Genomic DNA, 57,671 nt, shown 5'->3' with positions numbered 1-57,671 from the left:
CAATTAGGATTGAAACAATTAAACGCTCACCCATGGGACGCTTTAGATGCTAACTTAACTGTTGGTGATAAAGTTAAAGGTAAAGTAGTTGTAATCGCTGATTACGGTGCTTTCATCGAAGTTGCTGAAGGTGTTGAAGGTTTAATCCACGTTTCTGAAATGTCATGGTCAACTCATTTACGTTCTGCTCAAGATTTCGTAAAAGTTGGAGATGTTGTTGAAGCTGTTATCTTAACTTTAGATAGAGATGATCGTAAAATGTCATTAGGTATCAAACAATTAACTCAAGATCCATGGACTGATATCACTTCTAAATACCCAGTAGGTTCTAAACATACAGGTATCGTTAGAAACTTTACAAACTTTGGTATTTTCGTAGAATTAGAAGAAGGAATTGATGGATTAATCTACATTTCTGACCTTTCTTGGACTAAGAAAATCAAACACCCATCTGAATTTGTAAATGTTGGTGAAAAACTTGATGTAGTTGTATTAGAATTAGATGTTGAAGGACGTAAATTATCTTTAGGTCACAAACAAACTACTGCTAATCCTTGGGATCAATACGAAGATTCTTTCGCTGTAGGAACTATCCACAATGGTGAAATTTCTGAAATCGTTGACAAAGGAGCTACTGTAGAATTCGGAGATGATATCGTTGCTTTCATTCCTACTCGTCACCTTGAAAAAGAAGACGGAAAGAAATTGAAAAAAGGTGATACTGCTGATTTCAAAGTAATCGAATTTAACAAAGAATTCAAAAGAGTAGTTGCTTCTCACACTGCTATCTTCCGTGAAGAAGAAGAGAAAAATGTGAAAGCTGCAACTGAAAATACTTCATCTAACTCTACTACTAATGCACCAGCTGCAACTTTAGGAGATAACAATGATGTATTAGCTGCTTTAAAAGCTAAAATGGAAAAAACTGAGAAAAAATAATTCTTAGATTTTTTTTATAAATAGAAAGTCCCACATTTGTGGGACTTTTTTTATTATTATAGTTTTTTATTTGTGTAAATTTATAGTCTTATTCTCGTTGTTTTCTTCTCAAAAAATAAAATTTTATTTAAATATAATATTTTTTTTGTAAGTTTATAGTGCTGTAAAACAGTTTTTTATAATTTTGTATTTGCAAATAACTGTTTATTGACCTTTCATATATTTTATATGATTTAATTATTTAAAAAGCTTTTTTTTAAATAAGTTGCTTTCACTCTTGATATTTAAGGAGACAGTCATAAATACCTTTAGTAGTCACTTATTTAAATGTAATTTTCAATCAATTAGATTTTAAATAGCGATTAGTTTAATTTATAAATTTCAAAATGATGAAAAAAAATTACTCTTAATTATATTCTTAGAATTCTAGCTTAATATATTTTCTATAATCTATTTATGTTTTTTCTGTCTTAATACTGTGGTAATTATTATTTAAATTTCACAGAAATAAGATCAACTTAATCCTGTCGTCAATAAAATAATTACAATTTTTGGAAAATTTATTTTTTTACGCCTTCATTATACTTTGAAAACCACAATTACTCTTATTTTTAAATTTCTGCTTTTTCTACATCTTTCTTTTTCGAACATGTAATTAATATTTTGATTGATGATACTATAAAATTCCTACTATTTTATTTTATTAATTTAAATCAAAGTTTATGAAAATTAAAATTTTACTTCTACTTTTTGTTCTGGGAGGTTTGTGTAATGCTCAAGTTGGAATCGGAACTCCTTTACCGAATAATTCTTCTCAATTAGATGTTGTTGCAGCCAATAGAGGTGTCTTGATTCCAAGAGTTCAATTGCAAAGTACAACGAGTATGAATCCTATACTTAATACAGGATCATTACCTTCAAGTCTTTTAGTTTTTAATGAAGCAACGGCTGGTACAGCGCCGCTAAATGTTACTCCAGGTTATTATTATTGGTACAATAATAAGTGGAACAGAATCGTAGTCTCTTCTGAAACAACAGTTCCAGAAGGAACAGTAGTATTTAATCCTGTTTCGAATACATTTTATTATGTTGATCAAAGTGGAAATCAGCAGATAATCAATTTTCAAGATATTGTGAAAAATAATGAAACAATTACTACTCTAGTTAATGCTCCAGATGGTAAACATACTTATACCAGTGAAAATAATACAGTAACTGTAATTGACGTTGTTGGCGATGTTACAAATAATGCTTCAACAATTTTAAATAGTCCTGCTGTTATAACGGAATTAACCAACATTATCAAAAATAATGAAACATTAACAAGTCTGGTTTATGATGCAGGCGCAAATACATTAACATACAATGCAGAAAATGGAACACCAACGGTAGTTAATTTATTAAATCTAGTCAAAGGTGCCGAAACACAGACAAGTTTAGTATACGATGCAACGGCCCAGACGCTGACTTATAATCCGGAAAATGGAGTTCCAGCGGTAATAAATCTGTCAGATCTTGTAAAAGGTTCAGAAACAATTACTACTCTGGTTAATGCTCCAGATGGCAAACATACTTATACCAGTGAAGATAATACAGCAACTGTAATTGACGTTGTTGGCGATGTTACAAATAATGCTTCAACAATTTTAAATAATCCTGCTGTTGTAACGGAATTGGCAACGATTATAAAAAATAATGAAACATTAACAAGTCTGGTTTATGATGCTGGTGCAAATACATTAACATACAACGCAGAAAATGGAACACCAACGGTAGTTAATTTATTAAATCTAGTCCAAGGTGCCGAAACACAGACAAGTTTAGTATACGATGCAACGGCCCAGACGCTGACTTATAATCCGGAAAATGGAGTTCCAGCGGTAATAAATCTGTCAGATCTTGTAAAAGGTTCAGAAACAATTACTACTCTGGTTAATGCTCCAGATGGCAAACATACCTATACCAGTGAAGATAATACAGCAACTGTAATTGACGTTGTTGGCGATGTTACAAATAATGCTTCAACAATTTTAAATAATCCTGCTGTTGTAACGGAATTGGCAACGATCATAAAAAATAATGAAACATTAACAAGTCTGGTTTATGATGCTGGTGCAAATACATTAACATACAATGCAGAAAATGGAACACCAACGGTAGTTAATTTATTAAATCTAGTCCAAGGCGCCGAAACACAGACAAGTTTAGTATACGATGCAACGGCCCAGACGCTGACTTATAATCCGGAAAATGGAGTTCCAGCGGTAATAAATCTGTCAGATCTTGTAAAAGGTTCAGAAACAATTACTACTCTGGTTAATGCTCCAGATGGCAAACATACCTATACAAGTGAAGATAATACAGTAACTGTGATTGACGTAGTTGGCGATGTTACAAATAATGCTTCAACAATTTTAAATAATCCTGCCGTTGTAACAGAACTGGCAACCATAATCAAAAATAATGAAACATTAACAAGTCTGGTTTATGATGCTGCTGCAAACACATTAACATACAACGCAGAAAATGGAACACCAACGGTAGTTAATTTATTAAATCTCGTCCAAGGCGCCGAAACACAGACAAGTTTAGTATACGATGCAACGGCTCAGACGCTGACTTATAATCCGGAAAATGGAGTTCCATCGGTAATAGATCTGGCTGCTTTAGTTACAAATTCAGAAACCGTTACAACTATTACTCCTGTTGTCGCAACTGGTAATATTATTGCACAATATGCTAATGAAACTGGAGGAACACCAGTAGACATAAGAGAAACAACCACTAAAATAACACCAGTAGTACTAACTGGAAATATAATCGCTAATTATTTAAATGAAGAAGGTTTACAGGAAAATATCCAGGAAACCTTAACTTCATTGTCTTATGATCCAGCGACTAGTACATTAAGTTACAGTAGTGAAGACGGAACAGTAAGTCCTTTTGATTTAACAGGCCTAAAATCTGTGGTAACCGCTGGAACTAATGTTACAGTCACTGGTAATGGAGAAATAGCAACTCCGTATATTATTAATTCTCCTGTTGAAACTGCTTTATTAACACCTAGTACGGCTATTCCGGCATCGTCAACAACAATTGCTGTTCCTTCTACAAATGTGCAGGGAGCAATTGAAAATTTAGCAACAGAATTAAAACAAAAATGGGATATTAGAGGAAATGCGCAAACAGTTGCCGGCACAAATTTTTTAGGTACAACAGATAATGTTGATTTAGTTTTTAAACGAAATAACATCCAAAGTGGTCTTTTAAGTACAAATAATACTTCTTTTGGAGTTGGGGCAAATCCGCTTTCTACAGGAACTTCGAATGTAGCAATAGGAAGTTTAAGTTTAAATTTAAATAATGGCGGAAATTTTAATACAGCATTAGGTTCCAACGCATTAGCAAATAATATTTTTGGAAGTTATAATATTGCTATCGGATATAACTCTCTTGCAAATAGTACCGTTAACAATAATATTGCAATAGGTTATAACACACTAACTGCAAACACCACGGGAACCAGAAATCAAGCTATTGGTGTTGCAGCCCTTGAATTAAACACAACAGGAATCAATAATACTGCAATTGGAGATTATTCTCTTAATAATAATAATACCGGAAATAATAACATAGCTTTAGGACTTAATGCACTTTACTTAAATACATCCGGAAGTGATAACGTAGTCACGGGTATGGAAGCTATGTTTGGGAATACTACAGGGCAGTCAAATGTTGCTAATGGCCATCAAGCTTTGCGAAATAATGCAATAGGAAACAATAATACAGCGGTAGGAAATAATGCTGGTAATAATAATAGTACGGGAAACTCTAATACTGCAATGGGAGATTTTGCATTAAGCCAAAATTTTGGAGGGAACAATAATACAGCTATTGGAGCTACCGCTTTATACAACAATGTTTCTGGTTCTGGAAATGTTGCAATAGGATTTGAAAGTGGAAGATATTTCGGTGCTTCAGGAACAGATATTTTAAATGGGGCTAATAATTGTGTTTATGTTGGTACACAGATAAGAGCACTTAACAATTCTGCTGATAATGAGGTCGTAATTGGTTATGCAGCTTTAGGTAGAGGAAATAATACAGTGCAGATAGGAAATGATGCTATGACCAGTATTGGAGGACAGGTAGCATGGTCAAATCCTTCTGATTTACGTTTGAAAAAAGAGATACAAACAAGTTCTTTTGGTTTAAATTTCATAAATAAACTTCGCCCCGTTATTTATCATCTTAAAACAGGAACAACCGATTTACAATCTGGTTTTATTGCTCAAGAAGTAGAATCAGCAGCTAATTCTGTTGGGTATCAATTTAGTGGAATTGTTAAACCAGCCAGCGAAAAAGATTTTTACAGCCTTCGTTACTCAGAATTTGTTGTTCCGCTTGTAAAAGCTGTACAAGAGCAACAAGTAATAATAGAGCAACAAGATAAAAAAATAGCAGATCTTGAAACACGCTTACAACGTTTAGAAGTAATAGTAAATAAATTAAAGTAAGAAGTTATGAGTAAAATAATGATATATTTATTTGTACTATCAATATGCTATGTTAGTAAAATAAGCTCGCAAACTTCAAATATTGGTGGTTTAACAGTGAGCTCAAATACCATTTTGTCTACTATAGAATCTTTTGATAATAAAACAACAGGAGATTTTGTTAATGACGGAACTTTCTATGTCTATGCTAATTTTAATAATGACGGGCTTGTAACTTTTTCTCCAAATTTGACTACAGGATTAACATATTTTAAAGGTAGTGCTGCGGCTCAAACCATTTCTGGAGTATCAGTAAGCGAATTGTATAATGCCAGATTTGAAAACAATTTTACCCAGCCTGCCTTTTTATTATCTGGAGATATTACTGTATTTGGCAGTTCTGATTTCTATTATGGAATTGTAGATAATGTGACTCAGCCCGGAAATTTTTTATTTGAAGAAAATGCAACGCATCAAAATACAAGTAATAACAGTTATGTTGCTGGTTTAGTTGAAAGAAATAAAAACAATCAATTTGAATTTCCTATAGGCGACGGCGGTTTTTTTAGACCTTCGGCGATCAGTCAGAGTAACGCAACGACCAATTTTTTTAGCAGCAGATATTATCTAAAAGATTCAAATGCTTTACACCCACATAATCAGAAAGATCCTTTGATTCAAATTATTGATTTACCTGAATATTGGAGTTTTGAAAGCAACCAGAATCCTGTAGATATTGCAATTACTTTGTCCTGGAATGAAGCCACAACGCCCAACGAAATTATTAATGGTAATCCTGGAACAACATTAGCCATTGTAAGATGGGATGAAACTGAAAATAAATGGGTCTATTATACATCGGCTGTCGATGAAAGTGGTAAAACAGTAACAGCATCTATTGATAATGATGGGATTTTTACACTTGGACGAATTCTGTCTAATTCCTCTGATGAAATTGTCATTCACAATGCTATTTCTGCAAATGAAGATGGAAAAAATGATTTTCTTCAAATTGACGGAATCACTAATTTTCCAAACAATAGACTTCAAATTTATAATCGCTGGGGAATAAAAGTATTTGAAACAACCGGATACGGAATAGATAATAATTTTTTCTACGGATATTCTGAAGGCAGGGCTACAGTAAAAAAATCCAGTATATTACCAGATGGAACTTACTTTTATACACTAAGCTATGAGGTTACGAATGGTATTTGGAAAGAAAAAGCAGGATATATATATCTTACTTCGTCTAACTAATTTTGGCAGACTTTTTCATGCTGGAAATTTAATTTTTAATTATTAATTTGATGCTAATAATTTGGTTTCTTCTGGCGTAAATTCAGGAACAATTGCATAAGTATCAATCTTAACGATAGCCATTTCGTCGAGAATATCAACTAAATTTTTAAAATTAGACTTTTTGCTTGGTTTGATAATTACAATTGGACCATTTTTTGGTTTACCCATTGATGTGGAGTATTCGAGAATTGCTCTTTTTTTACCGAATAATTCTTTTCGAATTCCATCTCGACCATAAATAATTTCTTTTGGATTGACTGAAGAATCTTGTAGTAAACCTGAATAAGTTACAATTCTATCTTTATCATCTAAAAGTATTGTATAAATTCTATTAGTGTCCACACAAGCAATTGGTCTGCAGACAATATCTCCATTATCAGGTAGACTCAAATCAATAATTTTAGGCTTTGATAATTCCCCTACTACCATAAAAAATATAATCAGCAAAAAAGAAACGCTGACCATTGCAGTTAAATCGACTCTAGAACTTAGTTTTTTACTTCTTACTTTTTAAGGTAGATTTTTCATAATAAAGAGGTTTTGAATCTAAATTTAATAATAAAAAGGATTCGAAATTCTGTTAATTATAAAAAAAAATAAAATATTTCTTTACGATCAATTACTTGTTGTACAGTGTATTTTGAGAATATATCAATGTTATTTTAAATTATTTTCATTTTTCATAAAACCAAAAGAAATATATCCCCGTAAATGACATTATAACTTAAAAAAAATAATTATGAAAACTAGAAAATTTTTTGCCACAGCAATTTTAGCATTAGCATTCGGATTTACTTCTTTCGCTCAAAAATCAGTAATGGTTGGTGGAGCGGCAATGTATCCTAATAAAAATATTATTGAGAACGCGGTTAACTCAAAAGATCACACTACGCTTGTAGCTGCTGTAAAAGCTGCTGATTTAGTAGAAACTTTAAAAGGAGCTGGTCCGTTTACTGTTTTTGCGCCGACAAATGAAGCTTTTAATAAATTACCAAAAGGAACTGTTGAAACTTTATTGAAACCAGAAAACAAAAAGAAACTACAAACTATCTTGACCTATCATGTTGCTTCTGGGAAATGGAATTCGGCAGATATTGCAAAAGCAATTAAAGATGGAAAAGGAAAAGCAACTATTAAAACTGTTAGCGGTGGAACTCTTACTGCTTGGATGAAAGGTAAAAATTTATATATTACAGATGAAAACGGAAATAAAGCTAAAGTAACAATTGCAGATGTGAATCAATCAAATGGTGTAATTCATGTTGTAGATGCTGTATTACTTCCAAAAAATTAATACATAAATTAAATTTGAAAATCCTAAATTCCAAATTCCAAGTTTTAAATTGGGATTTGGAATTTTAATTTTTGAGATTTTTTAAATTACTTTTTAGCAGTCAAGGTGCTTCCTGCAGATGCGATTACAACACAAACAACTGCTAAAATTTCATAAAAACTTAAACTTTCCTGAAGAAAAATAAAAGCGCAAATAGAAGCTGCTGCAGGTTCTAAACTCATTAAAATACTAAATGTACGCGGCGGAAGCTGACCTAAGGCTTTCATTTCTAAAGTAAAAGGAATAGCACTAGATAAAAGTGCAAGCGCAACTCCCATTCCGAAGAGTTTTGGAGTTAGATTTGCCAATCCGTTTTCTATAAAACCGAATGGTAAAATTAAAATTGCAGCAAATAGCATCCCTGTAGAAACGGCTTGTCCGCCGTTCATTATTTTTGAAATTTTTCCTCCTAATACAATATAAGCAGTCCAAAATGCTCCAGCCAAAAGCGCGCATAAAATACCTAAAGGATCTAGACGATCATTTGTCCAAGGCGCAATTAATAAGATACCTATTGCAGCAAGCAAAACCCAGCAATAATCTACCCAACGTTTTGAGCCTGCTATAGCAAGCAGGAGCGGTCCAACAAATTCTAAAGTAACAGCTAATCCGATTGGAATTCTTTCAATAGCAAAATAAAAAATAAGGTTCATCGCGCCTAAAGATAAACCATAAGGAATCACAATTTTCCATTGATCTGGCGTAATTGCTTTTAAATTTGGACGGTAGGCTAATAATAAAATTAATGCTGAAACACCAATACGTATCGATGCAGTTCCCGCAGCTCCAATTGCAGGAAAAAGTGTTTTTGCAATTGCAGCACCACACTGTACACTAATAATTGCTAGTAATACTGCCGGAACAGGAGGGAGGTTTATTTCTTTATTTTTCATATATGATGATACAGAAAAAGATTCTTTTCTGTGTGATAAACAAAACGATCTAATAGCTAATTATCTAGTGCACGCTTTGTTACGTATGCACGATAACCAATAATAGCCATTTGCCATTTTTTTGCTTTTGAAATGTCTAAACCTTGTTTGGTAAAACTTGGCAGTAAGATTTTATTGAGTTTGGCTAAGAATTTATACATAGTAGATTGTTTCTTCAAAGATATAAAAAAAAGACTTTGGGTTTAAACCAAAGTCTTTAAGGTGCAAATTATGTAATTTTTAAATTTTAAGAATTAAGTTTTTATCGCCATCTGCTTCTCTGTTTATTACATTTTGAGGAGCTTCAATCCAGCCAGATTTATTAATTACAAATTTAAAAAAATGTGTCTTGTCTTTCTCAAAATTAGATTTTGGAATCGATAACTCAAAGGTGTTTTTGCTTTTTTGAATCAATTGATAGTTTTTATCATTGGGGTTCCAATTATTGAATGAACCTGCAATCGATATACTTTTAATAAGATTTGAGTTTAAATTTTTATCATGTTCATAACTAAAAACAACATTGTTATTAATTATTTTATATCCATAAATACCAGTTTGTTTTTTGTATGCACTAAGTAAATCATTTGACAATCGTATGATGGCTTCTCCTAATGCATTTGCTGTATTTTCATCGCTTATATTTACAATGATCGATAATCCAAGTTTCCTTTCTGGATAAACAATCAACATGTTTTGAGTACCAAATGCACCACCGTGTTTCCAGCAGTTTTGACCATTTTCATCTACCTGAATATAATCCCAAAAATAGCCGTTCCAAGTTGTGATACTGTTTAAGAGATTTCGCTGCGATTCCTGAACAATTTTATTTTTTGTATTTAGTTCGTAAGCAATAAATTTAGTTAAGTCACCTAAAGTAGTTTTTAACCTTCCAGCAGCGCCCCAAAGATTATCTGAAATTCTCGGCATTAATACTCCTTTTAGATTGTAACCATTTGCAATAACTATGTCTGAATCTAAATTAATTCCAGTTGATTTCATGTCCAATTTTGAAAATATATTCTCTTTGAGAAGTGTTTCATAATCTTTGTGATAGACGTTTTCTAAAATATGAGCTGTCAAATTTAGACTTCCGTTACTGTATTTAAATTTAGTTCCTGGCAAGGTGTCTAATTTAATGGTTTTAAGATCTTCAAAGAACTTTTCACGACTGTAAGATTCGTCCAGCTTTTTAAAAGCCAAGTAACTGCTGTCGCTTCGATTTTTTCTTAATTCATCAGTATCTGGAAGATCTTTGTTAAAACCAGTTCTAAAAGAAACTAAATCTTTAATCGTAATTGGAGTACCGTTATATTCTAAATTTGGATAAATCCCAGTTAGATATTTTCTAATGTCGTCGTTGAGATTTAGTTTTCCCTCTAATACAGCTTGAGCTGTAAGTAAACCGGTAAATAATTTAGTGATCGATGCAATTTCAAAAACAGTGTTATTATCAGCTTTGTTTTCTTTGTTTTTATCAATTTCTCCATAATGTCTGGTAAAAGTTTTTCCATTATTGACAACACCAATTGAGATTGAATTAGTTTTTGATTTTTCTAATAATATTGATGCTGTCTTATCCATAGCTTTAAAAATGGCTTTATCGGCTAAATTTTGCTGAGCAATAATAGAAAGACTAAAAAGCAAAAAAAGAGTTAGAAGATTTTTTTTCATTTTGCAATATTTAATATTAGAAATAGAAAAACCAGTGTTTTAACACTGGTTTTTTTAAATGAACAAAGTATATTAAGCTTTTTTATTTTCTTTTTCCATAGCTTTCATATCTTTTTCGTGCTGTTTCATGTTTTTTTCATGTTGCTTCATATCTTTCGCATGTTGTTTCATGTCTTTTTCATGCTGTTTCATATCAAGCTCCAACTGTTTCATGTCTTGCTCATATTGTTTTGTGTTGCCATATTCTGCATCATTTTCAAATTTAAACTTAAAATCGTAATTAAATTTTTCCATGTTTGCGTGGAACTTTTCCATTGCTATCTCATACTTAGCCATTTCTTTTTCGTAAATCGCTTCTCTTTGAGACATTAATGCTTCAACTTGTTTTTCATATGCTTCCAATTGAGGCTCAATAACTTCCATTTGTTTTTCAAAAGCTTCCATTTGTTTTTCAAACTTACTTACAGCAACTTTATCGTTCATGTTTTTTGGAGCAACTGGAGGTTTTGGCATTTTAGACATATCTAATGCAGGTGCAGCTGGCATGGGTCCTGAAGGAAAAACTGGCGGTGTTGGTGGTGTAGGAGGTGTAATGTCTGAATCTCCGTAGTGACGAACGATAACTTTTTCATTTCTCATCATAACAGGAACAGAGAAGTTTTCGTCTGTATTAATAACTATAGATTTTGTGCCATCTTCGTCAGTTCCAATTGCAAATTCACAGTCTTTTATAGCTTCATCACCGTCGATTACAATAGTTTGTTTCTTGCCCGATTCTGATTTTACTTTAATTTGAATAGCAGTTAATTCCTTTTTGGTATTTCTTTTAACGTCTGAAATTTCAATATCAATATTATGATTTGCTTTTAATTTCCCTGGCAAATCTTTTAATTCCTGATCAGTTGTGTTTTTTGTGATTTTAAAAGTTTCATCGCTTGATTTAATAGTATCTTTTGAAATAGTCGGCAATCCGTTTTGTTTCTTTTCCTGTGCGATTGTTTCTATTTGAAATAAAAGGACAAAAGCTCCAAGAGCGGGAATTACAGCATAATATTTCCAGTAATTCTTTTTGCTTGATTGATTTTTGTTTAACATGACAATTCGTTTTTTGATTAATGATTGATAAAAATGATTGGTGATTGCAACGCAGGTTTCATGCGTTGTGATTTTTAAAAGCGTGTATTGATACGCTTTTTTGTCGTTGATTTTTTTAGAGGCCTCTCTGTCAGCAATGAATTCAAGATTTTGTAAAATAGCTTTTTTATAAAGCCACACAATTGGATTAAACCAAAATAAGATACAGAAGATTCTAGATATCAAAACATCAATGGTATGATTCTGGTCGCTGTGCACTTTTTCGTGTTCCAAAATACTTTCTAATTCTATTGGAGTGTATAGTGATGAGTTATACACAATATAATCGAAATAGGAGAAAGGAGCTATGTTTTCATTTATGTCAATAAATTTAAAATCTTCCTGCTGCTGTATTTTTTTCCCTTTTAAAACTGCGTTCAAACTATAAATATCAAACCCAAATTTGAACAAGAAAGCAGCTAATCCTAAACTATAGATTGCTATTAAGACTAAATCCCAATTAATTTCAATTGGCTCTTCTTCAACCAACGCTGCAGGGCTGTATTGGGGTTCGTAAGAAGCAGTACTAGCGCTATAAGTATTAGCAGTAGAAAAATTCTCAACCACTCTTTTGTTGATAATTTGCACAGCTGGTTTTTCGATCCAGATAACTTTGGTATAAACTACAAAAGGCAGAATTACAGAAGTAATTAATCCCGCTATTAAAAACCAGCGGCTGCTATTGAAAAAAGTTTCTTTGCGAAGTAAAAAGATGTAAGCAAAGTAAAACATTGCCAACAATCCGCTCGATTTCAGGATAAAAATGAAAAGTGCTTCCATAGTATTTTGATTATTTACCTTCTTTTGGATTTTCGATCATATCTAATATTTCTCGTAATTCGGCTGCAGAAATTTTTTCTTCCTTAGCAAAAAATGAAACCATGCTTTTGTACGAACTATTAAAATAATTGTCAATAGCAGTACTCATAAAACCTTTTCGGTAATCTTCGATACTTACAATTGGAAAATATTGATGCGTGTTTCCAAAAGCATTGTGCGCAACGTAACCTTTCTCTTCCAGATTACGAACAATGGTAGACAAAGTATTGTAATGCGGCTGATCTTCTAAAATCTCTGCTTGAATTTCTTTTACAAAAGCCTTTTTCAGCTTCCATAAAATATGCATGATTTCTTCTTCTTTATTGGTTAGTTTTTGCATTTTCTTTTTTATAAAAGTTTTTTATTTTTTAGTTTCAATTTCAATAACCCCATTTGCAGCGCGATTACCGTATTTAGCTACAGCTTGTGATCCTTTATAAATACTTACAGATTCGATATCTTTAGCTTTTATAGAATCAATATCAAAATCACTTGGCATTTCTTCTCCATCAACAATCACGAGTTGGCCATCTAGTTTAGTAGCACTTTTAGCAGAATTTGAAATAGCAATTGTTGAGCCCCCGTTAGTAATTACTTTAGTGACAACATTTTTGTCATTATTTATAGTTACAACACCGTTAATATTTGTGTTAGTATCAGTATTAGTTTTTGTACTAGTAAAAGAATAAGTGTTAACATTGTTATCTGATTTAGTATTTTGGTTTTTATTAATTGTAATTACTGAATTTGTTTTAGAATCATCTGAGTTATCAGAAGTTATGGTGCTTATGCTTTTGCTAACTCCAACTTTAGGTTCTTTAGCGGTTTTGGAATCTTTTGGATCATCAAAGGTTTGAATACCAATTGTTTTGTTTCCATCTTTGTCTGTTATAACAAGTACTCCAAAATCTTTTATAATTTGATCTCCTATTTGAATTGATTGAGCTTGCTGTTCGCCTCTTGTAACATTTACTTTTATTGAAGTTAGATTGTTTTTAGAATCTCTTTTTATTTCTGAAACTTCAAAATCAATATTATGAATTGATTTTAATTTCGCCTTAATTTCTTTTAATTCCGCATCTGTAGAGTTTCTTTTAATTTTATACACGTCTACAGACTTGGTTGTTTCCGAAATTTCTTTTTTTGCCTGAGGTTTTTCTTTTGCAATTACTTCAATTTGAAATAATAAAACAAATGCCGCAAGAGCTGGAATTACTGTGTAATACTTCCAGGAATTCTTCTTTTTTGATTGATTTTTGTTTAACATGACAATTCGTTTTTTGATTAATGATTGATAAAAATGATTGGTGATTGCAACACAATTTTCGTGTGTTGTTATTTTTAAAAGCGTGTATTGGTAAGATTTTTTGTCTTGTAATTTTTTAGCAGCCTCGCTGTCAGCAATAAATTCAAGGTTTTGCGTGATCGCTTTCTTATAAAGCCAGACAATTGGATTAAACCAAAAAATAATACTGAATAATCTAGAAATTAATACATCTACAGTATGATTTTGGTCGCTGTGTACTTTTTCATGCTCGATGATATTTTCCAATTCAGAAGAGGTGTACAGTGATGAGTTGTATACAATATATTCAAAATAGGAGAAAGGCGCTATATTTTCATTAACATCAATGAATTTAAAATCAGCTTGCTGTTGTATTTTTTTTCCTTTGAGAATAGAATTGAGACTATAAAAATCAATTGCAAATTTTATTATAAAAACTAAAAAGCCAATTCCATATAAAGACATGATAATATAACTCCAATTAAAATTAGAAGCTTCTCTTTCGGGAATTTCAATTAATGATGATTGAATGGTAGTACCTAAAGATGGAGCAGCCTCAATCCATATCACTTTTGTATAACTTAATAATGGCAAAATTGCTCCAATTATTAAACCAGACAATAAAAACCATCTGTTGCTGTTAAAGAATGTTTCTTTGCGCAGCAAAAAATAATAAACGCAATAGAAAAAAAGTATTAAACTGCTTGATTTGGCGATATAAATAAGAAGTGCTTCCATAAGCAAGATTATTTTTCTTCGTTTTTATTTTCAATCATTGATAAAATTTCTCGCAATTCATCTGCTGAAATTTTTTCTTCTTTAGCAAAAAAGGAAACCATGCTTTTATAAGAACTATTAAAGTAATTATCAATTGCCGTTTTCATAAATCCTTTTCTGTAATCTTCAATTGCAACAATAGGAAAGTATTGATGCGTATTTCCAAAGGCATTGTGCCCAACATATCCTTTGTCTTCCAAATTGCGTACAATAGTAGATAACGTATTGTAGTGCGGCTGGTCTTCAGTAATTTCTGCTTGGATTTCTTTTACAAAAGCTTTTTTCAGCTTCCATAAAATCATCATAATTTCTTCTTCTTTGTTTGTTAACTTCTGCATCATCTCTAATTTTAATTCAAACCTACAACTATTTTTTTAGTTACACAACTATAAAAATAGTTATTTAACTAAAAATTAAGTTGAATTCGGTTTTGAGCACAGAAATATGATTCAAATTTAATGGTAATTAATTGAATTTAAATGGATTAATAAGTTAAAAATTTATTGTGTCACTTTTTCTGTAACAAGAGCATTTTTAATCCAGATACAACATCCAGTTGCGATTACGCCAATACAAGCCATAAATAGCCAGTTGATTTGGTATCCTAATCTTGTGATAATCTCAAACCCGACTTTTGAACTAATAATATGAGCAAGACTAAAACTCATAGTATATAGAGCCATGTAGCGACCTTCTTGTCCGCGTGGTGCTCTGCTCAAAGCAAAGGCATTCGAAAAAGGAAAAGTTAAAACTTCTCCAATAGAAATACAGACCATACTGACTACTAATATGCCTGCCCAGAAATTGATAAGAAGTATAAAGAAACTCAGAGCCATTATAAAAGAACCAACAATGATAATTCTGATTTTAGGAAAAGCTTTTCGCTCTAAAAATCCAACCGTAGGCATTTCTAAAGAGAAAATCAAAAGTCCGTTGAGTGTCATTAATAATCCAGTTTGAAATTCGCTTAAGCCAAATTTTTCATTATGATATAAAGGTAAAGTAGTAAAAAGCTGAAAGAATATCATTGCAGTGATAAAACTCACAAATAAGAAAACCCAGAAAATTTTATCATGAAAAACAGATTTAGTTTCAACAGCGCTTTCGGTCTTATCATCGTGAACTACTTTTTTCTTTTCTTTTACTAATAAAGCAAAAATTGAAATCGAAATAATACAAGAAGCCCCGTCAACCCAGAAAAGACCAGAATAGCCCATTCCCATAATAATTAGACCTCCAAGTGCAGGTCCTGCAGCAAAACCTAAATTTACAGCAAGACGCACAAGCGTTAGGGCACGTGTTCTATTTTCTGGTTTGGCATAAGCTCCCAAAGAAACAAACATCGCCGGCCTGAACATGTCAGCAATTGTCATTAATAAAAACATGGCAACGCAAAGAGCCCAAAAAGTAGTGATATATTGAACAAAGAATAAAGAAACACCGCTTGTAAATAAACTGAATATCATGATTTTATAGAAGCCTATTTTATCTGAAAGTTTACCTCCAAGCCATGAACCCAGCATAGAACCAAAGCCAAACGCAACCATAATCCATCCGACTTGATTATAACTGAAATGAAGATCTTCTTTTAAATATTTGGATAAAAAAGGAAGTACCATTGTTCCGGCACGATTGATAAATGTGATTATAGCCAGAATCCAAATTTCTCTTGTAAATCCTCTAAAATTGTTGATGTAATGGGTAAAAGCGGTTTTAAGCATTTTGTTTGATAGATTATCGTCACAAAGTTAGGAAACTTTGTCGCGTTAAGTGGTTGTTGTTTTGTTACTTTTGAACTATTTTTGCAGAAAATTTCTAAGATGAAAACATTAAACGCCCTAGTTTTATTGTTGGTTTTTACTTTTGGCTATGGCCAAAAAAAGTTTAGTAAAAGTGAAGTAGAAAAATTTCAAAAGAAATTGAACTCAGAATTTGCTGATCCTAAGACTAGTCCGTTAATGGCTAAAGATTTAAAAACTTTTAAAAGCTTAGAATTTTATCCCGTAAACGAAACTTTTTTTGTGAATGCTACTCTGGTAAAAGCTAAAGGAGGAAAAGTTTTTGAAATGAAAGAGTCGGGAAAATATACTTCAAAATATATTAAATACGGTACTTTATATTTTAAAATAAAAGGTAAAGATTTCAAATTGAACGTTTACCAAAATTTAGAACTTATAGTACAGGAGAAATACAAAAATCATTTGTTTTTACCTTTTTCAGATTTAACTTCTGGAAAACAGAGTTATATCGGCGGCCGTTACATAGATCTTGAAATTCCGAAAGGAAATACAATTGCAGTCGATTTCAATAAAGCTTATAATCCGTATTGTGCTTATAACTACGAGTATTCTTGTCCACTGGTTCCGCAGGAAAATGATTTGAAAATTGAAATTAAAGCGGGTGTTAAAACCTTTCATTAATGGAATATTTTAATTTTCATACCCATCAATTTACCAATCAGGCAGATGTTTTAGAATTGGTTAACCAATATCCGAAAGAGTTTGATGCTTCAATTGCATTTTATTCGATGGGAATTCATCCGTGGTATATTGAAGAAAATCGCATTGATGCCGATTTGAAAATTATAGAAGAAAAATTGCAAACCGAAAATTGTCTGGCAATAGGAGAGTGCGGTTTAGATAAAAGAATTGATATTCCGCTGGATTTACAAATTTCAGTTTTTGAACAACAATTAGCATTAGCAGAAAAATTCAAAAAACCAGTTGTAATACATTGTGTCGCAGCTTTTCAAGAAGTAATTGAAATTAGGAAAAGATTGAAAATTACAGTTCCGATGATTATTCACGGATTTTCGAAAAACAAACAGGTTGCCGAACAATTAATTACGGCAGGATTTTATCTTTCTTTTGGAAAATATTTATTGAAAAATCCAGATTTAAAAGCTGTTTTTCAAAGCGTTCCAAACGACAGATTCTTTTTAGAAACCGATACGATGGAGGAAACAATTCAGCAAGTTTATCAATTAGCATCAGAATATAAAAAACTAGAATTAAAAGAATTAAAAAGTATTATTTCAAGTAATTATAAAAGTGTCTTTGGATAGGGAATAGTGAGATGTGAGAAGTTAAATGTGAAAAGTTGAATGTGATTTTTCGTCCTGAGTAAAGTTTAAGTTTATAACAATAAGAAATCGGGCTTTGACTTCGCTCAGCCTGACAGATTTGAAACCTGAAACTTGAAACAAAATAAATAAACAAACAAAAAAAAACAATAATAGAGTATATGGCAGAGTGGACAGAAAGAGCTGAGCTTTTATTTACAAAAGAAGGATTAAGTAATTTACAGAATTCAAATGTATTAGTAGTTGGATTAGGAGGAGTTGGATCTTTTGCAGCTGAGTTTTTAGCAAGAGCGGGAGTAGGAAATATGACAATTGTAGATGGAGATGTTGTGGATATTACCAATATAAATCGTCAGTTACCAGCGTTACATTCTACAGTTGGTCAGCCAAAAATTAAAATTGTAGGCGATCGATTGATGGATATAAACCCAGAATTAAATTTGACACGTGTACAGGAATTTCTTTCTCCAGAACGTGCTTTTGAAATTGTTTCTCCAGAATTTGATTATGTTTTAGATTGTATTGACAGTATTACTCCAAAATTGAATTTGATTATTGCTGCGAAAAGAAAAAGAGTAAAAATAATTAGCAGTATGGGTGCTGGCGGTAAAATGCTGGCTTCTAAAGTAAAAGTAACCGATATTTCTAAAACAATAAACTGCTACTTTTCTAAAACAATTCGTAAGCGTTTGAAAGAAGCAAAAATAAATAAATTAAAAGTGGTTTTTTCTTCTGAAATTCAAGATGAAAAAAGTTTAAAATTAACCGACGGAAAAAACTTTAAAAAGTCCTTTTACGGAACAAACAGTTATATGCCAGGATTATTTGGTCTGCACGCTGCTGAAACGGTAATTAGACATCTTCTGAAAAAGTAATCAGTCATAGTCGCAGTTTTCAGTAAAAAAAAGCCTTAGAACCTTAGTCCCTCAGAACCTCAGAATCTTAAAAAAATGATTAAAACAGTAATTTTCGACATGGATGGCGTAATTGTAGATACAGAGCCTGTTCACCGTTATGCTTATTATCTACAATTTTCGGAATTAAATATAGAAGTACCTGAAGAGATGTACACTTCTTTTACAGGATTCTCTACTAGAAATACATTTCAAACTTTGAAGAGTTATTTCCCATCTGTAGAGCAGGAAGTGGAAGATTTGATTCAGAGAAAACGTAATATTTTTAATGACGCATTTGATACTAAAGAAGATCTCTATCTTTTGGATGGTGTTGAAGATTTAATTAAAGATTTGTACAATAACGGAATACAATTAATTTTAGCTTCTTCTGCATCAAAAGTAACCATCGATCGTGTTTTTACGAGGTTCAATCTGCATCAGTATTTTACACATATTGTGAGTGGTGAAGATTTTCCGAAGTCAAAGCCAAATCCGGCGATATTTCTTCATGCTGCTTCTCTTTCTCTTGCACCAAAAGAAGATTGTATTATAATTGAAGACAGCACAAACGGAGTAAAAGCGGCGAAAGCAGCTGGAATATTTTGTGTGGGATATAAAAGTGAGCATTCTAACCTGCAGGATTTAAAAGAAGCAGATTTAGTTATAGATCATTTTAACGAATTAAATGCTGAAAAAATATCACAGTTAAAGTCTTGAATTATATAAAATTTAACATTTGTTCCCTTATTGAATTTGTAAATTTGAACAAAACAAAAAAATCATAAGAATGAAAAAACTACTTATTGCATTAGCCCTGATCTTAGCACCATTAGCATCAGAAGCACAAGTAAAAACTCCACAAGCAAGTCCAAAAGGATATATCAAACAAACTGTTGGTTTAACTGATGTTGAAGTTACTTATTCAAGACCAGGAGCAAGAGGAAGAGCGGTTTTCGGGAATTTAGTTCCGTTTGGGAAACTATGGAGAACTGGAGCTAATGAAAATACGATCATCAACTTCAGTGACGATGTGGTAATTGATGGAAAAACTTTAAAGAAAGGGAAATATGCAATTTATACAGTTCCAAGAATTGAAAGCTGGGACGTTATTTTTTATCTTTCTACAGATAACTGGGGATTACCAGAAAACTGGAGTGATGCTTATGTTGCTTTAAAAACTACTGTAAAAGAAGATGCATTACCAACACCAGTTGAGACATTTACAATTGGAATTAATGGTTTAGATCCAAATTTTGGTTATTTAGAAATGTCTTGGGAAAACTCTCATGTTGCTTTAAAATTTGAAGTTCCAACCGCTAAAACTGCTGTGGCAAGTATTGAAAAAACTTTAGCAGGTCCAACTTGGAATGATTATTATGCAGCATCTCAATATTTATTTCAATCAAATGGAAACATTGAAACTGCAAGAACTTACGTAGACAAAGCTCTTGATATGAGTACAGACAAACCATACTATGTAACGAGACTAAAATCACAGATTCAAGCAAAACAAGGAGATAAAAAAGGAGCAATTGAAACTGCAAAAGCGTCATTGGCATCTGCAGAAGCAGCAAATAATGCCGATTACGTAAAATTGAATAAAGACAGTATCGCTGAGTGGAGCAGATAATAATTTTTGCAAATTATAAATCTCAAATATAAAATTCCAAATTCCAAAGCTTTCGGGTTTTGGAATTTTTTTTATTTGTTTTTTAACCACAAAGCACGCAAAGATTTACACAAAGTTTATTCACAGCTTTACGAACATTTCTTTTCTAGCGAACTTTGTGTGCCAAAAAACCTTGCGAACTTTGCGGTTAACTATAATGATTGCGTTATAAGACCTCATTCTTTTGGAATTTAGTGCCGAAGTTTCGGGATAAAAATTGGTGTTTAAAATTTAATTCAAACTCGGTGGTTCAGGAATTTTAATGGTTTTCTTTATTTTCTTGATCAAAAGATAAAAGGTAATTCCGCCCAGAATAATTAGAAGCGCAATTTGAAGCTGGCCAAGACTATTGTTTTTACTGTACATCGCATTAGCAGCAGCCAGTTTAGCTTTTCCTTCTTCAATTTGAATCTGCGATAATGATTCTAATGTTTTTAGTGCTTTTGCACTAGAATTGGCAATTTCGTTCCAATTTTTATTTTCTACTTGTTTGTTTATTTCTTTGCAAGACTGCAAAAACATATCAAAATGCTTTTTTTCTTTATTGGTCAAAACCGTTTTAGCATACAAATCATCTATGTTATGAATAATGTCTAAAGTGTGATTGATTTCTCTCTTCTTTATAGTGTCGTTTAAATTTAGTTTTTCAGCTTCAGCTTTTATAAAATGAAGTTCTTTAGAATATTGAAAAATATAATGTGCAACAACCAATCGATCTTTATAAATCGCATTGATATTATCATTTACGTTTTTAGAATTTCGAAGCGTATTAAAGTTTCCTAATAAAATGATTAACATCACTATTAATAGAATAAAAGCAGCCTTCATTTTATTGCTGTATTTTTTTAGATCTTTCATAAATGATGTTTTTTTGGAGAAATTAAAAAAGAAGATTTTTTTAATTAATCATTTTGTTTTGAATCAGTTGTATGTTTTTTATTGATGCCAAAGGTGTAATTTTTATAGTTTTATCTCCTTTGACAAAATAAAAATAGTACAAACTGTTATTACCAATTAAAGATACATTTTTAGATTCACCTTCATTAAAATCCAATTGATAACTATATTCTAATTTGTTGTTTTTCAGCTTTTCTTTGCCAAAATAACCACCTGCAAGTCCGTAACCTAAAAAGAATGACAATAAGATTATTGCAAGAGATTTTATAGCAATACCGTTGTAATAGCTTTTAGTTTCTTCTGCAGATAGTTCATCTGTCGATTTTAACTCAAAAGTTTTTTTTATAAATGCTTTGTCTTTATTCTTAGCTAAATATGCAGGCAGATAAAAATGTGCTATAAACATTAGAATAATCGTAGCTAGAATAATTGGATTTGAAGTAAACTCAGCAATTGGACTAATTAACACATCCATAATTGTGGAGTATCTTAAAATATTGATTCCAAATTGATAATAATAAATACTGTCTTTTAGGATTCCCATTAAAATTAGGAAAAGGTAACCGAATGGGAGCAGTTTTTCTAAATCGTCAGAAATTTTCATTTATAGTTCTTTGGTTTATGGTTGTTTTTGGTTAATCTTTTAAGATTATTTGGAAGAACTAAAATAGCACTTTTACTTACAATTTTTTAATATTGAAGTATATTTTTTGAAGCTGTTTCCTGCTGTCCGCTATATCTTTTGTGCCGAACCCCGGCACAAAAGGATGCCACTTCCATCAGGGCTAGGGCAGTAGGATTATTTGTAGGCAGATTTATTAATTTTTACAATCTAAATTTTTTTCCTTCTTTATAATTTATTGGAAAGTTAGGACCTTTAACTCCAAATGGACCAGAGCCATTATAGTTATAATAGTATTCATTCTTGTCATCAGTGTATTTGCCTGAACATAATAAATTAAAAGTTGTGGTTTTTCTACTAGATTTTAAAACACTAATGTCGATCCAAACTGGAATTTTGTTATTTCTATATAATATATCTACAACCTCATTATCAGTTAAATCTAACTTTATTATGTTATTATCTTCAGGAAATATGTCGAATTTATTTGAGCCATCAATGTTACTTGCAACTGTAAGTATTAAATTATACTTAAAATCAGTTACTAATTTATTTTTGACAAACTTTTCAGCAAATTTAAGAGCAACAAAACTAGCTCCATTTAAATGAAATAAAAATTCACGCTTTGTCATAAAAAATAAATTTAAAATTAACTTTCTAATATTTCTGAATCTATTTTCCCTTTAAAAAATAAAAACTGCAATAAGAACGCTAATACAATTGTCAAAATTGCTCCAATAAAGTTAAGCCATAAATAACCTAGTTTTTCCTGACTGTAAATCATAAAATAATAAATTACAAAAATCGTAAGCTGGCTGATAATCGCACTGATAAACATTGGTTTTGCTTGAACTTTTCGTAAATAGAAACCAACTAAGAATATACCTAAAACCGTTCCGTAAAATATAGATCCGATAATATTTACGAGCTGAATTAAATTTTCAAACAAAGTTCCAACGCAGGCAAAAAGTATGGCAACAACTCCCCAGAAAAGTGTAAAAAACTTTGTAGCATTCAAATAATGCTTTTCTGATTTCTCACTGACGTTTCGCTTATAGATATCAATTGCTGTTGTAGAGGCCAAAGCTGTTAGTCCGGAAGCCGTAGACGACATTGCTGCCGAAAGGATAACGGCCAATAACAATCCTATAAGTCCTTTTGGTAAATAATGCAGGATGAAGTGAAAGAACACATAATCCTTGTCGTTGGTTTCAGAATTACTGTCGGCTCTTGAAATAATTTCTTTGGCTTTATCGCGAAGGTCTTTTTCTTTATTAGATAAAGCAACTAATTCTTTGCGCAAAATCGGATTATCATAATCTTGATTCAACTGATCGATATACAATAAGTTGATTACCTTTTTATCTTCAGAAAGTTTTTCTAGTTTTTTTTCTAAAGCCTGATATTCTCCTTTATATGCAGATTTTTCAATAGCAATTTTATTATTCGGATTAAAATTTAATGGTACTGGATTGAATTGAAAAAATACAAAAACCATTACTCCTGTTAGAAGAATAAAAAACTGCATAGGAACTTTTAAAAGTCCGTTCATAATTAATCCCATCTGGCTTTCACGAACTGATTTTCCAGATAAATAACGTCCAACCTGTGATTGGTCTGTTCCAAAATAGGCGAGTGCTAAAAAGAAACCGCCGGTAATACCGCTCCAAAAAGTATATTTTTCTTCGGGATCAAAGGAGAAATTAACAATATTCATTTTGTCATTTGCTCCTGCAATATGAAGCGCACTGTTAAAAGTCATATCGTTTGGAAGGTAATGCAGAATCAGGAAAAAAGTGATAAACATTCCAGACATGATTACAAACATCTGTTGTTTCTGTGTCACGTTTACGGCTTTTGTTCCACCAGAAAAAGTATAGATAATAACCAAAACTCCAATTATAATGTTCATTATGGTTAAATTCCATCCTAAAAGCGCTGACAAAATAATTGCCGGTGCATAAATTGTTAAACCAGTTCCTAAACCTCTTTGAACCAAGAATAAAATAGCTGCAAGAGAACGAGTTTTTACGTCAAATCTTCTTTCTAAAAATTCGTAAGCGGTATAAACTTTAGTTTTATGATATAGAGGAATAAACGTTACACAAATCACAATCATGGCAATTGGCAGACCAAAATAGAATTGCACAAACCCCATTCCATCGTGATACGCTTGTCCAGGAGTAGATAAAAAAGTAATGGCGCTAGCCTGGGTTGCCATAACAGAAAGTCCAACAGTATACCAAGGCGTTTCATTATTTCCTAAAATAAAATCCTCAACATTTTTACTGCCTTTGGTTTTCCACGAACCATATCCAACAATAAATAATAAGGTTACAATAAGTACGATCCAGTCAAATAGCTGCATAGGTTATGAGTATAATTGCATGATTAAGAAAAAAATAGCAATATAAATTGCATTAGCGACCAAAACATAGGTGTAGCTTTTTTTCCATTTTTTTTGTTTTTTCGCTTCCATAATTATTGCTTTATGTCTTGTTTAGGAGCTTCAATTGGCTGTTTTAGAGAAATAATATTCGATAATAATCGATACGCTCCAGAAACACCTTCTGGTAATTCCCTAAAGAAACTCAAACCTGTGTAAATATAATATCCTTTTCCGTACGGAGCTACTAATAAAGCTCCATCTTTAGCAGATTCTCCTTTATCATGCGACGAAATAATAGGAGTAAAGGCAGGATCATATTCATTTGGATAATACAAACCTTGCTCTTGTGTCCAGCCTTCAAAATCTTTTGAGGAAATTTTATTTGGCGTATTCAAAACTGGATGATTTGGAGCTAGAAAAGTAATTTTTGCATTTTCTTCGGTCACACGGTCATTAGATAATTTTAACGGATAAGGCGCGATTTTATCGGTTACCAATTTTCCGTTAGTATTATACTGAACAATCATGTTTTTACCACCTTTAACAAAATTAAAAAGTATATTTTGTTTATTAGCCAAAGCACTTACTGTATTGTAGGCGCGAATTCCTGTAATAACAGTACTAAAGGAATCTAATTTTTCTGGCGTAATTTCTTCTGGTTTTAAAATAGAAACTTTGTATCCCATTTGAGTTAAACTTTCAGGAACCTCGTCGCCTGCTCCCATAATGTAAGCAATTGCATCTCCAGAAGTTTTCAAATCTATTCGAATGCATTTAGATTCTGCTGGTTTTAAAACCATTTGTTTCGTAATATGGCTAAAATCTATAATCGTTTGATCTTTATCAAAACGTTTGTTGTCTACAACTGCAATGCTTTTTGCCACAACTTCTTCTGGGTTAACAGGAGGAGTTACTTCAAAATAAAATATTTGTTCGTTTCCTTTTTTGTCCAAAACGAACGGAATTTCTTTTGGAGAAACATTCCAGCTTTTTGGCAATTCTAATTGTAAATTTCCTTTTACATCGTCTTTTCCTGCGCGGACTTTTACAGGAATCATTTTGCTTTTAGTATCTCTAAAAATCAAAACTTTTTCTAAAATTGAGGTTGTAACTTCTGGTACAATATCAAGAAAATTATACATTTCTCCTTTTACACCGTCATTATATTTGTAAACTACAGTTCGTTCAAACGGAATTTCTACACCGTTTATTTTTACATTAAAAACAACTTTTACATTTCTGATGATGTCTGGAATACCAATATTTTCCTGATTAGAAACTGTGTACATTCCAACTGTTGCTTTTTCTTTTAGCCAATAAGGCTGTGTATACTCAATATTGTTTGGAAGTTGTAATTGAAGATTAATTCTCTGATCGTTATTATTCTTCAAAACACTATTTTGAACTGTAGTTTTATTATCCGGCAATGTTGTTACACTTGCCAATTGCATATCAACACTGCATCTGTTAATAGCTTCAAGGCTCAATCTAATTGTGCTTCCTGGAGTTGCTTCCTGCTCATTTGAAACCGCTTCAAGATATAATCCTGAGCATGATGCAATAATATTTTTTATAGCAGCAGATTTAATAGTTTTCCAATGTGTATCTTCCAAAGCCTCGATCATAGAATAGGTTCTTACTAAATCTGGAATACCTGCAGATGGATTACTAAAATCATATTTCGAAATAATCGAAGTAATTAAGTCACCAACTGGTTTTCCGTTTTTAACTCGATTCCAAGTTGTGTCAATTCCGTCAAATAAATTATCTCTTTCTTTTGGGTTTTCGCCGTTAATAAGTTCTAAATATTCGGTTTCTTCGCCACGAACTCCTGTGCTTCCAAAACCTTGAGATTGGTGGCGGCTTCTGCTTAAAGCTGCAATTTCTTGGTTGGATTTCCCAATTCCAGTATAATAAACCCCAGTTTCTAATTTAGTAAATTTAGATTTATTAGCAGCATCAAATTTTTCCTGACTTCCGTAAAACCACCAAGACGGATTAAAAAATTGTCTTTTAACCTGCCACGGCGTTACATATTGCAATTGTTCTGGGTAAACTTTTGGATCATTGGTTAATTTAAAACTTTCAACACTCAACATTGCTGAGGATGTATGATGACCGTGCGTTGTTCCTGGCGAACGGTGATCGAATCTATTAATAATAATATCCGGCTGAAATTTTCTGATTGTCCAAACCACATCTGCTAAGACTTTGTCTTTGTCCCAAATATCTAGAGTCTCATCTGGATTTTTAGAAAAACCAAAGTCATTTGCACGGGAGAAAAACTGTTCTCCGCCATCAATTTTTCTGGCTTCAATTAGTTCTTGCGTTCTTATAACACCTAATAATTCACGTAATTGTGGTCCAATTAAATTTTGTCCTCCATCACCGCGGGTTAACGATAAGTAACCAGTTCTGGCATTCATCTCATTTGCCAAATACGAAATCATTCGAGTATTTTCGTCATCAGGATGTGCAGCAACATATAATACAGAGCCTAAAAAGTTCAATTTTTTGATTTGATTGTAAATTTCAACAGAATTTGGTTTTTGTGGCTGTTGTGCAAATGAAGTTTGAAAACCTATAAAAAATAAAAGAAAGATTTGGATCTGTATTTTTCGCATGGTAATGAGTTAGTTGTTTTCTGAAATTGTCCCAAAAATACTAATTATTTTATGGAAGATTATTTAAATGAATTGTTAACGCACAATAATTGTACCTTAATTAAAGCAGTTAAAATAAAAAAAGCTGCCAGATTAGTTCTGGCAGCTTTCAAAATATTTAGGTTTTGAAATTTAACTATTGTTTATTTCAACTTGTTTTCTGTGTCTTTGTAAGTTCCTGTAATTGTAACATTACTTCCTTTTGTAACTTTCCCGTAGATTGTAATAGAAGAATCGTTTCCGATGAAATTAATTTTAGCACCGCTGTTTAATCTTAAATCTCCCCAAATTACAACCGAACCTTCAATTTGTAATACTGCATTATTATTTATGATAAGCTCTGTTGACTGTAGATATTTACCTTGAGACAAACTTCCTCTCATATTAAAAGTACCATTGGTATTTAAAGTTAGGTTACTTAAAACAGTTATAGCGCCGCAATGTGTTAAAACTGCACCAGAATTTACAATTGCCGAATTAATAGCTGTTGCACCTTGGTAAGATTTAATTTCATTGGAGTTTAAAATCAAATCTCTTCCTTGATTATAAATTCCGTATGAAGAACAACTGGCAAATGTAGTGTTCGGTTTTTCCATCTTAATGATTTTCAAACCGCCTGTTCCGCTGGCAACGTAAATATAGTTTCCGCTTGATTTTACGTAGTTTGAAGAACCTGCAATTCCTACAGAACCTAATAAACTTAATTGAGTTCCTGATTGATAAACATTAAGGCCTAAAGCACCATTTGCAAGAAATGCATATCCGTCGTTTACAGAAACAGCATTTGTAACATTATCTTCACCAGCAGTAGTAATTCCAATTGTTTGTAACTTAGAACCGCTGTTGATGTCGTAAACGCCAAGACCATTTGGGCCTTCAGAAACTAAAAGTTTTGTTCCGTCAATATCCATTGTTCTTTTAGCACCGCTTATATCTGTAGATGTTGTAAAAGATTTTTGTAATGCTAGAGTAGACTGATTATAGATGTTAACTCCTTTATTTCCGCTCAAAGTCACTACTTTATCAGAAGTTAATGCAATAGAACGTAAATCTGCCATTGCAGTTTTACCAGTAATTGCTTTAGTAGAAGTACTCATTTTAAACAAGCTTCCGTTATCTCCAGTTACAGCAAAATAATTAGAAGAGTTAGCCGCTACATCTGTTGTAACTCTGCTTTCTAAATAATTAGTCGTTACTTTATCAGCAAGTAATCCTGAGCTTAATGGCATATTAAAAACTATTGCAGGATTGTTTGCAAGCAAAGGGTCTTTATCTACATCTTTTGCTGCTCCAATAATTAAGTTTCCATTAGAGTAGGTAAGAGATGTAATATCAGTATTTGGAATTAAAGCTGATGTAACTAATTTTGGTTTATATGGATCTGAAACATCAATTACATCGATCGCTCCAGAATATACATCGCCTCTTGTGATATAAGAAACATAAGCATAGTTTCCGTTCACTGTAACGTGACTTGCTTGTAATGTTTTTCCGTTAGCATCAACTGGCGGTTTTACTTCAGCAATTTGAACTAAAGGGAAAGTTGTAATAGTGTTGTCAGCAGATTTTCCTGTTAAAGAACCGTTTTCAATAGAAATTACTCCAGAATTGGTATAATCAAGCCTTTGATTTAAAGCATTTTGATCTGAAGTAATAGTAATGTTATTCAACGATTGGTTATCGTTTTTGTTATCATCATTATTGTCACAGCCTATTAATAGTGACATTGTTAAAAATGAAAGCAAATAAACATTCTTTTTCATAAATTTCTTTTTTGGATTTTTAAAATTCGGTGCAAATATAAGTCAGAATCTCATTAAACAATGGTTAATTTTTTAAAACTAACTGTTTTTCAGTGATTTATATGTAAATTACAAAGATTTAACAAAAGTTCAAAGTTAAATTAGTAAAAAAAAGAGAGTATCATATTATTTGATACTCTCTTGTATTGAAAACTAGTGATTTAGTATTATCTTCTTCCACGTCCGTGATCATGGTCGTCGTGACGATCATCATGTCTGTCATGTTTATCATGATGCTTATCGTGTTTGTCATAATGTTTGTAATCTCTGTGGTCATGACGACGATCATTGTAACCATAAACTGGTCTTGGTTTGTATGGTCTTTGTGGAGCACCGTGATATCCTTTATAATATTTTACTCTATGACGATCAAAATAAGTATAAGGAGTTCTACCATGATAATCGGTTAAAACTACTTTATAACCACCATATAAATCATAGTTTCTATATTGTCTTGGCAGGTAAGTTGTTCTAACCCATCTTCCTCCTCCAAAATATATAAATTGGGCAGCACGAACATCATAGTAAGCTTCAATATCTGGAAGATAGTAATATTCCATTTCGCTATATCCTGCAGGACCCCAAGCTGGAGGATTTCCTATGTTAACGTTTATCGATACTTGGGCTTGCGTGGCATTTGCAACCATTAGAAATAATCCGGCGATTGCTAATTTTATCGTTTTCATTTTGTTTATTTTTTTAAATGTTAATCTTGTTCAAAGATATTCATATACTGTGCCAAAAAAATAAAGCAAATGTATTTTATCGGATAAAAATGCATTTCGACGAGTCGTTTTTAGAAAATTTTTATGCTAAATTATTGATTATAAATTGCTTTACACTTTTTTGAAAATTTAGAAAAAAAATAAAATTATTTATAATCAACAACTCTTGGTTTAGCAAGTTCGAAGCTTTGCAGTCCATAATCTGTAGTTTCAAAAGTATTTGTTTTGAAAACATTATCGCCCTGAAGCGGAATACTTGGATAATATGAAATTGAAAGCTGAAATGAACTAAAAACCAAATAGTCATTACTAACCAACAATCCTAGGGTGAGTTTAGAATATGGTTTGCTTTTAGTAATTGCGACTTCTGGACTTCCTAAAACGGCAATGGAGTAATTAAAAAATGGATTTAAACGAAAACCCCATAATGCATGCGGAGAATAGGTTTGGGTTTGGAGTGATAAAACAGCTTTACTAGTCCCATACAATGCAGTATTAAATCCTGCTAAACCATTTTGTTCATTTATATTAAGTTCATCACCAATCACATTGTCACGGTTTATACCAAAAACAAATTTTGGATTTACGAATTGTCTTAATTTCCAGTTCCCAATACTGTACAACTTTGTAAAATAATTCGATTCAAATAAAAAAGCAGTACGGTAGGTTTTAGATTGATGAAAGAAAGTTCCAGCCTCAAAATTCATACTGAGAAATCCTAATCGATAGTAATTTCCAAATGAAAATTGTGCGCCGACATAAGGCCTCCAAAATGTGTTTTTGTATTGATAGCCAAATGTTACTCCATATATTCTGCCTATAGGAACGTCTTCCGTTTGTCCATTTCTAAAGATATAACTGTCTTTGATAAACTTTCGAGTATTCAATCCGATACCGCTTAGAATCAGTTTCTCACTTGAATAAAAATGATCTGGATCATAAACTTCTGTTGGCGATTCGCTGTAATTGACATTTAGAAATCTAGCAGTTGTAATAAGATTGGTTATTGCATCATGATCGTCTTTAAACATTTTAAAAGCGCGTCCCGCCCAAACATCCTGTGATGTATATTTCATCGGCTGATAGGCATAAGAAAGATCTGGAGCTTGAAGAGTATCTCGTCTGTAATATTCATCAACATAAACTCCGCCCGCCCATTTGGTTAAAGGAGAATAGAAATCACGTTCTACATCAATGCTTTTGATATAGTTATTATCTAAATCCATTTTGTAGTGAAGAATGGTACTGATATAAGTGTTTTTGATATTCGGAACGGTATAGGTTGCTTCATTAGCATTTCGTCCATCATCAAATCGATTCGTAAAACGGTATTCCAGCTGCTGTCCAGAGCCAAAAAAGTCTTTTTCTTTAAAACCAATCGAAACTTGATTGCTCGAAATAGAAAATCTCGGAATTGTACTCCAGGAATCTAAAACTCTAATTGTAACATCTACAGAATCAGATGCTTTTCCTACAGATTGATTGGAGATTCGAACGGCGGTCACATAACGCTGGGAACGAATCAAACGCTCAGATTCTAAAACTTTATAGGTATTATAAGGTGTATTTCGTTTGAATAACAATAAATTATAAATCGCTATTTTTTTTGTTTTTAAATGAAGCTTGTTTCCTGTTCGTTCTCCCCAGTTTTTGGGTACCTGTGTGGTGTCTGCAACAGAATGACCAAACGGATCTAATGTAATAATATTTATATTTCGAATAATTTTGCCTTCATAATTTGTAGAGTCTATTTTTACCAAAAGTTCTTCTTTTTTCTTTGGTTTCCTCGATCTAAAAAATAGTTTATGCATAGTTTGCGTAAACTTATTTCTTTTAGAATAATTTCGGATTTTGTTATAGATTTCAGTACTGTCTTTTTGAGGTTTTGGCTCTTTTTTAGTTTGATCTACTTGTCCATATACACCTTGCAAGCAAAAGCATAACAGAATAAAAAATACTATTTTATTGTTTAAAGACATTCGGTAATTTTACTTCTAATAATTTTATTGTTTATGAATATAGGAATAAATAATAGGTTTAAAAAATAAGTTTTTTAATGCTCAACAGAAGTCCTTCTTATTCTCCATTTAAATTTCCTAGGTACGTGATTGCCCATGAGATATCCCCAAGGTGAAAGTGATTCTATTCTATCAAATATAATTTTTAGAATTGCTAAAAGCGGAATGGCCAAGAACATTCCGGCTATTCCTGCTGCAGCGCCCCCAACAATAATTCCCATAATAGAAACAAACGCATTGATTTCAACTTTAGAATTAATAATTAATGGTACAAGCAGATTATTATCAATAAGTTGAACAATTATATTTACTATCAGAATTCCAAGAATAACAGAAGTATCTGCAGATCCAGTTAATGATGCTAATACGGTAATGATTCCGGCAATTAAAATTCCGATATAAGGAATTAGGTTTAAAATTCCAGTTATAAGTCCTAACAATATAAAATATTTAATGCCAATAATCCACAATCCTAAACTGGTTAATATGGAAACAACAATCATTTCAATAATTAAACTAACAATATAATTGTTTACAGAAACTTTTATCTGCGAAAGAATGTCTTTTAAAACCGGATGATTTTCTTGGCTTATTAATTTAGCTAAAAACAATTTAAAATGCTCTTTATATATTAAAAACAAAAACGTATAAATTACGATAATCGTACTATCCAAAAGAACATCGCTTATAGATATTATAGAAGATACTATTGTAGCCTGGCCGTTTTTAACTGAATCTTTTGTTACTGTATCCAGATATTTTTTTTGTTCTCCAATGCTTACTTGAAAATTTTCTCTAATAAATTTATGAATTTCAATGATAAAAGTATTTGCATTTTTCTTTATGGTATCAAAATCATTCGCCATATAAGTAACTTGATAGGAAATGAAAACCAAAATACCGACAATGAAGGATAGAAAAATTAAGAGACAAACTATTGCGGCTAAATGCCTTGGAAATTTAAATTTTGTATTTAAAAACGTAAAAATGGGAAGCAGTAGAACAGCAAATAAAAATGCCATTAAAACTGGAGTCAGAATATCTTTTCCAGTACAAAAAATAAAAGCAAAACAAATTAAAGTAACAAGTATAAAGCAAAGCTTTGCATAAAAAGGTAAAGTTATGGGCCGAGTCATTATTTGAAGATTTAAGCTGGTTTTATAAAACAAATATTACACTTTATTTGCTCTTTTCTGTTCTAGCTTTTCTTCGCGGCGTTATAGAATTCCCATTAACATTTAATCAAAAAACTCTCTTTCTTCATATTTGGCGGGAATAATAGAGATTCCTTTTTGCAGTAATAAATTGTTTGGGAAAATAATTTTCTCGCCTTCTTTTGTTTTTAAGCTCACATGGAAGGTATTGATGTCTTCAATTTCAGCTTCGATAGGAAAATCTTTATCATGTATTTTTATCGTGTCCCCAATTCTAAAAGGAAAAGAAAAGAATAAAATCATTCCAGAAGTAATATTGCTTAAAATCGACCATTGCGCAAACATAGCAACTCCAATTACAGTTGCAATCGAAGAAATAGTAATGAAAATATCTTGCGTTTCAACGCCCCAAACCACAATTAAACTGGTTGTAACCAATATATTCATTAGAATATTAATGTACTTGATTACTAAATTGGTTCTATGTTCAAATAAATGACTAGTAGAGGCAAAACGTCTTATCAATTTTGCAATAACCATTCGAAGAACAATCAATATAAGAATGAGAATTATGGTGGCTAAGATTTCGCGGCTATACTCTTTAAAAGAAAACATAAATAAATTTTTACACTAATGTACTTAAAAATTCGTAAACTTTTGCTGTTGGAAGCCCCATAACATTGGTGTAAGAGCCTTCAACTTTTGCAACTGCCATAAAACCAAACCATTCCTGAATACCATAAGCGCCAGCTTTGTCGTAAGGTTTATAATTTTCTATGTAGTACAAAATTGCTTCATCAGATAAATCATTGAAAGTAACTTTTGTAATATCATGCAATAGGGTAGAAGAGTCAGCAGTTTTAAAGCATACAGAAGTAATTACTTCATGAGTAGCGTTAGACATTGATTTGATCATTTCAAAAGCTTCTTCGGCGTTTTTTGGTTTTCCCAATGCCTTATTTTGGTGCCAGACAATAGTGTCGCTGGTTACTAAAATTTCATTTTCTTGTAACTCGCCTTCAAAAGCTTTGGCTTTTAGTTCTGCCAGATAATCAGTTATTTCTACAGCTTTTAATTCTGGCGGATAAATCTCTTCAATATCTTTTAATCGAATTTCAAAATCAAGATCTAAATCCTTAAAAAACTGCTGTCTTCTTGGCGAACCAGAAGCTAAAATGATTTTATATTTTTGTAGTTTTTCTTTAAGCATTGTATTTGATATTTAAGGCGATAACCAAGATTGATAAAATTCCGAAGAATAAAACAAGTTTTAAAATAGTACTTAAATGATGAAAATCTTTTTGAGATTTTGCAGTAAATATTTTGACTATGAAATATAATAATGGGGCTAAAACTGTAACAAACGAATAAAGAACAGCGATATAAAGCTTGTTCTCCATAAAATAAATATTGCTGTAAAGCGCAGATAATATAAAAGCAATAACGGCAAAGCCTAAAGCAATTTTGGCAGCTCTATTAATTCCAATAGCGATGGGTAATGTATTCATTCCTTGATTGTAATCTCCATTTACATCTTCAATATCTTTAACTATTTCACGAATAAAATTAATCATAAAAGCAAATAAGGCATAATCTATTAGAATTGAAAAAAGACTTGCCATCTGCGCTTGATTTTCAGCAGTTGTTGCTGGAAAAAGATCAAAAACTCCAATAATTAAAACGCTCACAGCAAGAAGCAATGCAACAACAAAATTGCCCAAAATCATAATTTGCTTTAAAGTTGTAGCATAAAAATATAGTAAAGAAGCAATTAAGATAAAAAGCGAGGCAAAAGTAGGCCTTAGAATAATATTCGACAGAATAAAACCAATGGCAACTCCAGAAATATTCAAACCAATATAAATATTATAAGCCGCCGTTTCTGTTATTCCTTTACCAACAACAACGTCGTTAGGTTTATTAATACTGTCGGTTGCAACATCATAAATATTATTAATGACATAACCCGCTGCGGCCAGCAAAACGGTACTCAAAACCAGTAATCCGTATTGCCAGTCTGACAATGCTAACGGAATATCCTGCTGTTTTAAAAATGCATAACGAAAAAGAAGCTGCATAAAAGCAAGCATTAATAAGTTTTTATAACGAATAAGTTTTAGGTATTTCATTTTTGAGGTTCTGGGTGGCTAAGTTGCTAAGGTTCTAAGATTTTTATGTTTATGGCTTGTAAAAATATAAATGTTACGTTCATTAACAATTTATAATTGATAATTCACAATTAATTAATCGTGTTTTCCATCAAAATACTCCATCCATTTCCCTTGCACCTTCATAACTTGTTCGATGACGTCTCTTGCAGCGCCTCTTCCGCCTTTTACATGTGAAATGTAACGACAGATATTTTTAATTTCTGGACTTGCATCTTGTGGGCAGGCTGGAAGTCCAACTAATTTCATTACATGAAAATCAGGAATATCATCTCCCATATACAACACATTTTCAGGCTTAATATTATAAGTTTCGGTGTACTCTTTAAAAGTTTTTACTTTATTTGGAGTTCCTAAATGAATGTCAGTAACACCCAGATTATGAAGACGAATGCGGACACCTTCATTGCTTCCGCCAGAAATAACGCATACTTTGAAACCGCTTTCGATCGCTGCTTTTAAAGCATAACCATCACGAATATTCATTGTTCTTAACATTTCGCCTTCATTGGTTACAAAAACAGAACTGTCTGTAAGTACACCGTCTACATCAAAAACAAACGTTGTGATGTCATTCATTATTTCTTTATAACTTTTTGCCATTATCTTGTATAGATTGTGTTAGGATTTTATAGATATTTTTTTTGTTTTCATTTTGTAAAAAAACCAAATGTGCATTGATTGTTTTGGAATCTTCACGTTTTGCAGGACCTGTCTGCGCCTCAGTTGGATCAAGCGTGTTAATTTTATCCGCCGTCTCTTGAATTAAAGGTCTTAGTATTGAAAAAGGAACTTGATTTTCTTCACAAATTTCTTGTCCAATTTGATAAAGATGATTGGTAAAATTATTCACAAAAACTGCAGCGACATGAAGTGCTTTTCGCTGCTCTGAATTGATAGAATAAACAGCAGTAGAAACACTTTTAGCTACAGATTCTAAAAGTTTAAAATCAGCAGTATTTTCAGCCTCTAAACAAAAAGGAATTATAGAAAAATCTATATTTTTATTTTTAGAAAAAGTCTGGAGCGGATAAAAAACACCCCTGCGATTTTTTTCATCTAAAACATCTATTGGTGATGTTCCAGAAGTATGCACTACAAACTGATTATTAAAAGGAAGTTGTTCTGAAACTTCGGTAATTGCATTGTCTGAAACTGCAATTATATGGAGATCAGCTGTCTGTAATTCACTGTAGTCAGAAATAATCTTTTCATAATCAACCAAATGAGCCACAGCTTCCTTGTTTCTTGAAAAAATCTGTTTAATTTCTACAGTTTTGCTTACATCAAAAGCTTTTATTAAATGCTGTGCGACGTTGCCGGAACCGATTATTGTTATTTGAATCATAAAAGCAAAATTAGTATTATTTTTTATAAAGATAATTTGTAACGAAAACTTTTGCGACAGATTGCAGGGTACTAATATGATTTTTATTTTCAGACATTATTCTAATTGCCAAGATTAAAGTATGATAATCTATTTTAATTTATAAGAAAACAATCAAGACAGCTATATTGTAGATGTTTGTTTTTGTAAAAATAAGTTTACTTTTTTGAGAATTTGATCAAATTTCTTGCTATATATTTGGTTTTTATTAACAAATATCACATGCCTAAAATCAACATTTTTAAGTACTTTTGTGCCACTTTTATACAATGTAATTCCTTAAAAATGGATAAAAAAATATTCTCTTTTTTGTTTTCTACACGATTAATGGCCGTTCTTTTTTTAACATTCGCAATTGCAATGGGTGTTGGAACTTTTATCGAAAGTAAATACAATACCGATACAGCCAGAATACTTATTTACAATACTTGGTGGTTTGAGGCGATAATGCTTGTTTTTGTGATCAATTTCTTCGGAAACATTAAACGCTATCAACTGCTTAAAAAAGAAAAGTGGGCAACCTTCTTACTGCATATTTCTTTTATTTTCATCATTTTAGGAGCTTTTATTACTCGTTACATTAGTTATGAAGGAATGATGCCTATTCGCGAAGGCGCTGCAGAAAATCAAATTTACTCCGATAAAACTTTCTTAACCATTTTTGTGGATGGTGAATATAAAGGGGAGATGAAAAGAAGGGTTTTTGAAAAAAATCTTTTATTATCTCCTGTTACTAATAATGATTTCAGTGTTTCTGGAAAATTTGATGAAACACCGTTTGAAGTTACATACTCTAATTATATAATGGGAGCGAAGGAAGTGGTTAAACCAGATCCAAACGGAACTTTATATCTTAAATTAGTAGAAGCTGGTGCCGGCGGACGTGAAGAACATTATCTTAAAGAAGGTGAGGTTCAAAATATTCACAATGTTTTATTTGCTTTAAATAAACCAACTGATGGAGCAATTAACATTAATACAACTGGTAAAGAATACACTATTCAGACTCCTTTTGAAGGGGAGTTTATGCGAATGGCAGATCAGTTTAAAGGAAAAGTCACTAAAAATAATGTACAGCCTTTAATGATGCGTTCGTTGTATAGCATTGGAGATATTAGAATTGTATTTCCAGATCCGCCAATGAAGGGAAAAGTGGAATATGAATCAAATAATGATTTTAAAGCTAAATCTCATACAGATGCTTTGGTCGTAAAAGTTAAAGCTGAAGGACAAGAAAAAGAAGTAATGCTGATGGGGTCTAAAGGCCAGATTGGAGAGGCTAAAACGGTTAAAATTGGCAATATTGAATATTCTTTATTTTATGGAAGTAAAGCATACATTTTACCTTTTAAAATAAAATTGAACGATTTTATAGCAGAAAAATATCCTGGTACCGAAAAAAGTTATTCTTCATATAAAAGTAAAGTTACTGTCCAGGATTCTACAGAAACTTTTGATTATGATATTTTTATGAATCACGTTTTAGATCATAAAGGATATCGTTTCTTCCAGTCTTCATTTGATCCAGATGAAAAAGGAACTGTTTTATCTGTAAACCATGATTTTTGGGGAACTAATATTACTTATTTGGGTTATTTTTTACTTTATATAGGACTTATGGCAATTATGTTTACAAAACATTCTCGTTTTGGTGATTTGAAACGTAAACTAGAAGCGGTTAAAAAGAAAAAAGAAAAGCTAATTACTATTTTAGTTTTAATGATAAGCTTAAGTGGTTTTGCACAGCAGACTCCACATGTTCATTCTCATGATCACGATCACGCGCATACCGCAGATCCTAATGATCATGCTAATCATGTTACAGCGCCGCCAAGTCAAAAACAATTAGATTCATTATTGACTATTTATAAAGCACCAGAATCGCACGCAGCAAAATTTGGACGATTGATTATCCAAGATGCCGGCGGAAGAATGAAACCTATTAATACGTTTTCGTCTGAGTTACTTCGAAAAGTAAGCCATAAGGATACTTACAATGGAATGAATTCTGATCAGGTTTTCTTATCGATGACACAATATGCTCAGGTTTGGATTCAGATTCCTTTGATTTATATTAAATCTGGAAATGATAGTATTCGTAAAATTATCGGAATTGATTCGAAAGATCAATATGCTCCGTTTGTGAAATTCTTCGATGAGCAGGGAAATTATAAATTATCTCCTTATTTAGATGAGGCTTACAAAGCAGCAAATCCAAATAATTTTGAGAAAGATTTTGTTGAAACAGATAAAAAAGTAAACTTAATGGAATCTGCTTTAAGCGGAAGCATTTTGAGAATATTTCCGGTTCCAAACGATCCAAATCATAAATGGGTTTCTTATTTAGAGCGCAATAATAATGGATTTAAAGGAATGGATTCAACCTACGTTAACCAAATTCTGCCTTTATATTTTAGTGCCCTAAACAACGGTTCAATTGCTAAAAACTTTGACACAGCAGACAATTTAGTTGAAAGCATTAATGGTTTTCAAAAGAAATTTGGTAGCAAAGTACGACCAAGTGAAGACAAAATCGATGCTGAGATAGCTTATAATAAATACGACGTTTTTCAAAAATTACCGTATTGGTATATTACAGTAGCAAGCTTTATGTTCATTTTTATTATCGTGAACATTTTCTTTGAGAAAAAATGGCTTCGTATTACAATAGATGGTTTCCATATTTTAGTCGGATTGTTATTTGCAATTCATACATTAGGATTAATTGCACGCTGGTATATTTCTGGTCACGCGCCTTGGAGTAATGCTTACGAATCAATCGTTTATGTAGCTTGGTCCACAATGTTCTTCGGATTGGCTTTTGATAGAAAATCAAAATTAACAGTAGCATCATCTGCCTTTGTTACTGCTATGATTTTAATGGCAGCTTACATGAACTGGATTGACCCTGAAATTGCAAACTTACAACCGGTTCTTAACTCGTATTGGTTAATGATTCACGTGGCAGTTATTGTAGGTAGTTATGGTCCAACTGCATTAGGATTTATTTTAGGCTTTGTTGCATTGCTGTTGATTTTCTTTACAACTGAGAAAAATAAAGCCAAAATGGAACTTAATTTAAAAGAGATTACATATATCAACGAAATGGCTTTAACTATTGGTTTGATCATGCTTACTATTGGAAACTTCTTAGGCGGACAATGGGCAAACGAAAGCTGGGGACGTTACTGGGGATGGGATCCAAAAGAAACTTGGGCTTTAATCTCAATTATGATTTATGCATTTGTAATTCACGCTCGTTTTGTTCCTGCTTTAAGAGGAAAATGGTTCTTCAACTTAATGAGTATGTTTGCATTTGTTTCAATTCTGTTTACTTATTATGGAGTAAATTTCCATTTGGTTGGTTTGCATTCTTACGCAAGCGGAGAAGCGCATTCATTAAATTGGGTTTATTACACTTTGATTTCCATTAGTGTTATTGGAGCTGTTACCTATCCAAAATATAGAAAGTACTATAAAAGTAAAAAAGTAAAGAAATAAATAATTCAAAGGAATTATTAATTCAAAAAAGGTTCAACATTATGTTGAACCTTTTTGTTTTTTAAAAGTTGCCTGTAATTAAAAGTATTACTGCAAAAACAATTGTAAAGCAGATTAAAAATATGATATGACTATGTATCGATAAAAAGAATGCTCGTGTTTTTGATATTTTATTGAAAAATTGAATGTTGGTCCAAAATATTAATATAATACCTATTAGATAGGTTATAAAAGAAAACTGCTGTAAATGATGCGTACTGTTGAAATAAAATAATATTGGAAATGTCAAAATCTGGACAAAAAGCCGCTGTGAAGCTTTAAAAGTATTGAGAACAAAAAATTCAAAAAAGTTATATCCCTGATTTCTAAAAACAATATAAGTACCAATTGTATATAACGGTATTGTAGCAATTGTCACCCAAGAGAAATGTGTTGTAATCCATTCATTTAGATTTTCATAATCTAATGCATCATTTGAATCATTTGCTAAATAATGAATATTAAAATAATGGAATAAAAAACCATAAAAAGTTGCTAACAGAACAACCAAAGATAAAGGTTTGAAATGTCTTACACGTTTTCCTTCAATAAATTCGCGAACAGTATCTCCAGGCCTTGTAAATAGTTCCTTTAAAGAAAAGAGAATTCCCTGATCAAAATGGAATAAGCCATGCTGTATGTCGTGCCATAAAAAATGACCGTTAATTTTGTGTGTTTCTGTGCTTTGGCCGCAATTATTGCAGTAATTACCAGTATAAACTTGCTGACAGTTTTTACAAGTTATTTTCATCATAACTAATCTTTATAATTTAATTTAAATCCATTTGGGTACATAATCGCTAATAAAACACAAATTAATAAAAAATTATATTCTATACCATTTCTTCCACCGCCAACGACAAACCATCCATCCTGAAAATGAACCAGAATAATTCCCATAAGCAAAATAAAAATAGTTATGAATCCTGCAGGTTTTACATATTTGTTTAAAAGCAGTAATATAGCCGCTGCAATATGCGACAATTTAATTGACCAAGCCAGAAAAACACCAAAAGGAGCAAAGCCAATTTGATTTAAAAATAAATTTCCGAAATCATTTATTCCGTTATTAAACATTCCGAAAACAGAATGAGTTAATAAAATGATTGCAGTTGCAATTCTTAAAAGTAAAGTTCCACTCATAAATCTTTTGATAGAGTTTATTTTGTAAAAATAAAAAAGCGCATATTAAAAGTAATTAATATACGCTTTGCATTTATAAATATTTAAGTTTTTAAACTTTTCCTAAAGTATACAATTGTTCCATTGTTGGAGTTAAACTTCCTCCTGCAGGTTCCAGCGTGATACCGAACGCTTCTGCCGAATCGGTCTGGCTTACAGCAAAGATTTTTTGTCTATTTCCTTCGAAATTATCCAGTAAACCAATACTTGTAGGCGTAAGAACTGGACTTAATTTTAAAGACCAAACTTGATAAACCATTCCTTTTGGAGGCGTTGGCAGACCAGCGGCATCAATATAAGTTGTTTTAGTTTGTTTATTCCAATACACTTTTGCAAAAGATGCAGGAGAAACAGCCTGACCGCCAAGAGTTACACCAGTATTTTTGATATCTCTAACAATACTCAGGTTTTTCTCTGTTTGTTTATTTTGCTGATCTAAATAAGCATACTCTCTTTGGATTTTATTTTTTTCATTTCCAACATTTGAAATTGCTTCCTTAGTTTTTGTTAATTCTAAAGTTTGATAGCCTAAACCAAGCAATAATAATACTGCCGCGGCCCAGCCCACATATTGAGACCAGTTTGAAGCTGGTTTCATATCGACTACTTTGCCATGTTTAAGTTCCAGACGGGCTTTTATTTTCTCAAAATTCTCCACAGAATGGAAAGGAGAGAAGCTCGAAGATAAAGCAATTATAGCCTTTTCGATCGAAATAATTTCCTGATCAACTTCAGGATTGTTTTTTGCCAGTTCAGCTATTTCTAGGTTTTCTTTTTCGCTTAGTAAGCCATATACATATAACTCTAGAATTCCTGATTCTATATATTCTTGTGCTTCCATTATATTTTTAAATAATTACGTAAATCGTTAATACAGTTTCTGTTTTGTGTCTTGATCGTGCCCAGTGGAATGGCTAATTCTTCCGAAGCTTCTTGCTGGGTATATCCTTTAAAGAATAACAAATTGATGATTTCAATACATTTTGGTTTAAGTTTCTTTACGAATTCCTGAATTCCAATTGCATCAAGTTTATTAGCTAATTTATTACTGTCATCTAACAGATTTACGAAATTATCAGAGGAAAGGTTTTTTTGGCTGTTATTAAAGTTTTTAGAACGAAGTTTATCAATCGAAGTGTTTCGAGCGATATTAAGAATCCAAGTGTAAAATCGTCCTTTACTTTCATTATAAGAATCGATGTTTTTCCAGATTTTTACAAAGACGTCTTGTAAAACATCTTCTGCTTCTTCTCGATTTTTGATTAAGACATGAATGACAGAAAATAAGCTTTTAGAATACATATCATATAAATGTGTAAAAGCTTTTTCGTCCTTTTTGTAAATTAAAACTAACAATTCTTCTTGACTCATAGATTTGGATTTTAAGTTTAAACATAAAAAGTTAGACAGCTGGTGGTAACCAGTTATAAAGATAATTTATTTTTTTCGGATTTTTTTTTATTTTTTTTGTAGTCTAAACCCTAGGAAAATAAAGGGGTTTAAAAAAAAATATGATTTTTTTTACTTTTTTTTAAAACCAAAAACAATCCAATTTCGTAAATAAATTTAGAAGTAGGAAAAAGAATATATTAAAAATGAAAAGCGATTCTAAAAACTGATATTATGAATAAGAGAAATGCAATTAAAATATTAATCGTAGGATTGACAACTGTTTTAGCATTGACTGTTTTTAATAAAGTTGATTTTAGAAAAGAGATGTTGATTAAAAGCTCTAAATGAGAAACGTTATGAATTTGTTCTTTAAATTTTGAAAAGTTGAAAACTAAATATAGTATAGTTGATGCACTCGGACTTCCAAACCGAAGATTTTTTTAATTGTTAGAGTGAATTACACCATTTAAAAGTTACATCAATACAAGCCATTTGAAAATATTTTGAAAAGTTCGTTTTGACATTGGGGGTTAAGAAGATTTTCACTATAACCGAGTCATCAACTATAATTCGATAACATATAGATTATTTTATTTATAAAAAGATTGCATAATAATTAATTCATGGTTTGATTTGTTTGTATGGGGGGAAGCCTAACGTCTGATTAACGTTAGGCTTCATTTTTTTATTTAACTTTTGATTAATAAAATTTAAAGAAAGAAAAGAGTTTTAGTAAAGCGGATTTTAGCTAATTTTATAAAAAATTATACGATGAAAAATATAGCAATTTTAGTTTGCAGTGCATTATTTATGATAGCATCGCAAGTTCAGGCTCAAACGAGCCATAAACCTAAAACAGAAATTATGGCAAAAGAGAACATTTATCAATTTAAAGTTGAAGATTTATCAGGAGATACTTTTGACTTTGCATCTTTAAAAGGTAAAAAAATCATGATTGTCAATACAGCATCAAAATGCGGTTTGACTCCTCAATACAAAGATTTAGAGGCAATTTACAAAGAATATAAAGACAAAGGTTTTGTAATTGTAGGTTTTCCAGCAAATAACTTCGCTTCGCAGGAACCTGGAACAGCGAAGGAAATTGAATCTTTCTGCCAGCAGAATTATGGCGTAACTTTCCCGATGATGAACAAAATTTCAGTAAAAGGAAATGATATGGCTGATATTTACAAATTCCTGACTCAGAAATCTAAAAATGGCTTACAAGATTCTGAAGTAGAGTGGAATTTCCAAAAATACTTAATTAATGAAAAAGGAGAATTGGTAAAAGTAATTAAACCAAGAACTTTACCAACAGATCCAGAAGTTATTAATTGGATAAAAAGTTAATAAGTAAAGTAATGAAAAAAAAATCCGTAAATCTGAAATTTTGAGATTTACGGATTTTTTTTTGTTTGTCAGACTGAGCAAAGTCGAAGTCCTGTTTTGCTGAATCACTTTGCTTAACTTCGACTTTGCTCAGTCTGACAAAAATATAGTTATTTTAAAATCAACTGCATGAAAACCAAATCGAGCCAATGATCAAACTTGTAGCCCACTTCGCGAATTGTACCCGTTGCTACGAAACCAAATCTTTCGTGAAAAGCGATACTACCTGCATTGTCAGCATCAATTGCGCCAATCATTACGTGATAACCTTGTTCTTTTGCCAAGCGAATTAATTCTGCCAACAGTTTAGATCCAATTCCTTTTCCAATTACATGATCGACTACATAAACAGAATGTTCAACCGTAAATTGATATCCGATTTTTTCGCGAAACTGTCCGTAACTTCCAAAACCAACGACCTCGCCATCTAGATCGGCTACAACAACCGGTAGATTTTTGGCTGTTTTATCTTCAAACCACTTTTTTTGAACTTCTAGAGTTTGAATTTCATAGCTGTAATTAGCCGTTGTATGTAAAATCGAATGATTTACGATTTCTAAAATCTTTTGTAAATCATTTGATGTTGCTGGTCTTAAAACAATATTCATATTTAATTTTTGCGATTATTTTGCGTTTAATTCTGCTAGTAAAACATCTACATCTTTAGAATTCCAGCCCATTTCTTTTGCAATGGCTTTGGCTTCTTTAGCATATTCTAAAGCCTTTTTTTTATCTTTTATTTTATTATAAAGTCTGGCTTCTAATAAATTACCATCGTACGAATCATTTAATTCTAAAGAATGATTTACCCAGAAAATGGCTTTTTTCAAACTTTCAGTATCGTTAATATGCTTTAAATAAGTATTTCCAATATCTTTTAAAAAACTAGCATCATTCCAGGCCAATTTTTGTGTGTCTTCAAGAGTAACTTTTTTATAGAAATCCCATTTTTCTGTTCTTTCAGCTAAAGATAAATCATATTTAAAAACCAAAGAATCTGTTTTTTGAAGACGGATAGATTTAGCAACTTCTCTTTGTTTATAATAGTTTACAGTGTCTAAATTGTCAACCAGTGGGCGAAGCAATTCGTTTACAATACTTTCAATTTTACGGTCAACTCTATTTTGAGAAGCTACAGCAGCAAATTCTTTTTGATGTTTTAAAACGTATTGAAATTCTCTCGATTTAATATCTGTTACGCCGTTTGCAATAACTCTCCAATTCAATTCACTAATTAATTGCGCATCAGATTGTGTATTTAGATACATATGTGTTGCTGGAGATAATTCTGTTCTGTCTTTTCCTTTTTTTAAAGTATTTAAATAAGTAAAATATTTATCTGAATTACTCGGATCTGCCAGAAATTCCTTTTCTAAATAAGGCAATTGCATTTTCGGATTTAAAGCGTAATGCAGTTCATTTAAAAATTCAGCTTTTTTCATTTCGCCTTTTAAAGCATAAATCAATGTTTCATTAGCATCCAAAAATAAAAAAGTAGGAAGTGATTTTGTGTTGAATTTATTTTTTAGCGCAATCCCTTCTTCTTTTTCGATGTTTTTATAGGTACAGACAAAGTTTTTATTCAAAAAGTCCATGACAGTTGGATCACTTAAAACGTCACTTTTCATTAAATTACAATGGGGACACCAGTCAGCATACAACATTACAAAAAGAGGTTTTCCTTCTTTTTTAGCATTTTCCAGCGCTGTTTGATAAGGTGTATCAACAGGAACAAATTTATTTTGAGAAATTACAGTTTGAAAAGTTACAGCTAAAAAAAGTACATACAGAAAACGCATAGTAGGTCTGGCTTTTATTTATAATTCGATTTTACAAATATATTTCCTTTTTCGAGAAAGAGACTTAATATATTCCTAATTATAATTTAAATCAAGTGCGAAGTTTGTAACTTTGTAAGCAAGATTAAGAAAGTCAAATCAAAGATTTTCTTTAAAAAAAGTAATACGCGATCAGAATGATTTACCCCAAAATAGCGCTTGCACAAAGCATTATCGAAATTTTATCTGCCAAAGGCATCATTAATATTATTATTTCTCCAGGATCTAGAAATGCGCCATTAACCATTGGATTTGCTCAAAACCCTAATTTTAAATGTTATAGTATTGCAGACGAGCGCTGTGCTGCTTTTTTTGCTTTAGGAATTGCACAGCAAACCAAACAGCCTACAGCAGTGGTTTGTACATCTGGATCGGCCTTATTAAACTATTATCCGGCTTTTGCAGAAGCATTTTACAGCCAGATTCCGTTAATCGTAATTTCTGCAGATCGTCCGCAGAATAAAATTGATATTGGCGACGGACAAACTATTCGTCAGGAAAATGTCTTTCTAAATCATTCTGTTTATAATGCAAATTTGACCGAAGATGCGTCAGAAGAAAATGATTTAAAAATCAATCTTGCAGTAGAAACGGCAATTCAGCAAAAAGGGCCAGTGCACATCAATGCGCCTTTTGAAGAGCCTTTATATGAAACTACTGAAGAACTTTTAGTGCAGCCAAAAATTACAAATCTGCAGTCTGACATTGCTCCAAAAACTATAGAAAATAGTGATGAATTTGTTTCTGTTTGGAATAATGCGAAACGAAAATTAATCTTAGTCGGAGTAAATGAAGCGAATGTTATTGATCAAGAAATAATAGAAAACTTAGCTTCAGATCCTTCAATCGTTGTACTTACAGAAACGACTTCGAATCTTCATCATCCAAGTTTTATTAATAGCATTGATACTTTAATTACACCTTTTGATGATTCTGATTTTAAAGAATTTAATCCAGAAGTTTTAGTGACTTTTGGCGGAATGGTTGTTTCCAAAAGAATCAAAGGTTTTTTAAGAAAATACAAACCCGAGCATCACTGGCACATTGATACGCTGCGTGCTTACGATACATTTGGAGCATTGACCAAACATTTTGAAATGCAGCCAAATGATTTTTTTAAAGACTTACTCTCAAAAACATCTTTTGTAGAAAGTGATTACTTTAAGGATATCCAAGATGTTTATAAAACCCGAGTAATTAAAAGACAAGAATATCTTAATCAAATTGGTTTTTCAGATTTTAAAGTTTTCGAGAAAGTTATTGAAACGCTTCCTAAAAATAGTATCCTTCAAATTAGTAATAGTTCGGCAATTCGTTACGCTCAATTAATTGATATTGATGAATCTATAGAAGTCTTCTGCAATCGAGGAACCAGTGGAATTGACGGAAGTACGTCAACTGCAGTTGGAGCAGCTGTTGGGAATAATAAACCAACAGTTTTTATTACAGGTGATATTAGTTTCTTATACGACAGCAATGCGTTGTGGAATTCTTATATTCCGAAAAATTTCAAGATAATATTGGTAAACAATGGAGGAGGAGGAATTTTCAGAATTCTGCCTGGACACGAGGAAAAACCTGTTTTTAATACCTATTTTGAAACTTCTCATGGCTTAACAGCAGAACATTTAGCTAAAATGTATAACTGCAACTATTTTAAAGCGAATGATTTAGAATCATTAAATAGCAGTTTAGAAATACTCTACAATGCAAATGATGCGCCTGGAATTCTCGAGATTTTTACGCCGACAACAGAAAATGATATTATTTTAAAACAATATTTTAAAAAGCTTATCTAATAAATTTGTAAGTTAATATTTGTTAAAAATTAGTTTTTTTTCATTATAATATTTAGTTTTGGTTTTAGAAATAATAACCAATATAAAATATTATGAGCAAGAGAGAAGAACTAATTGTGAAGTATGCTTCAGATTTAAAAGACAAATGCGGAGTTACTCCAAACATGGATTTACTAACAAAAGTAACTATTGGCTGCGGACCATCTATTTATAATGATGATGCATCTACAGTAGCAGGAAGCCAGCAATCTGAATTGGATACCGTAAAAAACAACTTTTTAATTAAAAAATTAGGGTTAAAAGACGGACCAGAATTAATGGAAGCAATTCATGCTGTATTAGAAAAATATGGTAAGTCTAACAAACACAAATACAGAGTGGTTGTTTATTATCTATTAACGGTACACTTTAAAAAAGAAAGTGTTTATAAATAGTCTTCTGGAGATAAAATAAAGCGTCATAATTATGGCGCTTTTTCTTTTTAATATTAATCCAAAACATTTTTCGATTTACCATTTTCAAACTTCGTACCTTTGCAGCTCATAAACTTAGTTGCAAATCAACTTAGAACGTTAAAAAAATGCTTGAAATAGGAAAATACAATACACTAACTATATTACGTGATACCAAAGTTGGGTTGTTTTTAGGAGATCCTGAAAATGATCCAGAAGGAATTCACGACGTTTTACTTCCAAATAAATATGTTCCCAAAGAATTTGAAATTGGGGAAGAATTAATCGTTTTCGTTTATTTAGATCACGAACAGCGACCTGTCGCAACAACTCTAGTTCCTTATATTTTGTTGAATGAATTTGCACTTTTAAGAGTGAATTATATCAATAATGTCGGTGCTTTTATGGATTGGGGAATGGAGAAAGATATTCTTGTTCCGTTTAAAGAACAAGCCCGTCCAATGGAAAAAGGAAAACGTTATTTGGTTTATTTATACATGGACAAACAAACCAATCGTTTGGTTGCGTCTAGTAAAACCAATCAATTCTTGAATAATGACCAATTAACGGTTGAAAAAGGAGAAGAAGTTGACTTAATCGTTTCTCATATTACCGATATGGGAATTAATGTAATAATTAACGAACAACACAAAGGTCTTTTGTATAAAGATGAAGTATACGACGACTCGATAAGAACCGGCGATAGAATGCGTGGTTATATTAAAAATATTCGTCCTGATAATAAAATCGATGTGGCGCTCCAAGTGCAAGGAGTTGAGAGTATTGAACCAAATGCAGAGAAGGTTTTAAGCGAATTAAGAGCCAGCAGAGGTTTCCTACGTTTAAATGATAATTCTCATCCAGAAGATATCAAAACGGTTTTGAAAATGAGTAAAAAATCATTCAAAAAAGCCATTGGCTCTTTGTACAAAGAGAAATTAATCGAAATTAAAGAAGACGGGATTTATCTAATAAATTAAAAGTTTATTTAAAAAAAACAATATTCTAAAAATCCAAATTCCAATCTATCTATTAGTTGGAATTTGGATTTTTTTAATTTTTGAAATTTACGAAAGTAAAGTTATTATAACACGAAAGGCTGCTCATTACAAGCAGCCTTTCGCTTTTTATTCTAGTTTTAAAAAAAATTGTAATTAAAAAAAAACAGAAATAAAATAATTCGAATCCATCTCAGAATAATAGCTTTACGTATTTTAGAAATTACCCCATTGATGGTATGTCTTTTAAACAATCAATGCACATATCTTAAAAGCAAAAAAAGAATTTCACGGCTTGATCCATTGGTTTATAAATAACTTTTAGAAAGTGTGAATTAGTACTTTTTTCTTCTTTTTCGTTATCATTCATATACTAATTATAGATACAATTCTAACATTTAACCTTAGGTGTTACTTTTTTCTTTTTGAAGTTTCGACAAACACATAAATCATTTGCTCATTAATTTGAGGTCTGTTAATAAAAACCGTAAAAAAATGAGCGACAAATTTTTTAAATTTTCTCAAAAAAATCATTTTTTAGGTTAATAAATCAGTGAAAGAAAATCAATCTGAAATCAATGAAAGAAAATGTATCTCATTGATTTCTAGGGTGTAAAATTAATTATTATTTTTCTAAACTAATGTTAAAAAATGTTATTTTTTGGAACCTTAAGACAATTGTTAACATTAAGAGTAATTTTCATTACAGACTTAAACAGAATTGAGTAGGTAAAAATGTAAAAATGCCTTATTTTTACCCTATAATTGTTTAAATAAAATAAATCAAAATGGATTGGATTACAGCCAGAGAATTTGAAGATATAACCTATAAAAAATGTAATGGAGTAGCGAGAATTGCTTTTAACAGACCAAATGTTAGAAATGCATTCCGTCCAAAAACTACTTCAGAATTATACCAGGCTTTTTATGATGCACAAGAAGACACTTCGATTGGAGTAGTTTTACTTTCTGCTGAAGGACCATCGACAAAAGACGGAGTTTATTCTTTCTGCAGCGGAGGTGACCAAAACGCGCGCGGACACCAAGGATATGTTGGCGAAGACGGTCAGCATCGTTTAAATATTCTTGAAGTACAGCGTTTAATTCGTTTTATGCCAAAAGTTGTTATAGCAGTTGTTCCAGGCTGGGCTGTAGGCGGCGGGCATAGTTTGCACGTAGTATGCGACATGACTCTTGCGAGTAAAGAGCATGCGATTTTTAAACAAACAGACGCAGACGTAACAAGCTTTGACGGTGGTTACGGATCAGCATATTTGGCTAAAATGGTCGGTCAGAAAAAAGCTCGTGAAATTTTCTTTTTAGGTAGAAATTATTCTGCTCAGGAAGCTTTTGAAATGGGAATGGTTAATGCCGTAATTCCGCATGACGAACTTGAAGCTACTGCATACGAATGGGCTCAGGAAATACTTCAAAAATCTCCAACTTCTATTAAAATGCTGAAATTTGCAATGAACTTAACAGATGACGGAATGGTTGGACAACAAGTTTTTGCAGGAGAAGCAACTCGTTTAGCTTACATGACCGAAGAAGCTAAAGAAGGAAGAAATGCTTTCTTAGAAAAAAGAAAACCAAATTTCGGTGAAAATAAGTGGTTACCATAAAATTAATAAATAGTTTCAAGTTTCATTTTGCACGTTCTGTGGATAACTTGAAACTTCAAACTTGAAACAAAATAAAACTAAAAGAATAAATGAAACATTGGATTGAAGCCGCAAGACTGCGCACATTGCCTTTATCAGTTTCTGGAATTATAGTTGGAAGTATTTATGCTTTATCAAATCCAACAGAAACTATTAATACACCAACAGAAGTATTTAGTTGGAAAATTTTTGGTTTTGCACTTTTGACAACATTAGGATTACAGGTTTTATCCAATTTTGCAAATGATTATGGTGATGGGGTAAAAGGCACTGATAATGAAGATCGAATAGGGCCCATGCGTGCTATTCAGAGTGGTGTTATTACGCCTCAGGCCATGAAAAAAGCCATTATAATTACATCTTTATTGACTTTATTATCGGCAATAATATTGATTTATTTTGCTTTTGGAAGTGATAATTTCGGGTATTCTATCTTTTTTCTGTTATTGGGAATAGCAGCAATCGTTTCTGCAATTCGTTATACAGTAGGTAATTCTGCTTACGGATATAGAGGATTTGGAGATCTATTTGTATTTATCTTCTTCGGATTGGTAAGTACTTTAGGCGTAAACTTTTTATATGCAAAAGAAGTTGATCCGCTTTTAATTCTTCCTGCTGTTGCAATTGGATTATTGAGTGTTGGGGTTTTAAACCTTAATAACATGCGTGATCAAGAATCAGACAAGAAAGTGGGTAAAAATACAATTGTAGTGCAAATGGGTCCTGCGAAAGCAAAGGTTTATCACTATTCTTTGATTATTACAGCGATGCTTGCAGTAGTTGTTTTTGCTATTTTGAGCGGTTACAATTTTGATCAGTATTTATTTTTATTGGCATATATTCCATTAACTAAACATTTAATAACAGTTTATAAAAATCAAGATCCTAAATTATTAGATCCAGAATTGAAAAAACTGGCATTAAGCACATTCTTGCTTTCTATTTTGCTCACAGTTTGTATGATTTCGTTGATTTCAGACATTATTGTAAACTTATTTTTAGGGGGAAGATAGAACTACGTTAAACTTTAAACTTAACAAAAATGAAAATTACATTTTACGGACACGCTTCTTTAGGAATAGAAGTGGGAGGAAAACATATTATTGTGGATCCATTTATAACAGGAAATCCGCAGGCAGCAACAATTGATATCAAAACCCTTAAAGCAGATTATATCTTGCTGACACACGCACACGGCGACCACGTTTTAGACGTAGAAGCTATAGCAAAAAATACAAACGCAGTAATTGTTTCAAATGCTGAAATTACTAGCTATTATGCAAAAAAAGGTTTCAATTCGCACCCGATGAATCATGGCGGAAGCTGGAAATTCGATTTTGGAAAAGTGAAATATGTAAACGCTATTCACTCCAGCAGTTTTCCTGACGGTTCTTACGGAGGAAATCCTGGAGGATTTGTTATCGAAGGCGAACATAAAAATATCTACATTGCGGGAGACACTGCATTAACGTACGATATGAAATTAATTCCGCTTCGCACAAAATTAGATTTGGCAATTCTTCCAATAGGAAACAATTTTACAATGGATGTAGAAGATGCGATTATTGCTTCAGACTTTTTAGAATGCGATAAAATTTTAGGTTATCATTTTGATACTTTTGGTTATATCGAAATCAATCACGAAGAATCTATTCGCAAGTTTTTTGATAAAGGCAAGGATTTAATGCTTTTGCAAATTGGTGAATCAATAGAATTATAATAATACACTAAAGTTTTGAGGGTTCCGGTAATTATTGGCACCCTCAAAAATAGTTCTACTCTCAGGGCTAAGCCACTCATTTCCATAAGAAAGTTATTTGGCATAATCTATGTTATTTATATTGTGAAGTTTTTTAAAAGTAAAAATCATTTTAATCTGTGAAATCTGTGGCAATTAAAGCATCATCACGAAATACAACTTTCCAAAAAATAATTCTATCGCTTTTTATTATAATTTCCTTTAATTCTTTCGCTCAGAAAGAAGGCTATTGGGACAAAGAGCGAGCAACTACAAAAGAAATTATGGTTCCTGCGCGCGATAGAATTTCTATTGCGACAGAAGATTTACCAGTTGGAACCACAGAAATCGTTTACCGAATTACACTTTTAGACAAAAATCAAGAAATGGCCAATAGCTTAGTTTCATTGCTAAAAGCTATTCCAGATCCCACAGGAGTAAGCCAAGGTTCCGCAGGAGCAGTTTTTTTGATGTCTAAAATTTCAGGAGATGATGAATGTACTTATTCTATTTTTACATCAAATGAAAACGCAAAAAAATATGTTGCCGATGGTAAGATAGACAAAGCGTGTTACTCTCAGGCTGAACCAGTTAGCAAAGATGCCAAAAGACTTTCATTAGACAAATCTTCTTGTTTAAAACAAAATACTGGCACAATTTGGTTTGGTTTCGAAAGTAAAAATTGGCTGTTAAGTCAAAAAGTAGTTCTAGAAGTTGTGCCTTGGGTTGACACTAAATTAAACCGAGGCTGGAATCAAGACAATAAAAACGAAATTATTAGTTTGTGCAAAACTTCTACAATGGCACAAAAAATGGCTAATTCAGATGATTTTTGTGTTTGTATCTTGAACAAAATTATGAAACAATATCGTTATGATGAATTTCAAAAATTATTAGCGGTTGAAAAAACAAAAGTTTATAAAGATTTTGGAAATGCCTGTTATAAAGATGCAGATATTTCTAAAAACGTCTTTAACGATTTAAGAACACAAGCATCTTCATTAATAAAATTACAAAAATATAACGAGGCAATTCCGAAATTAAATACAATAATCAGCGAAGGAAAAGCAACTGCTTTAGATTACAGTTCTTTAGGTTACTGCTATATTTTGACCAAACAATATGCAAAAGCTTTAAAAGCACTGCAAGAAGGTGAAAAGCTGGATGATACAGAACTAATGGTAAAATTAAATTTAGCACATACTTATTTGATCACTAATGATTACAGTGAGGCAAAAGCTATTTATAAGAAATACCAAACTCAAAATGTTACAGACAGCCTTAGCTGGGTTGCCAAAACTAAGCTGGATTTTGCTGCTTTTGAAAAAGCCGGCCTGCCGTCTAAGGATTTTGAAAAAGTGCTTAAATTGTACAATTAAGATTTAAAACAATTCATTTGAAAGCTTCTTACCATAAATATTTATTAGATTTTAAAAGACCTTCCGGAACCTCAAGAGGTATTATGACCGAAAAGGAAACCTGGTTTATAGTTCTGGAAGAAAATGGAAATATTGGAATAGGTGAGTGTGGAATTCTTCGAGGTTTAAGTGCCGATGATCGTGATGATTATGAAGAAAAACTTCGATGGGCATGCGAAAATATTCATTTAGGAGAAAATAAACTTTGGGAAGAATTACTAGAATTTCCATCTATCCAATTCGGAATAGAAATGGCTTTTCAATCCTTAAAAAGTGAAAATCCATTTGTTTTGTTTCCGTCAGATTTCACCCGAAACAAAAGTTCTATTACAATAAACGGTTTAGTATGGATGGGAGAATCTTCTTTCATGAAACAACAGATCGAAGAGAAATTAGCCGATGGTTTTAATTGCATTAAACTTAAAATAGGAGCAATAGATTTTCAAAAAGAATTAGAGTTATTGCAATTTATTAGAAGTCATTTTTCTCCAGAAGAAATTGAAATCCGCGTTGATGCCAACGGAGCTTTTTCTTTAATAGAAGCTTTAGATAAATTGAATCAATTAAAACAATTTCAGCTTCATAGTATTGAGCAGCCAATCAAAAAAGGCAATGCTGCAGAGATGGCTGAGCTGTGCAAAGAAACGCCTTTTCCAATAGCTTTAGATGAAGAACTTATTGGTATATTTCCATTCGAAGAAAAAGAAAAATTACTGCAAGAAATCAAACCTCAGTATATTATTTTAAAACCAAGTTTTATTGGAGGTTTTAAAGGTACACAAGAATGGATTTCCTTAGCAGATAAATATAATATAGGCTGGTGGATTACTTCGGCTTTAGAAAGCAATATTGGGCTTAATGCAATTGCACAATGGACATTTTTGCAAAATTCTAAAATGCCGCAAGGTTTAGGAACTGGAGCATTATATAGTAATAATATAGATTGTCCGCTTGAAGTTAAAAATGGCCAGTTGTGGTACAATACCGTCAAAGAATGGGAATCTTCTTTTATAGAAAATTTTTAAAAAGGTTCAAAGGGACCAAGTTGCAAAGGTACAGAGGATAAAACCTTTGCACGTACCTTTGCAACTCTGAACCTAATTTCATTCTTTCTTTATAGAAAAAAGTTAAAAGGCGCAAAGAAGTAAACCTTTGCACCTTTGTAACTCTGAACCTTTGAGCCTAATTTCACTCTTTCCCGCCTAAAAGATTTTGCTGCCAGTCTTTTAATTCCTGCCATTTTCCTTGGTAAGCCAATAACGCCTGTTTTGGCCAAGTACTCGGATTGTGTATGGCATAATTTTCTCCACCGGCATCTAAAATAGATTGTAATTTTTCTGTTGATGCTTCAGCAAGATCATACCAAGAATTTATTCCCGCATTGTTCAATAAAGCCTCAATTTTAGGACCAATTCCTTCTACAATTTTTAAGTCGTTCTCTTTTATTTTCTTGCCAAGGTAATTTGCTGCTCCAGCACTGTCAAAAGCAATTGAAGAGGGAGCCGTTGCTGTAAACGATTGTGTTGTTATTTTAGATTTAGCAGCCAGATCGGCTTCTAGTGTTGAAATTCGGGCATTTAAATTTTTAGTGTTCGCTTTACAGGCATCCAAATCTGCTTGAAGTGATAGTGCCAGAGAATCATCATTTTTCGAGTTCATTTTTCCTAGTAAGTAACCTAAAATTCCACAGATTAATCCCACTAGCACAGGTATTAAATAACAAGCCATAAACCAATTGTTTAAGTTAAACATTATTTAAAATGCTAATATACAACATTTTACATTTTAATTTGCTGTTAAAAAAAATTATTCTATTACTTCATTAAATATTTTTGTTAACTCACCTTTTTTAATATTTAATAAAGGATGAACCTCTTCTATCGTTTCAGAAAACTGTTTTTGAATTTCGGGATTACTTTCGAGAATCAATCTCTTAAACGTTGCTTTGTGTTGCTGAGCCATTCTAATTGTAGAAGTTGCTTCTTGTATTGAATTACGTACCGCATTGTCTCTGTTTCCTAATCTATAATGCTCTATGCATTTCAACCACCAAATAAATCTATGCATTAAACTTTCAGGACTATTAAGTTTATTACTGATTGCAATATATCTGTTATTAACCTGTTTATTACATTTTAAAAGCTTATTGTTTGAAAATGAAGCAGTTATGATTTAGGAATAATTTGTAATAATTAATTACCATCCAAATTTAAAATATTTACCGCTTATTTAAATTTTGTTGCCTAATTATATCTTCATAAAACGGCTTTCTGAATGATTGGTAATCAGCTGTATTCATCCCTAAATCAATTTTTTCAGAAATTCTAGCGCAAATACTTCTAACTAAAATTGAGATAATAGGGGGCTTAGGGATTTGTCCATCGAATGAATTATCTTTTAAATCCTTATGTCGGGCTACATTTAAAAGTATATTGCATATTTCAATAAAAAATAAAGTGCTAAACTTCAACTCTTTTTCTCTCTCTGCAAATTTGTTATATTCTACACTTAATTTTCGATGCTTAAGAAAGTCCGCCAAAATTTTTAATCTATTTAAACGATTAAATTTTGACGATTTGCCTTTCTCCCCTAAATATAAATTTGTCAAAATAGTCAGTCTATTGAGCTTACTGTAGTATAGGTCTAAATCAATTTCGGATATAAACTTTTCCCATTCTTGTTCAAAATTATTTTTTCTAAGTATTTTTTCAGCGGGGGTTTGAGTTTTCCTTTTTTCTAACAAGTTATAAGGGTTGTATAACGCTGGATAAATTGCAAGCATCGAACTAAGTAGTTCGCAAATTTCTTCAAATTTTCCTGATAATAATTGGTGCGTATTGTCACGGGATGCCTTGTTACTTGCTTTAATAGAAATAAATAACGCAAGAAAGGCAGCTATTGTAGCGAGAGCAGTATAAATGTTACTGTAATCATTAAAATGCTGTACGATGGGCGGTGCTTGGCTAACAGGTTTTGTAGCGACTAATTCAACCACTTTAACAATTGTATCTTTTTTTACGATAACAATAGTATCGTGAAATGCTTTTTCCTTTACCATTTTTAAAAAAAAAAATTATATAAACATAAAAATAAATGAATGAAATCTGTACAAAAATTAAAACTATTTTAGCTAGTCATTCGCTTTTGTATTTATCTTACTTATTGCTGGTTTAAATATTTTCCTCGTCAATATTCTTAAGACCCAATTTTATTTTAAATTCATTCATTCTGTAATTTCTTATCTCACGCCTACTAACATATTCACTACCCAAATTAATGATGTTTATAAAGTTTGATTCTAAATTATCGACAAACTTTGACATATTTTTGACAGTAGGATATCCCTCTTTAAAGTTAGCTTGTTGTGACATTCTGTTAAGAGTAAAAATAAAAGAAAGCAAGCTTTCATACAGTTCGGTATAAGCTAAAACTTGAATTTTAGTTTCTTTATCTAAGTATGAATGAGCAAGTACATTTAATCTAAAAATTTGTTTATATATTGAATAATACATATTGCGTTCCTCGCATTTTACTTTATGTTCATTGAACAATTTATAATAACTATTTCGGTGGACTGGGTCAGTATTTTGGAGTGGATTATAATAGTTGTCCAGTAATTCGTAAAGGTGTCGTAAAGTTGGATAACTGGAATGTAATAAAATTGTAATCTCGTAAGCTTCTTCAATTTTACCAACGGTTATTTGTTTTTTATTATCTTTTGTTGAAATGTAAATTGCAATTGCTGACAATCCGATTGCTATAAATGCTATAAATGCGTTGAGATATTCCATTGTTAATTAATGTTTGTCACTACTATTGACCTTTGTTCTTTTTGATATTACAATTATTTTATAAACATATATAAAATAATGAAACAATTTCACAAAGAAATAAAAAATGTAAATAAAGATTTACAGTACGAAGAGCTAATTAAACTCTTTTACGATTATAGTCAAACTAAATCACGTGTAATCAGAGACCAAATTTTTAATGCAAACGTTAAGCTGGTTTTTTCAATTACTAAAAAATTCCAATTATCCGAAATGGACGACCTAGAACAATACGGATTTATAGGATTGGTAAACGCAATTGAAAGCTTTG

At 31.7% G+C, this 57,671-nt stretch carries 52 protein-coding genes and 1 pseudogene (2 of these 53 cut by a window edge); 20 read left to right on the top strand and 33 right to left on the bottom strand.

What is annotated here, in order from left to right:
- The 3 genes from rpsA to QE431_RS11350 form a co-directional block, all read left to right on the top strand.
- On the top strand, positions 1–939 hold the 3' portion of the coding sequence (gene rpsA / locus QE431_RS11360) for a 30S ribosomal protein S1 (RefSeq protein ID WP_057117869.1). It extends 840 nt beyond the left edge of the window; only the last 939 of its 1,779 coding nucleotides appear in the window; its start codon lies beyond the left edge, outside the window; the stop codon is at positions 937–939.
- 722 nt (positions 940–1,661) lie between these two features.
- Entirely contained in the window at positions 1,662–5,456 is a 3,795-nt protein-coding gene (locus QE431_RS11355) for a tail fiber domain-containing protein (protein ID WP_307295865.1), read from the top strand.
- Positions 5,457–5,462: 6 nt separating this feature from the next.
- Positions 5,463–6,695, top strand: a complete 1,233-nt coding sequence (locus QE431_RS11350; RefSeq protein WP_307295862.1) for a gliding motility-associated C-terminal domain-containing protein — start codon at positions 5,463–5,465, stop codon at positions 6,693–6,695.
- A 42-nt stretch (positions 6,696–6,737) separates the two neighbouring features.
- On the opposite strand, the pseudogene QE431_RS11345 reads toward QE431_RS11350, so the two are convergent.
- Positions 6,738–7,223 (bottom strand): annotated as a pseudogene (locus QE431_RS11345) (ExbD/TolR family protein); the annotation flags it as partial.
- 253 nt (positions 7,224–7,476) lie between these two features.
- Between QE431_RS11345 and QE431_RS11340 the strand changes: the two are divergent.
- Complete coding sequence (locus QE431_RS11340) at positions 7,477–8,031, top strand: fasciclin domain-containing protein (protein WP_307295861.1); 555 nt, start codon at positions 7,477–7,479, stop codon at positions 8,029–8,031.
- An 86-nt stretch (positions 8,032–8,117) separates the two neighbouring features.
- Here QE431_RS11340 and QE431_RS11335 read toward each other — a convergent pair whose 3' ends face one another.
- The 8 genes from QE431_RS11335 to QE431_RS11300 all read right to left on the bottom strand — a co-directional run bounded on the left by QE431_RS11335 (position 8,118) and on the right by QE431_RS11300 (position 16,412).
- The gene (locus QE431_RS11335) at positions 8,118–8,963 is read right to left on the bottom strand and encodes a DMT family transporter (RefSeq protein WP_057117876.1); all 846 of its coding nucleotides are present in this window, start codon (positions 8,961–8,963) and stop codon (positions 8,118–8,120) included.
- Between the two features lie 56 nt (positions 8,964–9,019).
- A complete protein-coding gene (locus QE431_RS11330; RefSeq protein WP_057117877.1) occupies positions 9,020–9,163 on the bottom strand; it encodes a hypothetical protein in 144 nt (47 codons plus the stop codon).
- 79 nt (positions 9,164–9,242) lie between these two features.
- On the bottom strand, positions 9,243–10,676 hold the full coding sequence (locus QE431_RS11325) for a serine hydrolase (RefSeq protein ID WP_307295852.1): 1,434 nt from the start codon (positions 10,674–10,676) through the stop codon (positions 9,243–9,245).
- 72 nt (positions 10,677–10,748) lie between these two features.
- Positions 10,749–12,590 (bottom strand): M56 family metallopeptidase, encoded by a 1,842-nt coding sequence (locus QE431_RS11320; RefSeq protein ID WP_134141186.1) that lies wholly within the window; start codon positions 12,588–12,590, stop codon positions 10,749–10,751.
- A 10-nt stretch (positions 12,591–12,600) separates the two neighbouring features.
- Positions 12,601–12,969 (bottom strand): BlaI/MecI/CopY family transcriptional regulator, encoded by a 369-nt coding sequence (locus QE431_RS11315; protein ID WP_307295847.1) that lies wholly within the window; start codon positions 12,967–12,969, stop codon positions 12,601–12,603.
- A 21-nt stretch (positions 12,970–12,990) separates the two neighbouring features.
- On the bottom strand, positions 12,991–14,652 hold the full coding sequence (locus tag QE431_RS11310; RefSeq protein WP_307295844.1) for a M56 family metallopeptidase: 1,662 nt from the start codon (positions 14,650–14,652) through the stop codon (positions 12,991–12,993).
- Positions 14,653–14,660: 8 nt separating this feature from the next.
- A complete protein-coding gene (locus QE431_RS11305) occupies positions 14,661–15,029 on the bottom strand; it encodes a BlaI/MecI/CopY family transcriptional regulator (RefSeq protein WP_281865702.1) in 369 nt (122 codons plus the stop codon).
- Between the two features lie 162 nt (positions 15,030–15,191).
- Positions 15,192–16,412, bottom strand: a complete 1,221-nt coding sequence (locus tag QE431_RS11300) for an MFS transporter (RefSeq protein WP_057117882.1) — start codon at positions 16,410–16,412, stop codon at positions 15,192–15,194.
- Between the two features lie 99 nt (positions 16,413–16,511).
- Between QE431_RS11300 and QE431_RS11295 the strand changes: the two genes are divergently transcribed.
- From QE431_RS11295 to QE431_RS11275, 5 genes are all read left to right on the top strand, one after another.
- A complete protein-coding gene (locus QE431_RS11295) occupies positions 16,512–17,111 on the top strand; it encodes a DUF1684 domain-containing protein (RefSeq protein WP_307295837.1) in 600 nt (199 codons plus the stop codon).
- On the top strand, positions 17,111–17,755 hold the full coding sequence (locus tag QE431_RS11290) for a TatD family hydrolase (RefSeq protein WP_307295834.1): 645 nt from the start codon (positions 17,111–17,113) through the stop codon (positions 17,753–17,755). The genes QE431_RS11295 and QE431_RS11290 overlap by 1 nt, the downstream gene beginning before the upstream one ends.
- Before the next feature lie 179 nt (positions 17,756–17,934).
- The gene (locus tag QE431_RS11285) at positions 17,935–18,648 is read left to right on the top strand and encodes a ThiF family adenylyltransferase (protein ID WP_057117885.1); all 714 of its coding nucleotides are present in this window, start codon (positions 17,935–17,937) and stop codon (positions 18,646–18,648) included.
- A gap of 75 nt (positions 18,649–18,723) precedes the next feature.
- Entirely contained in the window at positions 18,724–19,386 is a 663-nt protein-coding gene (locus QE431_RS11280; RefSeq protein WP_307295831.1) for an HAD family phosphatase, read from the top strand.
- 70 nt (positions 19,387–19,456) lie between these two features.
- Entirely contained in the window at positions 19,457–20,299 is an 843-nt protein-coding gene (locus QE431_RS11275) for a DUF2911 domain-containing protein (protein WP_057117887.1), read from the top strand.
- Positions 20,300–20,569: 270 nt separating this feature from the next.
- Here QE431_RS11275 and QE431_RS11270 read toward each other — a convergent pair whose 3' ends face one another.
- The 14 genes from QE431_RS11270 to QE431_RS11205 all read right to left on the bottom strand — a co-directional run bounded on the left by QE431_RS11270 (position 20,570) and on the right by QE431_RS11205 (position 36,124).
- Positions 20,570–21,196 (bottom strand): MCP four helix bundle domain-containing protein, encoded by a 627-nt coding sequence (locus tag QE431_RS11270; protein ID WP_307295825.1) that lies wholly within the window; start codon positions 21,194–21,196, stop codon positions 20,570–20,572.
- Positions 21,197–21,236: 40 nt separating this feature from the next.
- Positions 21,237–21,839 (bottom strand): hypothetical protein, encoded by a 603-nt coding sequence (locus QE431_RS11265; protein ID WP_134141194.1) that lies wholly within the window; start codon positions 21,837–21,839, stop codon positions 21,237–21,239.
- Between the two features lie 221 nt (positions 21,840–22,060).
- A complete protein-coding gene (locus QE431_RS11260; protein ID WP_307295820.1) occupies positions 22,061–22,489 on the bottom strand; it encodes a hypothetical protein in 429 nt (142 codons plus the stop codon).
- A 17-nt stretch (positions 22,490–22,506) separates the two neighbouring features.
- Positions 22,507–24,225: a sodium:solute symporter gene (locus tag QE431_RS11255; RefSeq protein WP_134141197.1), complete on the bottom strand. Its 1,719-nt coding sequence runs from the start codon at positions 24,223–24,225 to the stop codon at positions 22,507–22,509.
- A gap of 113 nt (positions 24,226–24,338) precedes the next feature.
- On the bottom strand, positions 24,339–26,870 hold the full coding sequence (locus tag QE431_RS11250) for a PIG-L family deacetylase (RefSeq protein WP_307295817.1): 2,532 nt from the start codon (positions 26,868–26,870) through the stop codon (positions 24,339–24,341).
- 182 nt (positions 26,871–27,052) lie between these two features.
- Entirely contained in the window at positions 27,053–28,672 is a 1,620-nt protein-coding gene (locus tag QE431_RS11245) for a hypothetical protein (RefSeq protein ID WP_307295814.1), read from the bottom strand.
- Positions 28,673–28,878: 206 nt separating this feature from the next.
- On the bottom strand, positions 28,879–29,397 hold the full coding sequence (locus tag QE431_RS11240) for a hypothetical protein (protein WP_057117893.1): 519 nt from the start codon (positions 29,395–29,397) through the stop codon (positions 28,879–28,881).
- A gap of 185 nt (positions 29,398–29,582) precedes the next feature.
- Positions 29,583–31,415 (bottom strand): hypothetical protein, encoded by a 1,833-nt coding sequence (locus tag QE431_RS11235; RefSeq protein WP_307295811.1) that lies wholly within the window; start codon positions 31,413–31,415, stop codon positions 29,583–29,585.
- A 74-nt stretch (positions 31,416–31,489) separates the two neighbouring features.
- Positions 31,490–32,590: an AI-2E family transporter gene (locus QE431_RS11230; RefSeq protein ID WP_057117895.1), complete on the bottom strand. Its 1,101-nt coding sequence runs from the start codon at positions 32,588–32,590 to the stop codon at positions 31,490–31,492.
- A 102-nt stretch (positions 32,591–32,692) separates the two neighbouring features.
- Positions 32,693–33,223 (bottom strand): mechanosensitive ion channel domain-containing protein, encoded by a 531-nt coding sequence (locus QE431_RS11225; RefSeq protein ID WP_057117896.1) that lies wholly within the window; start codon positions 33,221–33,223, stop codon positions 32,693–32,695.
- Between the two features lie 10 nt (positions 33,224–33,233).
- Positions 33,234–33,818, bottom strand: coding sequence for a Maf-like protein (locus QE431_RS11220; protein WP_307295807.1), 585 nt, complete (start codon positions 33,816–33,818; stop codon positions 33,234–33,236).
- Positions 33,811–34,737 (bottom strand): geranylgeranylglycerol-phosphate geranylgeranyltransferase, encoded by a 927-nt coding sequence (locus tag QE431_RS11215; protein WP_082586818.1) that lies wholly within the window; start codon positions 34,735–34,737, stop codon positions 33,811–33,813. The genes QE431_RS11220 and QE431_RS11215 overlap by 8 nt, the downstream gene beginning before the upstream one ends.
- 114 nt (positions 34,738–34,851) lie before the next feature.
- Positions 34,852–35,379: an HAD family hydrolase gene (locus QE431_RS11210; RefSeq protein ID WP_307295802.1), complete on the bottom strand. Its 528-nt coding sequence runs from the start codon at positions 35,377–35,379 to the stop codon at positions 34,852–34,854.
- Positions 35,363–36,124 (bottom strand): Rossmann-like and DUF2520 domain-containing protein, encoded by a 762-nt coding sequence (locus tag QE431_RS11205; protein ID WP_307295799.1) that lies wholly within the window; start codon positions 36,122–36,124, stop codon positions 35,363–35,365. Before QE431_RS11205 ends, QE431_RS11210 begins: the two co-directional genes overlap by 17 nt.
- Before the next feature lie 324 nt (positions 36,125–36,448).
- Here QE431_RS11205 and ccsA point away from each other — a divergent pair, with 324 nt between their 5' ends.
- Entirely contained in the window at positions 36,449–39,664 is a 3,216-nt protein-coding gene (gene ccsA / locus QE431_RS11200; protein ID WP_307295797.1) for a cytochrome c biogenesis protein CcsA, read from the top strand.
- A gap of 61 nt (positions 39,665–39,725) precedes the next feature.
- Here the strand turns inward: ccsA and QE431_RS11195 are convergent, their stop codons facing one another.
- From QE431_RS11195 to QE431_RS11180, 4 genes are all read right to left on the bottom strand, one after another.
- Positions 39,726–40,457: a DUF3667 domain-containing protein gene (locus QE431_RS11195; protein ID WP_307295794.1), complete on the bottom strand. Its 732-nt coding sequence runs from the start codon at positions 40,455–40,457 to the stop codon at positions 39,726–39,728.
- A gap of 2 nt (positions 40,458–40,459) precedes the next feature.
- A complete protein-coding gene (locus tag QE431_RS11190; RefSeq protein ID WP_307295791.1) occupies positions 40,460–40,846 on the bottom strand; it encodes a DoxX family protein in 387 nt (128 codons plus the stop codon).
- A 91-nt stretch (positions 40,847–40,937) separates the two neighbouring features.
- Positions 40,938–41,726, bottom strand: a complete 789-nt coding sequence (locus tag QE431_RS11185) for an anti-sigma factor domain-containing protein (protein WP_057117903.1) — start codon at positions 41,724–41,726, stop codon at positions 40,938–40,940.
- Positions 41,726–42,256 (bottom strand): RNA polymerase sigma factor, encoded by a 531-nt coding sequence (locus tag QE431_RS11180; RefSeq protein WP_057117904.1) that lies wholly within the window; start codon positions 42,254–42,256, stop codon positions 41,726–41,728. Before QE431_RS11180 ends, QE431_RS11185 begins: the two co-directional genes overlap by 1 nt.
- A gap of 792 nt (positions 42,257–43,048) precedes the next feature.
- On the opposite strand from QE431_RS11180, the gene QE431_RS11175 reads away from it, so the two are divergent.
- Positions 43,049–43,627: a glutathione peroxidase gene (locus tag QE431_RS11175; RefSeq protein WP_134141206.1), complete on the top strand. Its 579-nt coding sequence runs from the start codon at positions 43,049–43,051 to the stop codon at positions 43,625–43,627.
- A gap of 149 nt (positions 43,628–43,776) precedes the next feature.
- On the opposite strand, the gene QE431_RS11170 is transcribed toward QE431_RS11175, so the two are convergent.
- Together QE431_RS11170 and QE431_RS11165 are read right to left on the bottom strand one after the other, a co-directional pair.
- Positions 43,777–44,274, bottom strand: a complete 498-nt coding sequence (locus tag QE431_RS11170) for a GNAT family N-acetyltransferase (RefSeq protein ID WP_057117906.1) — start codon at positions 44,272–44,274, stop codon at positions 43,777–43,779.
- Positions 44,275–44,289: 15 nt separating this feature from the next.
- The gene (locus QE431_RS11165; RefSeq protein WP_307295785.1) at positions 44,290–45,465 is read right to left on the bottom strand and encodes a thioredoxin fold domain-containing protein; all 1,176 of its coding nucleotides are present in this window, start codon (positions 45,463–45,465) and stop codon (positions 44,290–44,292) included.
- Positions 45,466–45,641: 176 nt separating this feature from the next.
- Between QE431_RS11165 and menD the strand changes: the two genes are divergently transcribed.
- From menD to QE431_RS11125, 8 genes are all read left to right on the top strand, one after another.
- Positions 45,642–47,303 (top strand): 2-succinyl-5-enolpyruvyl-6-hydroxy-3-cyclohexene-1-carboxylic-acid synthase, encoded by a 1,662-nt coding sequence (menD, locus tag QE431_RS11160; RefSeq protein WP_307295782.1) that lies wholly within the window; start codon positions 45,642–45,644, stop codon positions 47,301–47,303.
- Between the two features lie 92 nt (positions 47,304–47,395).
- Entirely contained in the window at positions 47,396–47,737 is a 342-nt protein-coding gene (locus QE431_RS11155) for a DUF2853 family protein (RefSeq protein ID WP_057117909.1), read from the top strand.
- A gap of 146 nt (positions 47,738–47,883) precedes the next feature.
- Complete coding sequence (locus QE431_RS11150) at positions 47,884–48,735, top strand: S1 RNA-binding domain-containing protein (protein ID WP_057117910.1); 852 nt, start codon at positions 47,884–47,886, stop codon at positions 48,733–48,735.
- A gap of 806 nt (positions 48,736–49,541) precedes the next feature.
- A complete protein-coding gene (locus QE431_RS11145) occupies positions 49,542–50,375 on the top strand; it encodes a 1,4-dihydroxy-2-naphthoyl-CoA synthase (protein WP_053473251.1) in 834 nt (277 codons plus the stop codon).
- Between the two features lie 89 nt (positions 50,376–50,464).
- Positions 50,465–51,427, top strand: coding sequence for a 1,4-dihydroxy-2-naphthoate octaprenyltransferase (menA, locus tag QE431_RS11140; protein ID WP_307295769.1), 963 nt, complete (start codon positions 50,465–50,467; stop codon positions 51,425–51,427).
- 29 nt (positions 51,428–51,456) lie between these two features.
- Positions 51,457–52,134: a metal-dependent hydrolase gene (locus QE431_RS11135; protein WP_307295766.1), complete on the top strand. Its 678-nt coding sequence runs from the start codon at positions 51,457–51,459 to the stop codon at positions 52,132–52,134.
- Between the two features lie 158 nt (positions 52,135–52,292).
- Positions 52,293–53,531, top strand: a complete 1,239-nt coding sequence (locus QE431_RS11130) for a M48 family metallopeptidase (RefSeq protein WP_307295763.1) — start codon at positions 52,293–52,295, stop codon at positions 53,529–53,531.
- A gap of 17 nt (positions 53,532–53,548) precedes the next feature.
- On the top strand, positions 53,549–54,595 hold the full coding sequence (locus tag QE431_RS11125) for an o-succinylbenzoate synthase (RefSeq protein ID WP_307295760.1): 1,047 nt from the start codon (positions 53,549–53,551) through the stop codon (positions 54,593–54,595).
- A gap of 163 nt (positions 54,596–54,758) precedes the next feature.
- On the opposite strand, the gene QE431_RS11120 is transcribed toward QE431_RS11125, so the two are convergent.
- The 4 genes from QE431_RS11120 to QE431_RS11105 all read right to left on the bottom strand — a co-directional run bounded on the left by QE431_RS11120 (position 54,759) and on the right by QE431_RS11105 (position 57,361).
- Positions 54,759–55,298, bottom strand: coding sequence for a hypothetical protein (locus QE431_RS11120; protein WP_307295758.1), 540 nt, complete (start codon positions 55,296–55,298; stop codon positions 54,759–54,761).
- 78 nt (positions 55,299–55,376) lie between these two features.
- A complete protein-coding gene (locus tag QE431_RS11115) occupies positions 55,377–55,637 on the bottom strand; it encodes a hypothetical protein (RefSeq protein WP_307295755.1) in 261 nt (86 codons plus the stop codon).
- A 151-nt stretch (positions 55,638–55,788) separates the two neighbouring features.
- Positions 55,789–56,628: a hypothetical protein gene (locus tag QE431_RS11110; protein ID WP_307295753.1), complete on the bottom strand. Its 840-nt coding sequence runs from the start codon at positions 56,626–56,628 to the stop codon at positions 55,789–55,791.
- A gap of 112 nt (positions 56,629–56,740) precedes the next feature.
- Positions 56,741–57,361: a hypothetical protein gene (locus QE431_RS11105; protein ID WP_307295751.1), complete on the bottom strand. Its 621-nt coding sequence runs from the start codon at positions 57,359–57,361 to the stop codon at positions 56,741–56,743.
- A gap of 78 nt (positions 57,362–57,439) precedes the next feature.
- Here QE431_RS11105 and QE431_RS11100 point away from each other — a divergent pair, with 78 nt between their 5' ends.
- On the top strand, positions 57,440–57,671 hold the 5' portion of the coding sequence (locus QE431_RS11100) for a sigma-70 family RNA polymerase sigma factor (RefSeq protein ID WP_307295748.1). It continues 152 nt past the right edge of the window; only the first 232 of its 384 coding nucleotides appear in the window; the start codon lies at positions 57,440–57,442; its stop codon lies beyond the right edge, outside the window.

The organism is Flavobacterium sp. SORGH_AS_0622, assembly GCF_030818825.1.
Classification (GTDB): Bacteria; Bacteroidota; Bacteroidia; order Flavobacteriales; family Flavobacteriaceae; genus Flavobacterium.
The sequence above is the reverse complement of the archived record's forward strand: the minus strand, read 5'-3'. Positions and strand labels throughout refer to the sequence as shown.

What these genes read in the sequence shown, in the direction of transcription:
- QE431_RS11300 (WP_057117882.1), bottom strand. Translation starts at nt 16,412, where the DNA reads ATGCTTAAAACCGCTTTTACCCATTACATCAACAATTTTAGAGGATTT.
- QE431_RS11185 (WP_057117903.1), bottom strand. Translation starts at nt 41,726, where the DNA reads ATGGAAGCACAAGAATATATAGAATCAGGAATTCTAGAGTTATATGTA.
- QE431_RS11315 (WP_307295847.1), bottom strand. Translation starts at nt 12,969, where the DNA reads ATGCAAAAACTAACCAATAAAGAAGAAGAAATCATGCATATTTTATGG.
- QE431_RS11135 (WP_307295766.1), top strand. Translation starts at nt 51,457, where the DNA reads ATGAAAATTACATTTTACGGACACGCTTCTTTAGGAATAGAAGTGGGA.
- QE431_RS11240 (WP_057117893.1), bottom strand. Translation starts at nt 29,397, where the DNA reads ATGAAAACGATAAAATTAGCAATCGCCGGATTATTTCTAATGGTTGCA.
- QE431_RS11170 (WP_057117906.1), bottom strand. Translation starts at nt 44,274, where the DNA reads ATGAATATTGTTTTAAGACCAGCAACATCAAATGATTTACAAAAGATT.
- QE431_RS11175 (WP_134141206.1), top strand. Translation starts at nt 43,049, where the DNA reads ATGAAAAATATAGCAATTTTAGTTTGCAGTGCATTATTTATGATAGCA.
- QE431_RS11165 (WP_307295785.1), bottom strand. Translation starts at nt 45,465, where the DNA reads ATGCGTTTTCTGTATGTACTTTTTTTAGCTGTAACTTTTCAAACTGTA.
- QE431_RS11270 (WP_307295825.1), bottom strand. Translation starts at nt 21,196, where the DNA reads ATGAAAGATCTAAAAAAATACAGCAATAAAATGAAGGCTGCTTTTATT.
- QE431_RS11295 (WP_307295837.1), top strand. Translation starts at nt 16,512, where the DNA reads ATGAAAACATTAAACGCCCTAGTTTTATTGTTGGTTTTTACTTTTGGC.
- QE431_RS11110 (WP_307295753.1), bottom strand. Translation starts at nt 56,628, where the DNA reads ATGGTAAAGGAAAAAGCATTTCACGATACTATTGTTATCGTAAAAAAA.
- QE431_RS11190 (WP_307295791.1), bottom strand. Translation starts at nt 40,846, where the DNA reads ATGAGTGGAACTTTACTTTTAAGAATTGCAACTGCAATCATTTTATTA.
- QE431_RS11195 (WP_307295794.1), bottom strand. Translation starts at nt 40,457, where the DNA reads ATGATGAAAATAACTTGTAAAAACTGTCAGCAAGTTTATACTGGTAAT.
- QE431_RS11105 (WP_307295751.1), bottom strand. Translation starts at nt 57,361, where the DNA reads ATGGAATATCTCAACGCATTTATAGCATTTATAGCAATCGGATTGTCA.
- QE431_RS11205 (WP_307295799.1), bottom strand. Translation starts at nt 36,124, where the DNA reads ATGATTCAAATAACAATAATCGGTTCCGGCAACGTCGCACAGCATTTA.
- QE431_RS11255 (WP_134141197.1), bottom strand. Translation starts at nt 24,225, where the DNA reads ATGCAGCTATTTGACTGGATCGTACTTATTGTAACCTTATTATTTATT.
- QE431_RS11250 (WP_307295817.1), bottom strand. Translation starts at nt 26,870, where the DNA reads ATGCGAAAAATACAGATCCAAATCTTTCTTTTATTTTTTATAGGTTTT.
- QE431_RS11275 (WP_057117887.1), top strand. Translation starts at nt 19,457, where the DNA reads ATGAAAAAACTACTTATTGCATTAGCCCTGATCTTAGCACCATTAGCA.
- QE431_RS11320 (WP_134141186.1), bottom strand. Translation starts at nt 12,590, where the DNA reads ATGGAAGCACTTTTCATTTTTATCCTGAAATCGAGCGGATTGTTGGCA.
- QE431_RS11265 (WP_134141194.1), bottom strand. Translation starts at nt 21,839, where the DNA reads ATGAAAATTTCTGACGATTTAGAAAAACTGCTCCCATTCGGTTACCTT.
- QE431_RS11215 (WP_082586818.1), bottom strand. Translation starts at nt 34,737, where the DNA reads ATGAAATACCTAAAACTTATTCGTTATAAAAACTTATTAATGCTTGCT.
- QE431_RS11120 (WP_307295758.1), bottom strand. Translation starts at nt 55,298, where the DNA reads ATGGCTTGTTATTTAATACCTGTGCTAGTGGGATTAATCTGTGGAATT.
- QE431_RS11280 (WP_307295831.1), top strand. Translation starts at nt 18,724, where the DNA reads ATGATTAAAACAGTAATTTTCGACATGGATGGCGTAATTGTAGATACA.
- menD (WP_307295782.1), top strand. Translation starts at nt 45,642, where the DNA reads ATGATTTACCCCAAAATAGCGCTTGCACAAAGCATTATCGAAATTTTA.
- QE431_RS11235 (WP_307295811.1), bottom strand. Translation starts at nt 31,415, where the DNA reads ATGTCTTTAAACAATAAAATAGTATTTTTTATTCTGTTATGCTTTTGC.
- ccsA (WP_307295797.1), top strand. Translation starts at nt 36,449, where the DNA reads ATGGATAAAAAAATATTCTCTTTTTTGTTTTCTACACGATTAATGGCC.
- QE431_RS11330 (WP_057117877.1), bottom strand. Translation starts at nt 9,163, where the DNA reads ATGTATAAATTCTTAGCCAAACTCAATAAAATCTTACTGCCAAGTTTT.
- QE431_RS11180 (WP_057117904.1), bottom strand. Translation starts at nt 42,256, where the DNA reads ATGAGTCAAGAAGAATTGTTAGTTTTAATTTACAAAAAGGACGAAAAA.
- QE431_RS11340 (WP_307295861.1), top strand. Translation starts at nt 7,477, where the DNA reads ATGAAAACTAGAAAATTTTTTGCCACAGCAATTTTAGCATTAGCATTC.
- QE431_RS11245 (WP_307295814.1), bottom strand. Translation starts at nt 28,672, where the DNA reads ATGAAAAAGAATGTTTATTTGCTTTCATTTTTAACAATGTCACTATTA.
- QE431_RS11220 (WP_307295807.1), bottom strand. Translation starts at nt 33,818, where the DNA reads ATGCTTAAAGAAAAACTACAAAAATATAAAATCATTTTAGCTTCTGGT.
- QE431_RS11145 (WP_053473251.1), top strand. Translation starts at nt 49,542, where the DNA reads ATGGATTGGATTACAGCCAGAGAATTTGAAGATATAACCTATAAAAAA.
- QE431_RS11260 (WP_307295820.1), bottom strand. Translation starts at nt 22,489, where the DNA reads ATGACAAAGCGTGAATTTTTATTTCATTTAAATGGAGCTAGTTTTGTT.
- QE431_RS11290 (WP_307295834.1), top strand. Translation starts at nt 17,111, where the DNA reads ATGGAATATTTTAATTTTCATACCCATCAATTTACCAATCAGGCAGAT.
- QE431_RS11325 (WP_307295852.1), bottom strand. Translation starts at nt 10,676, where the DNA reads ATGAAAAAAAATCTTCTAACTCTTTTTTTGCTTTTTAGTCTTTCTATT.
- QE431_RS11210 (WP_307295802.1), bottom strand. Translation starts at nt 35,379, where the DNA reads ATGGCAAAAAGTTATAAAGAAATAATGAATGACATCACAACGTTTGTT.
- QE431_RS11285 (WP_057117885.1), top strand. Translation starts at nt 17,935, where the DNA reads ATGGCAGAGTGGACAGAAAGAGCTGAGCTTTTATTTACAAAAGAAGGA.
- QE431_RS11350 (WP_307295862.1), top strand. Translation starts at nt 5,463, where the DNA reads ATGAGTAAAATAATGATATATTTATTTGTACTATCAATATGCTATGTT.
- QE431_RS11355 (WP_307295865.1), top strand. Translation starts at nt 1,662, where the DNA reads ATGAAAATTAAAATTTTACTTCTACTTTTTGTTCTGGGAGGTTTGTGT.
- QE431_RS11230 (WP_057117895.1), bottom strand. Translation starts at nt 32,590, where the DNA reads ATGACTCGGCCCATAACTTTACCTTTTTATGCAAAGCTTTGCTTTATA.
- QE431_RS11305 (WP_281865702.1), bottom strand. Translation starts at nt 15,029, where the DNA reads ATGCAGAAGTTAACAAACAAAGAAGAAGAAATTATGATGATTTTATGG.
- QE431_RS11310 (WP_307295844.1), bottom strand. Translation starts at nt 14,652, where the DNA reads ATGGAAGCACTTCTTATTTATATCGCCAAATCAAGCAGTTTAATACTT.
- QE431_RS11115 (WP_307295755.1), bottom strand. Translation starts at nt 55,637, where the DNA reads ATGCATAGATTTATTTGGTGGTTGAAATGCATAGAGCATTATAGATTA.
- QE431_RS11335 (WP_057117876.1), bottom strand. Translation starts at nt 8,963, where the DNA reads ATGAAAAATAAAGAAATAAACCTCCCTCCTGTTCCGGCAGTATTACTA.
- QE431_RS11225 (WP_057117896.1), bottom strand. Translation starts at nt 33,223, where the DNA reads ATGTTTTCTTTTAAAGAGTATAGCCGCGAAATCTTAGCCACCATAATT.
- menA (WP_307295769.1), top strand. Translation starts at nt 50,465, where the DNA reads ATGAAACATTGGATTGAAGCCGCAAGACTGCGCACATTGCCTTTATCA.
- QE431_RS11155 (WP_057117909.1), top strand. Translation starts at nt 47,396, where the DNA reads ATGAGCAAGAGAGAAGAACTAATTGTGAAGTATGCTTCAGATTTAAAA.
- QE431_RS11150 (WP_057117910.1), top strand. Translation starts at nt 47,884, where the DNA reads ATGCTTGAAATAGGAAAATACAATACACTAACTATATTACGTGATACC.